This is a genomic window from Streptomyces sp. NPDC058671 (assembly GCF_042716475.1).
Lineage (GTDB): Bacteria > Actinomycetota > Actinomycetes > Streptomycetales > Streptomycetaceae > Streptomyces.
The window spans coordinates 1-55564 of record NZ_JBHXSA010000025.1 but is presented as its reverse complement, the minus strand read 5'-3'; the positions used below and the strand labels follow the sequence as shown (position 1 = coordinate 55564).

The 55564-nt window shown below is 72.6% G+C and carries 51 protein-coding genes (1 of these 51 cut by a window edge); 21 read left to right on the top strand and 30 right to left on the bottom strand.

Annotated features, from left to right (window positions below; all coding sequences use genetic code 11):
- The 3 genes from ACFWV2_RS26915 to ACFWV2_RS26905 all read right to left on the bottom strand — a co-directional run.
- Positions 1-76 carry the beginning of an aminotransferase class V-fold PLP-dependent enzyme gene (locus tag ACFWV2_RS26915; protein ID WP_384408605.1) on the bottom strand. Its footprint begins 983 nt before the window's first position, so 76 of the gene's 1059 nt are visible here — the first part of the coding sequence; the start codon lies at positions 74-76; its stop codon lies off the left edge, out of view.
- 103 nt (positions 77-179) lie between these two features.
- The gene (locus ACFWV2_RS26910; protein WP_384408603.1) at positions 180-887 is read right to left on the bottom strand and encodes a DsbA family oxidoreductase; all 708 of its coding nucleotides are present in this window, start codon (positions 885-887) and stop codon (positions 180-182) included.
- A gap of 301 nt (positions 888-1188) precedes the next feature.
- Entirely contained in the window at positions 1189-2694 is a 1506-nt protein-coding gene (locus ACFWV2_RS26905; protein WP_384408601.1) for an aldehyde dehydrogenase (NADP(+)), read from the bottom strand.
- Between the two features lie 149 nt (positions 2695-2843).
- Between ACFWV2_RS26905 and ACFWV2_RS26900 the strand changes: the two genes are divergently transcribed.
- On the top strand, positions 2844-3614 hold the full coding sequence (locus ACFWV2_RS26900) for an IclR family transcriptional regulator (protein WP_384408599.1): 771 nt from the start codon (positions 2844-2846) through the stop codon (positions 3612-3614).
- 9 nt (positions 3615-3623) lie between these two features.
- On the opposite strand, the gene ACFWV2_RS26895 is transcribed toward ACFWV2_RS26900, so the two are convergent.
- Positions 3624-4121: a cupin domain-containing protein gene (locus ACFWV2_RS26895; protein WP_384408597.1), complete on the bottom strand. Its 498-nt coding sequence runs from the start codon at positions 4119-4121 to the stop codon at positions 3624-3626.
- A 182-nt stretch (positions 4122-4303) separates the two neighbouring features.
- Here ACFWV2_RS26895 and ACFWV2_RS26890 point away from each other — a divergent pair, with 182 nt between their 5' ends.
- The 8 genes from ACFWV2_RS26890 (at position 4304) to ACFWV2_RS26855 (ending at position 15611) form a co-directional block, all read left to right on the top strand.
- Positions 4304-5302 (top strand): hypothetical protein, encoded by a 999-nt coding sequence (locus ACFWV2_RS26890; protein ID WP_384408595.1) that lies wholly within the window; start codon positions 4304-4306, stop codon positions 5300-5302.
- Positions 5299-6540, top strand: coding sequence for a sensor histidine kinase (locus tag ACFWV2_RS26885; protein WP_384408593.1), 1242 nt, complete (start codon positions 5299-5301; stop codon positions 6538-6540). Before ACFWV2_RS26890 ends, ACFWV2_RS26885 begins: the two co-directional genes overlap by 4 nt.
- Positions 6537-7214, top strand: a complete 678-nt coding sequence (locus tag ACFWV2_RS26880) for a response regulator (RefSeq protein WP_384408591.1) — start codon at positions 6537-6539, stop codon at positions 7212-7214. Before ACFWV2_RS26885 ends, ACFWV2_RS26880 begins: the two co-directional genes overlap by 4 nt.
- 122 nt (positions 7215-7336) lie before the next feature.
- A complete protein-coding gene (locus tag ACFWV2_RS26875) occupies positions 7337-8794 on the top strand; it encodes a peptidoglycan D,D-transpeptidase FtsI family protein (protein ID WP_384408589.1) in 1458 nt (485 codons plus the stop codon).
- A 192-nt stretch (positions 8795-8986) separates the two neighbouring features.
- Positions 8987-9373, top strand: coding sequence for a hypothetical protein (locus tag ACFWV2_RS26870; RefSeq protein WP_384408708.1), 387 nt, complete (start codon positions 8987-8989; stop codon positions 9371-9373).
- 90 nt (positions 9374-9463) lie between these two features.
- Positions 9464-10762, top strand: a complete 1299-nt coding sequence (locus ACFWV2_RS26865; protein ID WP_384408587.1) for an MFS transporter — start codon at positions 9464-9466, stop codon at positions 10760-10762.
- Complete coding sequence (locus ACFWV2_RS26860; RefSeq protein ID WP_384408585.1) at positions 10759-12825, top strand: SpoIIE family protein phosphatase; 2067 nt, start codon at positions 10759-10761, stop codon at positions 12823-12825. Before ACFWV2_RS26865 ends, ACFWV2_RS26860 begins: the two co-directional genes overlap by 4 nt.
- Positions 12822-15611, top strand: a complete 2790-nt coding sequence (locus tag ACFWV2_RS26855) for a SpoIIE family protein phosphatase (RefSeq protein WP_384408583.1) — start codon at positions 12822-12824, stop codon at positions 15609-15611. Before ACFWV2_RS26860 ends, ACFWV2_RS26855 begins: the two co-directional genes overlap by 4 nt.
- Positions 15612-15693: 82 nt before the next feature.
- On the opposite strand, the gene ACFWV2_RS26850 is transcribed toward ACFWV2_RS26855, so the two are convergent.
- Positions 15694-16827 carry a hypothetical protein gene (locus ACFWV2_RS26850; protein WP_384408580.1) on the bottom strand — a complete coding sequence of 378 codons (1134 nt, stop codon included), beginning with the start codon at positions 16825-16827 and terminating at the stop codon, positions 15694-15696.
- Entirely contained in the window at positions 16824-17756 is a 933-nt protein-coding gene (locus ACFWV2_RS26845) for a 5-dehydro-4-deoxyglucarate dehydratase (RefSeq protein ID WP_384408578.1), read from the bottom strand. Before ACFWV2_RS26845 ends, ACFWV2_RS26850 begins: the two co-directional genes overlap by 4 nt.
- A gap of 215 nt (positions 17757-17971) precedes the next feature.
- Between ACFWV2_RS26845 and ACFWV2_RS26840 the strand changes: the two genes are divergently transcribed.
- Positions 17972-18781 (top strand): NAD-dependent epimerase/dehydratase family protein, encoded by an 810-nt coding sequence (locus tag ACFWV2_RS26840; protein WP_384408576.1) that lies wholly within the window; start codon positions 17972-17974, stop codon positions 18779-18781.
- Between the two features lie 249 nt (positions 18782-19030).
- Here the strand turns inward: ACFWV2_RS26840 and ACFWV2_RS26835 are convergent, their stop codons facing one another.
- Positions 19031-20047, bottom strand: coding sequence for an AraC family transcriptional regulator (locus tag ACFWV2_RS26835; RefSeq protein ID WP_384408574.1), 1017 nt, complete (start codon positions 20045-20047; stop codon positions 19031-19033).
- Positions 20048-20159: 112 nt separating this feature from the next.
- Between ACFWV2_RS26835 and ACFWV2_RS26830 the strand changes: the two genes are divergently transcribed.
- Entirely contained in the window at positions 20160-21386 is a 1227-nt protein-coding gene (locus ACFWV2_RS26830) for a TerD family protein (RefSeq protein WP_384408572.1), read from the top strand.
- Between the two features lie 21 nt (positions 21387-21407).
- On the opposite strand, the gene ACFWV2_RS26825 is transcribed toward ACFWV2_RS26830, so the two are convergent.
- The 4 genes from ACFWV2_RS26825 to ACFWV2_RS26810 all read right to left on the bottom strand — a co-directional run bounded on the left by ACFWV2_RS26825 (position 21408) and on the right by ACFWV2_RS26810 (position 26325).
- Complete coding sequence (locus ACFWV2_RS26825) at positions 21408-22424, bottom strand: 1-aminocyclopropane-1-carboxylate deaminase (protein ID WP_384408570.1); 1017 nt, start codon at positions 22422-22424, stop codon at positions 21408-21410.
- Between the two features lie 46 nt (positions 22425-22470).
- The gene (locus ACFWV2_RS26820) at positions 22471-23187 is read right to left on the bottom strand and encodes a GntR family transcriptional regulator (protein ID WP_384408568.1); all 717 of its coding nucleotides are present in this window, start codon (positions 23185-23187) and stop codon (positions 22471-22473) included.
- A gap of 42 nt (positions 23188-23229) precedes the next feature.
- Positions 23230-24678 (bottom strand): alkaline phosphatase PhoX, encoded by a 1449-nt coding sequence (locus tag ACFWV2_RS26815; RefSeq protein WP_384408566.1) that lies wholly within the window; start codon positions 24676-24678, stop codon positions 23230-23232.
- A 192-nt stretch (positions 24679-24870) separates the two neighbouring features.
- The gene (locus tag ACFWV2_RS26810) at positions 24871-26325 is read right to left on the bottom strand and encodes a hypothetical protein (protein ID WP_384408564.1); all 1455 of its coding nucleotides are present in this window, start codon (positions 26323-26325) and stop codon (positions 24871-24873) included.
- 200 nt (positions 26326-26525) lie between these two features.
- On the opposite strand from ACFWV2_RS26810, the gene ACFWV2_RS26805 reads away from it, so the two are divergent.
- A complete protein-coding gene (locus ACFWV2_RS26805; RefSeq protein ID WP_384408562.1) occupies positions 26526-28385 on the top strand; it encodes an endonuclease/exonuclease/phosphatase family protein in 1860 nt (619 codons plus the stop codon).
- Between the two features lie 14 nt (positions 28386-28399).
- Here the strand turns inward: ACFWV2_RS26805 and ACFWV2_RS26800 are convergent, their stop codons facing one another.
- A complete protein-coding gene (locus ACFWV2_RS26800; RefSeq protein ID WP_384408560.1) occupies positions 28400-29113 on the bottom strand; it encodes an antibiotic biosynthesis monooxygenase in 714 nt (237 codons plus the stop codon).
- Between the two features lie 205 nt (positions 29114-29318).
- Here ACFWV2_RS26800 and dapA point away from each other — a divergent pair, with 205 nt between their 5' ends.
- Positions 29319-30203, top strand: a complete 885-nt coding sequence (gene dapA / locus ACFWV2_RS26795; protein WP_384408558.1) for a 4-hydroxy-tetrahydrodipicolinate synthase — start codon at positions 29319-29321, stop codon at positions 30201-30203.
- Here dapA and ACFWV2_RS26790 read toward each other — a convergent pair.
- The 12 genes from ACFWV2_RS26790 to ACFWV2_RS26735 form a co-directional block, all read right to left on the bottom strand.
- Positions 30182-30400 carry a hypothetical protein gene (locus ACFWV2_RS26790; RefSeq protein WP_360782714.1) on the bottom strand — a complete coding sequence of 73 codons (219 nt, stop codon included), beginning with the start codon at positions 30398-30400 and terminating at the stop codon, positions 30182-30184. The genes dapA and ACFWV2_RS26790 overlap by 22 nt on opposite strands.
- 74 nt (positions 30401-30474) lie before the next feature.
- On the bottom strand, positions 30475-31458 hold the full coding sequence (gene dapD, locus ACFWV2_RS26785) for a 2,3,4,5-tetrahydropyridine-2,6-dicarboxylate N-succinyltransferase (RefSeq protein ID WP_384408555.1): 984 nt from the start codon (positions 31456-31458) through the stop codon (positions 30475-30477).
- A 55-nt stretch (positions 31459-31513) separates the two neighbouring features.
- On the bottom strand, positions 31514-32104 hold the full coding sequence (locus ACFWV2_RS26780) for a TetR/AcrR family transcriptional regulator (protein WP_384408553.1): 591 nt from the start codon (positions 32102-32104) through the stop codon (positions 31514-31516).
- Positions 32104-32424: a DMT family transporter gene (locus ACFWV2_RS26775; RefSeq protein ID WP_384408551.1), complete on the bottom strand. Its 321-nt coding sequence runs from the start codon at positions 32422-32424 to the stop codon at positions 32104-32106. Before ACFWV2_RS26775 ends, ACFWV2_RS26780 begins: the two co-directional genes overlap by 1 nt.
- Positions 32425-32563: 139 nt before the next feature.
- Positions 32564-32902 (bottom strand): metal-sulfur cluster assembly factor, encoded by a 339-nt coding sequence (locus ACFWV2_RS26770; protein WP_360782720.1) that lies wholly within the window; start codon positions 32900-32902, stop codon positions 32564-32566.
- On the bottom strand, positions 32899-33360 hold the full coding sequence (gene sufU / locus ACFWV2_RS26765; RefSeq protein WP_384408549.1) for a Fe-S cluster assembly sulfur transfer protein SufU: 462 nt from the start codon (positions 33358-33360) through the stop codon (positions 32899-32901). Before sufU ends, ACFWV2_RS26770 begins: the two co-directional genes overlap by 4 nt.
- Positions 33361-33369: 9 nt before the next feature.
- Positions 33370-34638 carry a cysteine desulfurase gene (locus tag ACFWV2_RS26760; protein WP_384408547.1) on the bottom strand — a complete coding sequence of 423 codons (1269 nt, stop codon included), beginning with the start codon at positions 34636-34638 and terminating at the stop codon, positions 33370-33372.
- On the bottom strand, positions 34635-35402 hold the full coding sequence (sufC, locus tag ACFWV2_RS26755; protein ID WP_384143233.1) for a Fe-S cluster assembly ATPase SufC: 768 nt from the start codon (positions 35400-35402) through the stop codon (positions 34635-34637). Before sufC ends, ACFWV2_RS26760 begins: the two co-directional genes overlap by 4 nt.
- A gap of 7 nt (positions 35403-35409) precedes the next feature.
- Positions 35410-35727 (bottom strand): bifunctional 3-phenylpropionate/cinnamic acid dioxygenase ferredoxin subunit, encoded by a 318-nt coding sequence (locus ACFWV2_RS26750; protein WP_360782728.1) that lies wholly within the window; start codon positions 35725-35727, stop codon positions 35410-35412.
- Entirely contained in the window at positions 35727-36908 is a 1182-nt protein-coding gene (gene sufD / locus ACFWV2_RS26745; RefSeq protein WP_384408545.1) for a Fe-S cluster assembly protein SufD, read from the bottom strand. Before sufD ends, ACFWV2_RS26750 begins: the two co-directional genes overlap by 1 nt.
- 64 nt (positions 36909-36972) lie before the next feature.
- On the bottom strand, positions 36973-38388 hold the full coding sequence (gene sufB / locus ACFWV2_RS26740) for a Fe-S cluster assembly protein SufB (protein ID WP_360782734.1): 1416 nt from the start codon (positions 38386-38388) through the stop codon (positions 36973-36975).
- Positions 38385-39110, bottom strand: coding sequence for a helix-turn-helix transcriptional regulator (locus tag ACFWV2_RS26735; protein ID WP_384408543.1), 726 nt, complete (start codon positions 39108-39110; stop codon positions 38385-38387). Before ACFWV2_RS26735 ends, sufB begins: the two co-directional genes overlap by 4 nt.
- Positions 39111-39290: 180 nt before the next feature.
- Here ACFWV2_RS26735 and ACFWV2_RS26730 point away from each other — a divergent pair, with 180 nt between their 5' ends.
- The 3 genes from ACFWV2_RS26730 (at position 39291) to ACFWV2_RS26720 (ending at position 42026) form a co-directional block, all read left to right on the top strand.
- Positions 39291-40232, top strand: a complete 942-nt coding sequence (locus tag ACFWV2_RS26730) for an ABC transporter ATP-binding protein (protein WP_384408541.1) — start codon at positions 39291-39293, stop codon at positions 40230-40232.
- Positions 40229-40993, top strand: a complete 765-nt coding sequence (locus ACFWV2_RS26725; protein WP_384408539.1) for an ABC transporter permease — start codon at positions 40229-40231, stop codon at positions 40991-40993. The genes ACFWV2_RS26730 and ACFWV2_RS26725 overlap by 4 nt, the downstream gene beginning before the upstream one ends.
- A 64-nt stretch (positions 40994-41057) precedes the next feature.
- Positions 41058-42026, top strand: a complete 969-nt coding sequence (locus tag ACFWV2_RS26720) for a heme A synthase (RefSeq protein ID WP_384408537.1) — start codon at positions 41058-41060, stop codon at positions 42024-42026.
- Between the two features lie 63 nt (positions 42027-42089).
- Here the strand turns inward: ACFWV2_RS26720 and ACFWV2_RS26715 are convergent, their stop codons facing one another.
- The 3 genes from ACFWV2_RS26715 to ACFWV2_RS26705 all read right to left on the bottom strand — a co-directional run bounded on the left by ACFWV2_RS26715 (position 42090) and on the right by ACFWV2_RS26705 (position 44658).
- Complete coding sequence (locus tag ACFWV2_RS26715; protein ID WP_384408535.1) at positions 42090-43190, bottom strand: amidohydrolase family protein; 1101 nt, start codon at positions 43188-43190, stop codon at positions 42090-42092.
- Positions 43191-43265: 75 nt separating this feature from the next.
- Positions 43266-43586: a hypothetical protein gene (locus ACFWV2_RS26710; protein ID WP_384408533.1), complete on the bottom strand. Its 321-nt coding sequence runs from the start codon at positions 43584-43586 to the stop codon at positions 43266-43268.
- A 124-nt stretch (positions 43587-43710) separates the two neighbouring features.
- A complete protein-coding gene (locus tag ACFWV2_RS26705) occupies positions 43711-44658 on the bottom strand; it encodes a heme o synthase (RefSeq protein ID WP_384408531.1) in 948 nt (315 codons plus the stop codon).
- Positions 44659-44970: 312 nt separating this feature from the next.
- On the opposite strand from ACFWV2_RS26705, the gene tkt reads away from it, so the two are divergent.
- From tkt to pgl, 5 genes are read left to right on the top strand one after another with little or no spacing between them, the layout of a single operon-like run.
- Entirely contained in the window at positions 44971-47058 is a 2088-nt protein-coding gene (tkt, locus tag ACFWV2_RS26700) for a transketolase (RefSeq protein WP_384408529.1), read from the top strand.
- Positions 47059-47094: 36 nt separating this feature from the next.
- Positions 47095-48213, top strand: a complete 1119-nt coding sequence (gene tal / locus ACFWV2_RS26695; RefSeq protein ID WP_384408527.1) for a transaldolase — start codon at positions 47095-47097, stop codon at positions 48211-48213.
- A gap of 6 nt (positions 48214-48219) precedes the next feature.
- The gene (gene zwf / locus ACFWV2_RS26690; protein WP_384408525.1) at positions 48220-49752 is read left to right on the top strand and encodes a glucose-6-phosphate dehydrogenase; all 1533 of its coding nucleotides are present in this window, start codon (positions 48220-48222) and stop codon (positions 49750-49752) included.
- Positions 49749-50789: a glucose-6-phosphate dehydrogenase assembly protein OpcA gene (gene opcA / locus ACFWV2_RS26685; RefSeq protein ID WP_384408523.1), complete on the top strand. Its 1041-nt coding sequence runs from the start codon at positions 49749-49751 to the stop codon at positions 50787-50789. The genes zwf and opcA overlap by 4 nt, the downstream gene beginning before the upstream one ends.
- Positions 50786-51568, top strand: a complete 783-nt coding sequence (pgl, locus tag ACFWV2_RS26680) for a 6-phosphogluconolactonase (protein ID WP_384408521.1) — start codon at positions 50786-50788, stop codon at positions 51566-51568. The genes opcA and pgl overlap by 4 nt, the downstream gene beginning before the upstream one ends.
- A gap of 38 nt (positions 51569-51606) precedes the next feature.
- Here the strand turns inward: pgl and ACFWV2_RS26675 are convergent, their stop codons facing one another.
- From ACFWV2_RS26675 to pgi, 3 genes are read right to left on the bottom strand one after another with little or no spacing between them, the layout of a single operon-like run.
- Complete coding sequence (locus ACFWV2_RS26675) at positions 51607-53193, bottom strand: PH domain-containing protein (RefSeq protein ID WP_384408519.1); 1587 nt, start codon at positions 53191-53193, stop codon at positions 51607-51609.
- Positions 53190-53690, bottom strand: a complete 501-nt coding sequence (locus ACFWV2_RS26670) for a PH domain-containing protein (RefSeq protein WP_384408517.1) — start codon at positions 53688-53690, stop codon at positions 53190-53192. The genes ACFWV2_RS26675 and ACFWV2_RS26670 overlap by 4 nt, the downstream gene beginning before the upstream one ends.
- Positions 53691-53694: 4 nt before the next feature.
- A complete protein-coding gene (pgi, locus tag ACFWV2_RS26665) occupies positions 53695-55347 on the bottom strand; it encodes a glucose-6-phosphate isomerase (protein WP_384408706.1) in 1653 nt (550 codons plus the stop codon).
- Positions 55348-55564: the final 217 nt, after the last annotated feature.

The window sequence follows — 55564 nt, the reverse complement described above, 5'->3', positions numbered from 1 at the left end:
CGCAGGCCGAGGTGTTCAGATAGGTCTGCTTGGGCGCGAACTCGGCGCCGCCGAGGGGCTGGTCAAGGGAATCCATGCCCTCACCCTGGATTCCCCACGATCGCCCGTCAATGGCGATCCGATCACGGGGAGACCCAAGGCGCGCTTATCTTCGCAGGTCAGAGGGGCAGGTCGGCCGGTCAGGCCCCCGGGACCTCACAGGAGCCGTCCGGGCCGCAGACGTCCGCGTCGGAACCGACCGGCTGGAGGACACGGCCCTGCCAGGCCTGCTCCAGGGCCTGCGTGAAGACCTCGGCGGGCTGGCCGCCGGAGATGCCGTAACGGCGGTCGAGGACGAAGAACGGCACACCGTTGGCACCGAGTTCGGCGGCCTCGCGCTCGTCCTCGCGTACGGCCTCGGCGTACGCGGAGTCGTCGGCGAGCACGGCCCGGACCTCGGCCTCGTCGAGACCGGCCTCGACGCCGAGCGCCACCAGGGTCTCCGGGTCGAAGACGGAGCGCTCCTCGGCGAAGTTGGCGCGGTAGGCCAGGTCGAGGAGCTCGTTCTGGCGGCCCCGGTCCTTGGCGAGGTGGAGCAGCCGGTGGATGTCGAAGGTGCTGCCGTGGTCGCGGCCCTCGGTGCGGTAGCCGAGGCCCTCGGAGTGCGCGTTCGACGCGACGTGCGCCTCCATGGCGCGGGCCTCGTCGAGCGTACGGCCGTACTTCCTGGCCAGCATCTCCAGGACGGGACCGCTGTCCCCCTTGGCGCGGTTCGGGTCGAGCTCGAAGGAGCGGTGCACGACCTCGACGTCGTCGCGGTGGGCGAACTCCGCGAGCCCCTTCTCGAAACGGGCCTTGCCGATGTAGCACCAGGGGCAGGCGATGTCGCTCCAGATCTCGACGCGCATGTGTGGCTTCTCTCCGAGGTGTGCCGGTGGGGTGTTCGGTCGCGACAACGTCTCCACCGGCCGCGTTCATTCCGTTTCGGGACCCGGTGTGAGCCGGAGCACGAGGTGGCGGGCCTGGAGGGGCGCCGCCGCGCGGCCGGCCGTGTCGGCTCGGGGCCGCGGGACGGCTCGCTCGCGCCGGTGGTCGCCGGGGCCTTCGACGGTCCGGAGCGGATCAGCGACGTCCGTCGGCCGAGGGAGTCCCGCACGCGCCTCGGGAGCGCCGTGCCGCGTGCGGGTCCTGACGCCGGGAGGGGAGCCCTCAGCGCCTCGGCAGTCCCAGCGGGTTGCCGTCACGCAGTTCCGGCGGGAGCAGGGGGTCGGGGGTCGACTGGTAGGTGACCGGGCGGAGCCAGCGCTCGATGGCGGTCGCGCCGACCGAGGTGGAGGTGGAGGTGGTGGCCGGGTAGGGGCCGCCGTGGTGCTGGGCCTGGGCGACGGCCACGCCGGTGGGCCACCCGTTGACGAGGACGCGGCCGGCGAGCGGGGTCAGTTCCGCGAGGAGCGAGGCGGCGTCGGCGTCCTCGGCGGCCTCCGTGGCGATGTGGAGGGTGGCGGTGAGGTTGCCGGGCAGCCGGGAGAGGACCTCGGTGATCTCCGTACGGGAGGCGTAGCGGGCGACGACGGTGACCGGGCCGAAGCACTCCTCCAGGAGCAGGTCGTGCCGGTCGTCCTCGGTGAGCAGCGCGGCGTCGACGGCGAGGACTCCGGCGCTGACCGTGTGCGCCTCGGCCGCGCCGGGGGCGACGGGGGTCCGTACTCCGGTGAGCGCGGCGCGCTCGGTGACGCCGGCGACGAAGGCGTCCCGCATCCGCCGGTCGAGCATGACGCCCGGTCCGGCCGCGGAGACCCCGGCGGCGAGGGCGTCGAGGAAGCGGTCGCCCGCCTCACCCGTGGGGGCCAGGACGAAGCCGGGCTTGGTGCAGAACTGGCCCGCGCCCAGGGTCATGGAGCCGGCGAGGCCGGTGCCGATCTCCTCGGCCCGCTCCTCGGTCGCCGCGGTGGTGAGCACGACCGGGTTGAGCGAGCCGAGTTCGCCGTGGAAGGGGATGGGGACGGGACGGGCGGCGGCCGCGTCGAAGAGGGCCCGGCCGCCGCGTACCGAGCCGGTGAAGCCGGCCGCGGCGACGAGCGGGTGGCGGACGAGTGCCACGCCCGCGTCGAAGCCGTGGACGAGGACGACGACGTCCTCGGGGAGACCTGCCTTGGCGGCGGCGCCGCGCAGCAGGGAGGCGCAGAGTTCCGAGGTGGCCGGGTGGTCGGGGTGGGCCTTGACCACCACGGGGCAGCCGGCCGCGAGGGCGCTCGCGGTGTCGCCGCCGGGGACGGAGAAGGCGAGCGGGAAGTTGCTGGCGGCGTAGACGGCGACGACACCGAGCGGGATCTTCCAGCGGCGCATGTCGGGCCGGGGCGGGGTGGCGTCGGGGTCGGGCGCGTCGATCCGGATGTCGAGGAAGGAGCCCTCGTCGACGACGTCGGCGAAGGCGCGCAACTGGGCGGTGGTACGCGCGAGTTCGCCGGTGAGGCGGACCGGCCCGAGGGCGGTCTCGGCGTCGGCCGTCTCGACGATCCGCTCGCGCGCCCCGTCGAGGACGTCGGCCGCGGTACGGAGGAAGGAGGCGCGTACGGTCCGGTCGGCGAGGCTCTCGCGGACGTCGTGGGCGGCCCGTACGGACCGGTCGACGTCCTCCGCCGCGGCCTCCACCGCCACCCGTTCGCGCGGCTTCCCCGTCCGGGGGTCCACACTCCACACTGGTTCTGCCGACACCGCCACGCCCCTGTTCGCTATTCTGAACACAGTTCCCGTAGATGAACGTTCTCCACGGGACTCTAGGGACGGCCGGGCCGTCTCCACAAGGGGCCCCGCTCAGCCAGGTGGCCAGCGGACGACCGGACGACGGAAAAGGGGCGAGGGTCATGGCGACTGCCGACATGGGCGGAGCGCAGGTGAAGTCCGCGGTGCGGACCGTGGAGCTGCTGGAGTACTTCGCCGGACGCCCCGGGATGCATTCGCTGGCCGCCGTCCAGGAGGCCGTCGGCTACCCCAAGTCCAGCCTCTACATGCTGCTGCGCACCCTGGTCGAGCTGGGCTGGGTGGAGACGGACGCCACCGGCACGCGGTACGGCATCGGGGTGCGGGCGCTGCTCGTCGGCACCTCGTACATCGACGGCGACGAGGTGGTGGCCGCCTCCCGGCCCACCCTCGACCGGCTCTCCGACGACACCACCGAGACCATCCACCTGGCGCGGCTCGACGGCACCAACGTCGTCTATCTGGCGACCCGCCAGTCCCAGCACTACCTGCGCCCGTTCACCCGCGTCGGGCGCCGGCTGCCCGCGCACTCGACCTCGCTCGGCAAGGCGCTGCTCGCCACCCACACCGACGAGCAGGTGCGCAAGCTGCTGCCGGAGACCCTCCCGGCGCTGACCGAGCACACGATCACCGACCGCGAGCGGCTCATCGAGGAACTGCACGTCATCCGCGAGCAGGGGTTCTCGGTGGACCGCGAGGAGAACACCCTCGGGCTGCGCTGCTTCGGCATCGCGATCCCCTACCGGACCCCGGCGCGGGACGCGATCAGCTGCTCGGTGCCGGTGGCGCGGCTCACCCCGGCCCACGAGCAGATGATCAAGGACGCGCTCTTCGACGCGCGGGACCGGCTGACGCTGGCGACCCGGCGCCTGTGAGCCACCTCGTCACGCGCGGTCGGCGAGCGCCTGCTGCCAGACCGGGCTGTCCACGTAGTGGTTGTCGTACTGCTCCGAGGAGGCCTTGATCTCCTCGAAGCTCGCCTCGCCCCGCATGACCCGGCCCAGCAGGCGCAGGTAGTCGAAACGGGCCATGCCGGGCGTGAAGACGAACAGCACGTCGGCCTCGGCGCCGGGCGCTGCGGCGAAGGCGTGCGGGGTGTGCGGCGGGACGAGGAGGAAGTCGCCCTGCTCCAGGACGGACAGTTCCTCGCCCACCAGGACCTGGAGCGAGCCGCCGAGGACGAAGAACATCTCCGAGGCCCTGGTGTGGAAGTGCGCCGGGGCGCCGACCGCTCCCTTCGCGAAGGAGGAGCGGTAGCTGGTGAGCTGTCCGCCGGTGCTGTCGGAGTCGGCGAGCAGGGTCATCACGCTGCTGGGGTCGGCGGTGGTCTCGGCGTCGGCGGCACGGGTCAGGAGCGGGGCGAAGGTCGCGTTCTCGTTCATGATCACTACTCTAGGCGCCCATTGACCCGCGCATATGGGTCAATTGATCTTCGAAATCATGGGTCAATCCTGGGGCAGCCGAACGCTCGGGGGTCCCCGGGGCGGCCGTCTCCCCCGTGCGGCGGAGGCGGTTCACCACTCGGCATGAGGTGCCGCGGGGGCGGGCGCGGGAGCGTGGCGCCATGACAGAGAACGCTCCCCTTCCCCGCGCCGACCTGCCGTCCCCGCCCCGCCGCCCGAACGCCGCCCGCCGGGCGCTGCGCGGGATCGCGATCCTCGCCTGCGTCCCGTACGTCTCGCTCAAGGTCGCCTGGGTGGCGGGCAGTGAGATCGGCATCCCACCGGGGAGCGCGCTCCTGGAGCACCGGCTGACGCTGGTGATCGCCAACTCGGTGACGGTGGTCGCCGACGCCCTCGTCGTGGTCCTCGCCCTGCTGCTCACCCAGGCCTGGGGGCGGCGGGTCCCCGGCCGGCTGCTCGCCCTCCCCATGTGGGCGGCGACCGGACTGCTCACCCCGATCATGACCGGCTACCCGGCCCAGCTCGCGGTCGCCGCCCTCACCGACGACGGGCGGACGGCCGCGCCCCGCGAACCCTTCCTGGACTCCTGGGTCTTCGGCGTGGTCTACGGCGGTTTCATCCTCCAGGGCCTCGCGCTCGGCGCCCTCTTCCTCCTGTACGCCCGGGACCGCTGGGGCCACCTCTGGAGCGGCCGTCTCGGCGGGCTGTCCTCCCGTACGTCCGGGCCGGGGGTGCGGGCCGTCGCCGTGGCCGGTTCGGTGATCGGGGTCGGGTCCGCCGCGCTCCACCTGCTGTGGGCGGCCGGCGCGACCACCGGGCTGTCCGCCCGGCGGATCGCCGAACGCGACGCCGACTTCCCCGTCCTGGAGGCCCAGGGATTCGTCTTCCCCGCCGTCGCCGTCGTCTTCACGCTCCTCCTGGTCCTGCGCCGGCCCGCCCGGATCCGGATCCGCACCGCGCTCGCCCCGGCCTGGACGGCGTCGGCCGCCGTGGGCTGCTGGGGCGCCTACATGTCGCTCGTCGCCCTGCTGCCGGAGGCCGATCCCACCAAGCACGTCCCCGGACTCGTACAGCTGTCCTACGCTGGCGACATGATCACCGGGTTCCTCCTCGCCGCGTGCGTGGCCGTCTTCCTGCGGCGCCGGAGCGCCGGGGCGTGAGGCGGTGCGCGGTCGCCCTCCTCGGGCAGCGGGCCAGGCGTCGCTGGCTCCATCTGATCGTGGGCGGCGCGCTGTTCATGCCGTTCTGGATGGTCGGCACCCTCGTCATGGGGCCGTGGCTCGACGAGGGCGCCATGTTCTCCGGGGGGCTCCGGGTGCAGTTCGGCGCGTACGCGGTGGGCCTGCCGCTCGTCGCGGTCGGCGCGCTGTTCCCGCCGGCCCGGCCGATGTCGGTGGCGGCGGCGCGGGCACTGTGCGGGGTGGCGCCGCACCGCTTCGCGGACGGTCCCGCCCAGGGTGCGGAGGCGCGGGCGCGGGCGGCGGGCTGGCTGACCCTGCACCTGGGCGCCGGAGCGCTGATCAGCGGGGCGACCCTGGCCCTGCCGCCGTTCGCCGTGTCGGTGATGGCGCTGCCGTTCTCACCGGGGCTGCGGCGATCGGAGCTCGGCCGTCTCTGGGGCCTCGACCGGCCGTGGTGGGACTGGGCGGCGCTCCCGGCGGGGTTCCTCATGCTGCTCGCGCTCGTCGCGGTGGCCGCCGCGACCGGAACCCTGCTCGCCCGGCAGGCGCCCCGGCTGCTCGGGCCGAGTCCGGCGGATCGGCTCGCGGCGGCCGAGCGGCGTGCGGCGGAGGCGGAGTCCCGCAACCGACTCGCCCGTGAGCTGCACGACTCCGTCGGTCACGCGCTGAGCGCCGTCACCCTCCAGGCGGGTGCGGCCCGTCGGGTCCTCGGCGCCGGTGAGGGGGCGGACCTGGAGTTCGTCCGCGAGGCGCTGACCGCGATCGAGGAGACCACCCGGCGTACGGTCGGCGAGCTGGACCGGGCCCTCGGGCTGCTGCGCCGGGGCGAGGAGGTCCAGGAGGGCGTGGGCCCGGGGCTCGACGCCCTGCAGGCCCTGGTGCGGGGCGCGGGGCCCGAGGTGGCGCTGACGGTGTCCGGCGACCTCGCCCCCGTACCGGAGGCGCTGTCCCGGGAGGTGTACCGGATCGTCCAGGAAGGGCTGACGAACGCGGCCCGGCACGCGGGCGGATCGCCCGTCACCCTACGGCTCGACGCCCGAACCGAGAAGGTGGAGATCACCATGGAGAACCCCCTGCCCGAGCGGCCCCCGGTCGCCCGGCCGAACGGCGGGCGCGGACTGCGCGGCGTCGCCGAACGGGCCCGGCTGCTCGGCGGCACCGCCGAGGCCGGTCCGGTGGACGGCGTCTGGCGCCTCGCGGTCAGGATCCCCCGATGAGCGCGCCCGGGGCCGGGGCGCCGGTGATCCGGGTGGTCGTCGCCGACGACGAGCGGATGGTCAGGACGGCCCTGCGGGTCATCCTGGACGCGGAGGCCGGCATCCGGGTCGTCGGCGAGGCGTCCACCGGGGCCGAGGCGGTGTCGGTGGTGCGGGCCGAGCGGCCGGACGTCGTCCTGATGGACGTGCGGATGCCGGAGATCGACGGGATCCGGGCCACCGAGCAGATCCTCGCGGGGATGGCGGAGCCGCCGCGGATCGTGGTGGTGACCACCTTCGAGAACGACTCGTACGTGTACGACGCGCTGCGCGTCGGCGCGGCCGGCTTCCTGCTGAAGCGGGCGGCGGCGGAGGAGCTCGTCGGCGCGGTCCGGCTGGTCGCGCGGAGCGACTCGCTGCTCTACCCGGCGGCGGTACGGGGGCTGGCCGCCGAGCACGCCCGCCACCGGGCGCCGGTGGCGCCGCCGTGGGTGGGGCGTCTGACCGAACGGGAGGCGGAGGTGCTGCGGCTGGTGGCGACGGGCCTGACGAACGCGGAGATCGCGGCCCGGATCGGGATCGGCGCGGCGACGGTGAAGACCCACGTGGCGGCGGTCCTGGCGAAGTCGGGCGCCCGCGACCGTACGCAGGCGGTGATCCTGGCGTACGAGTCGGGTTTCGTACGGGCGGGGTGAGGACGCGGTGGGTCCCGGCCCCCATGGTCCGCAGGTACGCAGGTACGACGAGATGAAGGTTCGCTGAGAAACGGGCCACATCCGGAACGTCCCCCACCGGCCCGTTCGTCCCCACAAGTGCGATGAACAAGACGATCAGGAACACGTCGGTCTTCGTGCTGCTCCTGGTGCTCGCCCTCCTGGGCCGGGCCACCTGGGTGCAGGCATACGAAGGCAAGGCGCTCGCGGACGACTCGAAGAACCGGCGGAAGACGATCGCGCAGTACGCGCAGCCGCTCGGTGACATCGTCGTGGCCGGCTCGCCGGTCACCGGCTCGAAGAAGACGGAGGGAGACGATCTCGCGTACAAGCGCACCTACACGGACGGCGAGCTGTACGCGGCGGTCACCGGCTACAGCTCGCAGGCGTACGGCGCCACGCAGCTCGAGGGCATCTACGGCGACGTCCTCGACGGCACCGACGATCGGCTGAAGAACCCGCTCGACGCCCTCACCCGCAGACAGCAGGAGCCGGGCACGGTCCTCACCACGATCGACCCGGAGGTCCAGAAGGCCGCCTACCGGGCGCTCGGGAACAAGAAGGGCGCGGCCGTCGCCGTCGACCCCGCGACCGGCCGGATCCTCGGCCTGGTCTCGACCCCTTCGTACGATCCGTCGAAGATCGCCGGAACGACGGACGGCGACGCCTGGGAGGCACTGACCACCGACGAGGACAAGCCGATGGTCAACCGGGCCCTGCGCCAGCCGCTGCCGCCCGGCTCCACCTTCAAGCTGGTCGTCGCGGCGGCGGCCCTGGAGAACGGCCTCTACGGGTCGGTGGACACGGCGACGAGGAGCCCCGACCAGTACACCCTGCCGAGCACCCGGACCGTGCTGCGGAACGAGAACGCCTCGGCGCCCTGCGAGAACGCCACGATCCGCACCGCCCTCCGGTACTCCTGCAACAACGTCTTCGCCAAGATGGCGGCCGACCTGGGGCAGGACAGGGTGCGGGCGATGGCGGAGAGGTTCGGCTTCAACGAGGACGAGCTGGACGTGCCGGTCCGGGCGTACGCGAGCGTGTACCCGTCCGGCATGGACAGGGCGCAGACGGCGCTCACCGGCATCGGGCAGTTCGACGTGACCGCCACCCCGCTCCAGATGGCCATGGTGTCGGCGGCGATCGCCAACGACGGTCTCCTCGCGGCCCCGCACCTGGTCTCGAAGGTCGTCGACTCCGACGGCGACGCGCTGACGTCGGTCAAGGACGGGGACACCGAGCGGATCGTCTCCTCCGCGACGGCCGGGCAGCTGCGGAGCGCCATGCGGACCGTCGTCGACGAGGGAACCGGCACCAACGCGGCGATCGCCGGGGTCGAGGTCGGCGGCAAGACGGGCACGGCGCAGCACGGCGAGAACAACAGCAAGACGCCGTACGCCTGGTTCACGTCCTACGCGAAGGCCCCCTCCGACGGGAAGCCCGGGAAGCAGGTCGCCGTCGCGGTGATGATCGAGGACTCGGGCGCGGCCCGCTCCGAGGTCAGCGGCAACGGTCTGGCGGCCCCGGTGGCGCGGAAGATGATGGCGGCGGCGCTGAGGTGAGCCGAGCAGGGTCGGGGCGGGACGGGGCGGGACGGGGGCGGGGTCCGATTGGCCGTCGGGTCCCGTCACACGGTATGCAGGGTCACGCTCGTCCCCGAGCACACATGCGAAACACCCATGCGAACCCCTGATCCTGCTCTCACCTCGCGGAGGACCGCCGTGCGCCTGCCCCGTTCCCTCTCCGGCTGGACCATGGCGGTCTTCGGCCTGCTGGCCGCCGCGCTGGGGGTGGTGGGCCTGGTCGCGCCGGACGCCCTGCTCACGGTGATGGGTTTCGAGCCCGTGCCCGAGGGCGGCCGCGCGGACGGCGACCACACCCTCGTCTTCGTCACGGCGTCCTCGATGGCCGCGCTCAACATGGGCGTCTACTACGTCCTGGCCGCCCTCGCCGACTGGAAGCCCTTCTTCCGCTGGACGGTCCCCTTCCGGCTCCTCACCTGCGCGGTCTTCACCCTCGCGGTCGTCACCGGCCGCGCCCCGGCGGGCTTCCTGGGCGTGGGCCTGTGGGAGGGCCTGGGCGCGGTGGTGACGGGGGCGGCGCTGCGGTACGAGAAGCGGGGAGCGCGGGACACCCCCTGAGGAACCCCTGAGGAACCCCGGGGGAACCGGACGATTCCCTAGGGAAGGTGACCGATCCGCCGGGACCTCCTCAGAGGCCAGCGTGAGGTCATGCGCTGGTATCTGACAGGTGTCGTCGTGTCCGGATTCGGTACGACGGCGATGTGGCTGGTCTCCGGGATCTGGGTGAAGTCCCTGACGGGGTCCGACAGTCTGGCGGCGTTGACCGCCTTCGCCCTGTGGGCGCCCGTCCTCCTCGGGCCGCTGCTCGGCACGCTCGCGGACCGGGTGCGGCGGCGGCCGCTCCTGGTCGTCCTGGACGGGGCGATGGCGGCCCTGCTGCCGCTGCTGCTGTGGGTGGACTCGGCGGACCGCGTGTGGCTGCTGTTCGCGGTGCTCGTCCTGTACGGGGCGCAGGGCGCCGTCCATGAGGCGGCGGAACAGGCCCTGGTCGCGTCCGCCCTCGACGGGAAGCGGCTCGGCGCGTTCAACGGGCTGCGGATGACCGCGAACGAGTCGACGAAGCTGATCGCCCCGCTCGTGGCCGCGGGGCTGTTCGCCCGGTACGGGGGCGGGCCCGTCGCCGTCCTCGACGCGGTGAGCTTCGCGCTCGCGGCGGCCGTGTTCGCGCTGATGCCGGTACGGGAGGCCCGCCAGGACCGGTCGGTGTCCCGGCACTGGTGGCGGGAGACCGTCGAGGGCGTACGGCTGCTGCGGGGGTCGCCGGTGCTGCGGCCGCTCGTGGCGACGGGGGCGTTCACGATGCTGCTCGCCGGGGTGAACGGGGCCGCGGTCCACGCCGTCGTGGACCGGGGGCTCGGGCTCTCCCCCGCGTACGCCGGTGTGCTCTACGCCGTCCAGGGCGCCGGCTCGGTCCTCGCCGGCCTGGTCACCGGCCCGCTGCTGCGCCGGAGGCCGGAACTCGCGCTCGCCGCCGCCGGTCTGGCGCTGTTCGCGGTGGCGGTGGGCGTACGGGCGCTGCCGTACGAGGCGACGGCCCTGGCGGCCGGCGCGGTGATCGGCCTGGGGCTGCCGTGGGTCCTGGTCGCGGTGATCACGGCCGTGCAGCGGGAGGCCCCGGCGGACGCGGTGGGCCGGGTGGCGGCCACCGCGAACACCCTGGTCTTCGCCCCGAACGCCCTGGCCCTCGCGCTCGGCGCCGGCCTGGTCGCCCTGGTCGACATCCGGGTCCTGCTGCCGCTGCTCGCGGTGGCGGGCGCGGGATGGGCGGCGGGACTGACGGCGCGGGGGCGGCGGGGCGGGCGCGCTCCCCGCGAGCCCGGTCGGAGCCGCTCCGGGGCTCCCGCTGACGGAGGCGGTCCCCACTCTCCCGCGCCGCTCGCGGTGCGGGAGGGTCGGCGGGCGGCGAGCATGGAAGGAGGCGCGCGCGGCGGGAGGAGGGCAGTGTGACGGCCGGTTCCTTCCCGGGGGCTGCGGGGCGGGTGGGTGTGCCCCTGGACGGCAGGGGTCTCCTCGACGTGATCGGGGTCGCCGCCATCGTGGTCGACGCGCGGGGCCGGATCGTGCTGTGGAGCCCGCAGGCGGAGGCCCTCTTCGGGTTCAGCGCCGACGAGGCACTCGGCCGGTACGTGGCCCGGCTGATCGTCGGCGAGGAGCACCGGGAGGAGGCGATGCGCCTCTTCGGCGAGGTGCTGCGCGCGGGCACGTCCTGGGCCGGCACCTTCCCCGTGCGGCACAAGGACGGCAGCGTCCGGCGCGTGGAGTTCCGCAACATGCGGCTCACCGACGACCTGGGCGGCCTGTACGCGCTCGGGATCGCCGCCGACCACGCGGCCGTCGAGCGGGTCGAGACCGAGCTCGCCCTCTCCGACCGGCTCGTCTCCCAGTCCCCGATCGGCCTGGCCGTCCTGGACACCGACCTGCGCTACGTCCTGGTCAACCCGATGCTGGAACGGATCAACGGCATCCCGGCGGCGGAGCACATCGGGCGGCGGATCGGCGAGATGCTGCCCCTGGTCGACGCGCCGGCCCTGGAGTCGGCGCTGCGGACCGTCCTGGCCACGGGGACGCCGCTGCTCGACCGGCCCGTCGTCGGGCGGACCCCCGCGGACCCGGACCGCGACCACGCCTGGTCGGTGTCCTTCTACCGGCTCGAAGGGGCCGAGGACCGGGTCCTCGGGGTCGCGGTCTCCGTGATCGACGTGACCGAGCGGCACCGGGCGGACGCGTTGGCGGACCGGTCCCGGCGGCGGCTCGCGCTCATCGCGGACGCCTCGGCCCGGGTGGGCACCACCCTGGAGGTGGAACGGACCGCCGACGAGCTCGCCTCCGTGGTGGTGCCGGAGCTGGCGGACATCGCCGCCGTCGACGTCCTCGACTCCGTCCTCACGCTGCGCAGGCCCGGCGCGCCCGAGCACGGGCCCGAGCTGTTCCGGGCGCTGGCGGTGAAGGCGGGGGCCCAGACGGAGGCGCTGCCGGCGGCGGACCCGCCGGGGGCGGTCGCGATGTACGGGGCGGACCGGCTGGTCACCCGGTGCGTGCACACCGGTATGCCGGTCCTGGTGGAGCACGTCGGTCCCGGCGACCTGTCCCGGATCGCGCGGAGCCCCGAGGCGGCGGAGCAGCTCGCCCGGGCCGGGGTGCATTCGTATCTGGCGGTGCCGCTGATCGCGCGCGGCGAGGTGCTCGGGGCGCTCGACCTCAAGCGGGACCGCAACGTGCTGCCCTTCGACGGCGACGACGTGCTGCTGGCGACGGAGCTCGCGGCGCGGGCGGCGGTCAGCATCGACAACGCGCGCTGGTACCAGAGCGTGCGGAACTCGGCGGTGACGCTCCAGCGCAGTCTGCTGCCCGGCACGCCGCCGGAGCGGGCGGGGCTCGAGGTCGCGGCCCGCTACCAGCCGGCGCAGGCGTCGAGCGAGGTCGGCGGCGACTGGTACGACGTGATCCCGCTGCCCGACGGCAAGACGGCCCTCGTCGTGGGGGACGTCATGGGCAGCGGCATCGACGCGGCCGCGACGATGGGGCGGCTGCGGACCGCGACCTGCGCCTTCGCGGACCTCGATCTCGCGCCCGCCCAGGTGCTGCGTCATCTGGACCGGATCACGGCGGGCCTGGAGCACTACATCGCGACCTGTCTGTTCGCCGTGCACGACCCGGCCCGCGGCCGGTGCCGGATCTCGAACGCGGGCCATCTGCCGCCGGTACGGGTCCCCGTGGACGGACCGGCCGAGCTGGTGGGCGTGCCGCCGGGGCTGCCGCTCGGGGTGGGCGGTGCCACGTTCCGTACGACCCGGGTGTCCTTCCGGCCCGGAGACGTGCTCGTGCTGTACACGGACGGTCTTGTCGAGACCCGCGACGAGGCCATCGACGACCGGCTCGCGCTGCTCGTGGGCCTCCTCGACGAGGCGCGCGGGCCCCTTGAGGAGACCTGTGACCTGCTGCTGCGGGCGCTGCGGCGGCCGGGTGCCGCGGACGACGTGGCGCTGCTCATCGCACGGAGCACGGGATGACGGCCCGGGACCGGCGCGCCGCCGGCGCCCACCGGGCCGTGGGACGCGACCGGCGGCGGCCGCGGGAGGGCAGGACCGGGCTCCGGAGTGTCGCCGGGCAGGTGTTCGCCCTGGAGGCGCTGATCGCGCTCCTGGTGATCGCGGCGGCCGTGTTCGTGACCCTGCACCAGGCGCGGAACGACACCGAGCACGACGCCCGGATCCGTTCGCTCGCGGTCGCGGAGGCCTTCGCGAAGTCACCCGGCGTCGACGAGGCGCTGGCCTCGCGCGATCCGACGGCGGAGCTCCAGGACCGGGCGGAGGCCACCCGGCGGGCGACGGGGGTGGACTTCATCGCGGTCCTGAGCCCGACCGGGGTGCGGTACACCGACTCGCAGCCGGAGCTGATCGGCCGCAGGGCGACCGGTGACCTCACGCGCGCGACGGTGGACGGCGAGTCCTTCACCGAGATGTTCCGGGGCGCCCCCAACGACGCCGTGCGGGCCGTGGTCCCCGTGGTGGACGAGCGGGGCCGGATCGTCGGCCTGGTCACCAGCGGCGTCGAGCTGGAGAGCGTCGCCGACGCGGTGGAGGGGCGGCTGCCGCTGCTCGCGGGCGCGGCGGGAGGCGCGCTGGTGGTCGCCGTGGGCGGGGCCGCCCTGGTGAGCCGGCGGCTGCGACGCCAGACGCACGGTCTCGGTCCCGCCGAGATGACCCGGATGAAGGAGCACCACGAGGCGGTCCTGCACGCGGTGCGCGAAGGGGTCCTGATCGTGGGCGGCGACCGTCGGCTGCTGCTGGCCAACGACGAGGCGCGCCGGCTGCTCGGTCTGACGGCGGACGCGGAGCGGCTGCACGTGTCGGAGCTCGGGCTCGACCCGAGGACGGTCGAGCTCCTGGAGTCGGGCCGGTCGGCGACGGACGAGGTGCACCGGGCCGGCGACCGGCTGCTCGCGGTGAGCGTGCGGCCCACGATCCCGGACGGGCACGAGTCCGGCTGCGTGATGACGATGCGGGACACCACCGAGCTGGCCGCGCTCACCGGCCGTGCGGCCGTGGCCCGTGGCCGGCTCCAGCTGCTGTACGAGGCGGGGGTGCGGATCGGGACGACGCTGGAGGTCGTACGGACGGCGGAGGAGCTGGCGGAGGTGGCGGTGCCGCGGTTCGCGGACTTCGCGACGGTGGAGCTGCTGGAGCCGGTGCTGCGCGGCGAGGAGCCGCCGGGGTCCGCGGCGGCGACGACGGAGATGCGGCGGACGGCGCTGAGCGGGCTGCGTCCCGACCAGCCGCTCCAGCCGGTCGGGGACGTCGTGCGGTTCGACGTCCCCAGCACCCCGATGGCGAGGGCGCTCGGCGCGGGCCACGCGGTGGTGGAGGCGGAGCTGGCGGCGGCGGAGGGCTGGCGGGCGCAGGACCCGGAGGGGGCGGCGCGGGCCCTCGCCTTCGGGATGCACTCGCTGCTCACGGTGCCGCTCCTGGCGCGCGGGGTGGTCCTGGGGATGGCCAACTTCTGGCGCGCCGACACCCCGGAGCCGTTCGGGGAGGAGGACCTGTCGTTCGCGGAGGAGCTGGCGGCGCGGGCGGCGGTCGCGATCGACAACGCGCGCCGGTTCACCCGGGAGCACACGATGGCGGTGACGCTCCAGCGGAGCCTGCTGCCGCGGGTGCTGCCCGAGCAGAGCGCGGTGGACGTGGCGTACCGCTATCTCCCGGCGAAGGCGGGCGTCGGCGGTGACTGGTTCGACGTGATCCCGCTGCCGGGGGCGCGGGTGGCGCTGGTGGTGGGGGACGTGGTGGGGCACGGGCTGCACGCGGCGGCGACCATGGGCCGGCTGCGGACGGCGGTGCACAACTTCTCGACGCTGGACGTGCCGCCGGACGAGCTGCTCGGGCATCTCGACGAGCTGACGGCCCGGATCGACGACCGGTCGGAGGGTCCGGAGGGCGAGGGGCGGCGGCGTGAGGAGGGCATCACCGGCGCGACCTGCCTGTACGCGATCTACGATCCGGCGTCCGGGCTGTGCACGGTGGCGAGCGCGGGCCATCCGGGGCCGGCCCTCGTGGGTCCCGACGGGCGGGTCGAGTTCCCCGAGCTCGCGCCGGGGCTGCCGCTGGGGCTCGGCCTGGGTGACGTGCCGTTCGAGACGACGGAGCTGCGGCTGACGGAGGGGAGCAAGCTGGTCCTCTACACGGACGGGCTCCTGGAGGACCGGGGCCGGGACCTGGACACGGGGCTCGGGCTCCTGCGGTCCACACTGGCCCGTCCGGACCGGACCCCGGAGCAGATCTGCGCGGATGTGCTGGCGACGCTGCTCTCGCCCTCGCCGCGCGACGACATCGCGCTGCTGGTGGCCCGGACGCGGCTCCTCGACCGGGACCGGATCGCCGAGTGGGAGGTGGCGCGGGACCCGTCGGCGGTGTCGCCGGTACGGAACGCGGCGGCGGCGAAGCTGGCGGAGTGGGGGCTGGGCGAGCTGGCGTTCACGGCGGAGCTGATCCTCAGCGAGCTGATCACGAACGCGGTGCGGTACGGGGCCGATCCGGTACGGGTACGGCTGCTCCACGACCGGACGCTGATCTGCGAGGTGTCGGACGCCAGCAGCACCTCCCCGCATCTGCGGCACGCGGCGACGACGGACGAGGGCGGGCGCGGGCTGTATCTGGTGGCGCAGTACGCGGAGAGCTGGGGCACCCGGTACGCCCGGCGCGGCAAGACGATCTGGGCGGAGCTGCGGCCGGGCGCGGCGGGTGAGCCGGCGCCGGCGGCGCTGCCGGACATGGACGCGCTGGAGGACCTGGCCTGGTGAGGGGGCGCCCCGCCGCCGGGAACGGCACGCGGCGGGGCGCGGCGCCGGGGCCCGCGGGCCCCGGCTGGGCCGGCCGACAGTCCTACGCGAGTTTCCGCAGGGCGGTGCGGACGGCGGTCAGGTCCTCGTCGGAGGCGAGGCCGGCGTGGTAGAGCCGCAGTTCGGTCGCGCCCGCGTCGCGGGCCCGTTCGGCGTCGTCGGTCAGCCGGTCGGGGGCGCCGCCCATGCCGGCGACGACGGACAGGTTCGCGGCGAGGACGGTGTCGGGGCGGGCGTGGGCGGCGAAGTCCGCGACCCGGGGCGGGCGGGCGACCACCCCGTCCGCGAGGCCCAGGACGTGGGCCGGGTCGGTGCCGGCGTCGGCACCGCAGCGGTACGGGTCCGGGTCGGCGTGCAGCAGCACGCGGAAGCCGGGCGGCGCCGCGGCCCGTACGGCGGTGACGGCGGCCTCCTGGAGGGTCCGGGCGGTCCCGGCGCGCCAGGCGAGGGCGGGGGCCTCCTCTGGGCCGAGTCCGCCCGCGGGTCCCGTTCCCGCCCACACCGGCTCCAGGGCGCGGCGCACGGCGGCGGCCAGGTCGTCGGGGTCGGCGCCCCCGTCCCCGTACCCCTCGCGGCAGGAGGCGCAGAAGCAGAGCGACATCAGGTACTGCTCCCGCTCCCCCAGGGCGACGCCGCCGGTCTTGTCGTGGGCGTGCAGGTGGGCGAGGCCGTACCAGCCGCAGGACTCCAGCTCGGTGCCGGCCGCGCCGGGGCGTACGGCGGCCTCGGCGGCCAGGTCGACGAGCAGGGCGCGGACCTCGGGGCGGGCGATGCAGGGTGCCCAGGGGTAGCGGTCGCCATAGGCGTTGACGACGGAGGTCTCCGGGTGTTCGGCGCCGAGGCGGGAGTTGTGGGCGAGGACGACCCAGCTGTGCACCTCGAGACCGGTGGCGGCGAGGGCGTCGGCGGCCCGCCCGAAGGAGTCGCCGGGCGCCCACTCGCCGGCCGGGTGGGGGCGGAGCGGGCGGCCCGCCCAGCGATCGGGGTCGGGCGGGTAGAGCACGGCGGCGTGTTCGGCGGTGACGATCCGGTGGGCGGGGTGGCGGGGGGTCAGGGCCCGGGTGGAGTGGTAGGCGGCGGCGAGCGTGACCTGCGCGAGGCCGAGCCCGGCGAGGAGCGCGGGCGCGGCGGGGTCGCCGTCGACGTCCCAGGGGTAGACGAAGGCTCCCGTCCTCATGCGCCGGCCTCCTTGAGGAGGGCGCGGCCGTGCTCGACGAGCTGGACGAGGGCGTCGACGTGCTCGGGGGCGGGTTCGCTCAGCGGCGGCCGTACCTCGCCGACGTCCAGGCCTCCCCTGCGTACCGCCGCCTTGACGAGCGAGACGGCGTATCCCCGTCCCTGGGCGCGGAGTTCGACGAGGGGCCGGTAGAAGCCGTCGACGAGGAGGTTCACGGTGGTGTCGTCGCCGGTGGTGAGGGCGCGGTGGAAGGCGAGGGCGAGGTCGGGGGCGAAGCAGAAGACGGCGGAGGAGTAGAGGGTGACGCCGATGCCCCGGTAGGCGGCGCCGGTGAGTTCGGCGGTCGGCAGACCGTTGAAGTACAGCAGGTCGAGGCCTTCGGCGCGGACGGCGCTGACGATCCGCTGCATGAGGTCGAGGTCGCCGAGGCCGTCCTTGAGGCCGATGACGCCGTCGGTGCGGGCGAGGGCGACGGCGGTGGCGGGGGTGAGGATCGCGTTGTCGCGCTGGTAGACGATGACGTCGAGCGAGGTGGCGGCGGCGAGTTCGGTGTAGTGGCGGAGCAGTCCCGCCTGGTCGGCGACGACGAGGTACGGCGGCATGGCGAGGAGTCCGTCGGCGCCGGCCTCCTCGGCGAGCCGGGCGTACCGCACGGCGAGGGCGGTGCCGTAGCCGGCGCCGGCGACGACGGGCACGCGGCCGGCGGCCTCGTCGACGGCGGCGGCGACGCAGTCCCGGAACTCCTCGGGGGTGAGGGCGTGGAACTCGCCCGTGCCGCAGCAGGCGAAGACGGCCGCGGCGCCCGCGTCGATCCCCGCGCGCACGTGGGCGCGGAAGGTGTCGAGGTCGACGGAGCCGTCCGGCGCGAAGGCGGTGACGGGGAAGAACAGCAGGCCGTCGAGCCGGCCGGCGAGCGGGGCAGTGGTCACGGGCGCTCCCAGGAAAGTCCGTCGTGCAGGGCCATCGCGTGCACAGTTATGACTGTCATCCATATTCTTGAACACTGACGCTCCGCACGCTAGAACAGGGCGGAAGGGCCGGTCAAGAACAGAACCCGCCGTATCTCTCACCCTTGACGCTCCCTCGGGCCGCTCCCTAGCGTGTCCACGGTTGTGAATGCCACCCAACAGAGGAGATCCGCTCCATGTCCGCACCCCGCACCGTCCTGCTCACCGGCGCCGCCGGGGGCGTCGGCACGCTGATGCGGGAGCTGCTGCCCCCGTACGGCTACGAGCTCCGCCTCCTCGACGTCGCCCCGGTGCCGGGGGCGCCGGACGCGATCGTCGCCGACCTGGCGGACCGGGCGGCGCTGCGCGAGGCGGTCAGGGGCGTCGACGCCATCGTGCACCTGGCGGGCATCTCCCTGGAGTCGAGCTTCGAGAAGATCATGGCCGCGAACATCGCCGGGACGTACCACCTCTACGAGGCCGCCCGCGAGGAGGGCGTCCGGCGCGTGGTGTTCGCCTCCAGCAACCACGCCGTCGGCTTCACCCGCCGCCCCCGCGAGGGCGAACCGCCCGTCCCGGTCGGCACCCCGCACCGCCCCGACACCTTCTACGGCCTCTCCAAGTGCTTCGGCGAGGACCTGGCGCAGCTCTACTGGGACCAGCACGGCATCGAGACCGTCTCCGTCCGCATCGGCTCCTGCTTCCCCGAGCCCACCTCGGTCCGCATGCTGTCGATGTGGCTCAGCCCCGCCGACTGCGCCCGCCTCCTGCACGCCACGCTCACCGCTCCGGACGTCGGCCACACGGTGGTGTACGGCTCCTCAGCCAACACGCGCGCGTGGTGGGACCTGTCCACCGCGCGGGCACTCGGCTTCACACCGCAGGACGACTCGGAGGCGTACGCGGAGAAGCTCATCGCCGAGAAGGGCCTCCCGCCCGAGGGCAGCGCCGACGACCTCTACGTGGGCGGCCACTTCTGCGTGGACCCGCCCCGGTGGCCGCACTGACCGCGTTCCGCGTGGACCCGCCCCGTGGTGGCCGCGCCGACCGCGCCGACGGCACGGAGGCGGAGGTACGCAGGACCCGGCCGGACTGATACGGGGGAGCCGGCCGGGGCCCGGGTCACGGTGCGCGCTGGCGGACCGGACCCGCTCACCGTAGGCCCGGACGAAGATCATCGCGAGCCGCTGAACGCGGCAGCTGTCCGGATTGCGCGGCGGGTCGGCGCAGGGAGCGCGGACCGGCGCGCACCGCCCTCAGCCGGACCCGCGCAGGGTGCGGGACGGCGACTCGCCGAACTTCTCCCGGTAGCGCGCCGCGAACCGGCCCTGATGGCCGAAGCCCCAGCGCCAGGCCACCTCGCTGACGCTCACCTCGTCCGGCGCGGCCGCCCGCAGCTCCGCACGGACCCGGTCGAGACGGACCTCGCGCACGTACGCCATCGGTGACATCCCCACGTACTCCCGGAACGACTCCTGGAGGCGGCGCACGCTCACCCGGGCCAGGGCCGCCAGCTCGGTGGTCGTGAAGGGGTGCTCGGGGCGCTCCCGTACCGCGTCCATCGCCCGCTTGACCGGGGCCGGACGCCGCGGCTCCGCCGGGTGGGCGAGCGTCTCCCGCCACGGGTGCTCGGCGGCGAGCAGCAGCCCGTTGAGCAGCGCCTCCTGCAGGGGGCGCGCCACCAGCTCGTGCCGGGCGAGGCCGCCGCCGGCGAGCGCCTCGGCGGCGACCTGACGGGCGAAGCGCACCCAGCTCAGACCGGGCCCGCGGGTGATGTCCAGGCCGGGCGCGAAGACCAGCGGGCCCCGGGGCGGGCGGCCGATGAGCCGTTCGAGGCGGTCGCGCAGCGCGGCCGCCCCGACCTTCACCGACAGCGTCCGGCAGTCCCCGCTCCAGCGGTCGAGGAAGGTGTCCCCCGCCGGGTCGAGGAGCAGCGCCTCCGCGGCCGTCGCCACGATCGGGGCCCCGCCCTGACGCATCTCCATCCTGCCGCTGAGCGGCGCGTTCAGGTGGTACGCGCCCAGCTCCCCGAAGCTCATCCGCACATCGGCCCCGCAGCTCAGGTCGCCGATGACCAGCGGGCCGAGCTCGACGGTGTCGAACCGCGCGGCGAAGGGCCGCCGCTCCCGGTCGACGACGTCCATACGGCTCGCGTAGTAGCGGACGTCGAGCTCCTCGCGCGCCTCGTCCACGTCCCCCGTCCGGAAACGGCTCCCGTCCACCGTGTGTCCCCCCACCGGTCCCGGGGGCCCCTCCGCCCCCACTGCACCCATGGTCGAAAGAATATTCATATGCCGGATCTGACCGGGACGGGCGGGTAATCAAGGTGGCCGAACCCCGCGTGGGCGAGGGAACGGCAAAGGGGCCCGGATCGTTAGCCCTGGCATGACCGCTATGACCCCCGGCTCGAACATCCCTCTCACCGTCGCACGCGTGGCGGTGGACGTCGCCGCCCCGGTGCGGCTCGACGTCTCGGGCCTCCTGCTCGGCGCCGACGGCAAGGTGCGCTCGGACGACGACTTCATCTTCTACAACCAGCCGTCAGGCCCCGGTGTCACCTACCGCTCCGGCGGCGGCTCCGCCCCCGACGCGATCCTCGTGGACACCGGCGCGCTCCCGCCCGGCATCGAGAGGATCGTCGTCACGGCGAGCCCGGACGCCGCGGGCCAGACCTTCCAGGGCATCGAGCCCACGGCGACCCTGCGCAACGCGGACGACGGCAGTGTCCTCGCCACCTTCACCCCGCCGCAGCTGGCCACCGAGACCGCGCTCGTGGTCGTCGAGATCTATCTGCGCAACGGCGCGTGGAAGGCCCGCGCCGTCGGCCAGGGCTACGCGAACGGGCTCGCGGGCATCGCGACGGACTTCGGCGTCTCCGTGGACGACACGCCCGCCGCCGCCCCGGCGGCCTCCGTCGCCCCGCCCGCCCCCGTCGCACCCCCGGCCCCGCCCGCACCGCCCGCCGCACCGGTGGACCCCCGCGTCGCGGCCGCCACGCCGCCCGCTCCCCCGGCCGCCGCACCCGTCTCCACCGGCAAGATCAACCTCGACAAGGGCCGGGTCAGCCTCCAGAAGAACCAAACCGTGTCCCTGGTCAAGGGCGGCCGCCCGCTGCTCTCCCAGGTCAAGATGGGCCTCGGCTGGGAGCCCGCCTACCGGGGCAAGGACATCGACCTGGACGCCTCCGTCATCGCGTACGGCCCCCAGCGCAACCACCTGGACAGCTGCTACTTCGGCAAGCTGACCATCCTGGGCGGCTCGGTCAAGCACTCCGGCGACAACCTCACGGGCGAGGGCGCGGGCGACGACGAGGTCATCGTCGTCGACCTCGGACGGCTGCCGGCCGAGGCCACCGGTCTGGTCTTCACGGTCAACTCCTTCTCCGGCCAGAAGTTCACCGAGGTCGCCAAGGCCTACTGCCGGCTGATCGACGCGGCGACGAACGAGGAACTGGTCCGCTTCGACCTGACCACCGCGGAGCCGCAGACCGGCGTGATGATGGCCAAGCTGATCAAGCAGTTCTCCGGTGAGTGGGAGATGACGGCGCTGGGCGAGTTCGTGAAGTCCCGGACCGTCCGGGGCATGGTGAAGCCGGCCGCCCAGGCCCTCTGAGCGACCGGCCTCGGCGCGCGTCTAGAAGAGCGAGCTGTAGGCGTCGAGGGCGGGCTGGCCACCGAGGTGGGCGTAGAGCACGGTCGAGTCCCGGCCGATCTCCCCCCGGTCCACCAGGTCGATCAGACCCGCCATCGACTTCCCCTCGTACACGGGGTCGGTGACCATGCCCTCGGTGCGGGCGGCGAGCCGCATCGCGTCGAGGGTGGTCCCGTCCGGGACGCCGTACTCGCCGGCGTGGTAGCGCTCGTCCAGCTCGACGTCGGCCGCCGTCACCGGCCGCTCGACCCCGATGAGGGCGGCGGTGTCCCGGGCGATCCGGGTGATCTGCTCGCGTGTCGGACCGGGCTTCGCGGAGGCGTCGACGCCGATGATCCGGCGGGCCGGACCGCCCTCCTCGGCCAGCGCGGCGAAGCCCGCGACCATGCCGGCCTGGGTGGAGCCGGTCACCGAGCAGACCACCACCGTGTCGAAGAGGACGCCGAGCGCGCGCTCCTGCTCGGCCACCTCGTACGCCCAGTTCGCGAAGCCGAGGCCGCCGAGCCGGTGGTCGGAGGCGCCCGCCGGGATCGCGTACGGCGTCCCGCCGCTCTCCTCGACCTCCCGCAGGGCCTGCTCCCAGCTCTCCTTGAAGCCGATGCCGAAGCCGGCCCGGACAAGACGCACGTCGGCGCCCGCGAGACGACTGATCAGGATGTTGCCGACCTTGTCGTAGACGGGGTCGGGCCAGTCGACCCAGCTCTCCTGGACGAGGACGCAGCGCAGTCCGGCGCGGGCGGCGACGGCGGCGACCTGCCGGGTGTGGTTGGACTGGACGCCGCCGATGGAAACGAGGGTGTCGCAGCCCCGGGCGAGGGCGTCGGCGACCAGGTACTCCAGCTTGCGGGTCTTGTTCCCGCCGTACGCGATACCGGAGTTGCAGTCCTCGCGCTTGGCCCAGAGGGTGGCGCCGCCGAGGTGGTGGGAGAGCCGTTCGAGCGGGTGGACCGGCGAGGGCCCGAAGAGGAGCGGGTAGCGGTCGAAGTCGGTGATCGGCAAAGCGGCTCCCGGTGGGTGACTGCTGCGTGGACGGCGTTCCTCGGGGCTACCGGGACGGGGGCGCCGGCGACGGGGGTGCGGCAGGGCCGGGGATGCCCGTCACCTCGGCCACCTCTACGGCGTCGTCCGCGAGCTGTTCGAGCGCCGCCCAGATCTCCGTGGTGACCCGTACCGCCTCCGCCGCGTCCCCGGCCTCGCAGGCGTCGATGAGCCGGGCGTGCAGCTCGGCCGATCCGCAGCTTCCGGCGTCGCCGAAGAGCCGGCGCTCGACCCGGCGGATCAGCGGGGTGTACCGCGCGATCGTGGCGGCCGCGGCGTGGTTGCCGCTGGCGATGACGAGGACCTCGTGGAGCTCGTCGTCGGCGCTCAGGGCGGTCTCCACGTCGGAGGCCCTGACGGCCGCCGCGAAGCGCTCGTTGGCCGCGCGCATGGCCCGGACGCCCTCGGGACCGAGGAGGGGCACGCCCGTCCTGGCGGCGAGTTCGTGCATCACCCGCACCACCGAGGCGGCGTCCCTGACGATCCGGCTGACCGGCCGGGTGACCCGGGTGTAGCTCTGCGGCTTGGTCTCGACGAGCCCCTCGTCGCAGAGCCGGGCCAGGGCCTCGCGCACGGGTGCGCGCGAGAGCCCGAGCCGTTCGGCGACGTCGGCGTCCTTGAGCGGAGCGCCGGGGGCGAGGTCGCCGCGCACGATGGCCTCGCGCAGCGCCTCGTACGCCCGGTCACGCAGCAGGGTCCGGCCCACCGGCCGTAATGCGTCCATGGACTGACATGTTAGATGTCGGTCCCTGGGACCGGCCAGGGGTCAGCGACGCGGCTGGCGCCGCCAGGGGCCGGTGATCGCGACCATGATGCCCGGGTTCTGGATGCTGGCGAACAGCGTGTCGCCGTCGGGCGAGAAGGTGACCCCGGCGAACTCGCTGTCATTGAGGTCGTTGCGGGCGATCGGGTAGGTGCGGCCCGAGTCGGTGGCGCCGAAGAGGTGCTGGACGCCCTCGCCGTCCTCGGCGATGACGAGCCCGCCGTACGGGGAGACGGTGATGTTGTCGGGGCCGTCGTAGGCGCCGTCCGCGCTTTCGTCGTCGGGAGTGACGTTCACCCCGAGCAGCACCTTGAGGGTGAGGGTGCGGCGCTTGGGGTCGTAGAACCAGACCTGGCCGTCGTGCGCGGCGCCGGGGCTCTCCGCGCGCGCGTAGGAGGAGACGACGTAGGCGCCGCCGTCGGCCCACCACATGCCCTCCAGCTTGCGGCCGCGGGTGACCCGGCCGTCCGTGAACTGCTTGCGGACCGGGGTGGTGCGGCCGTCGCGGTCGGGGACGTCGACCCAGTCCACGCCGTAGACGGTGCCGATCCGGCTCGCCCGGGACAGGTCGTCCACGAAGCGGCCCGCGGAGTCGATGCACTTGGCGGCCTGGAGCACACCGGCGTCGTCGGCGAGGGTACGGAGCCTGCCGCGGCCGTGCTCGAAGCCCTTCGGCGGCACCCAGCGGAAGAGCAGCCCGTTGGGGTTGGAGGCGTCCTCGGTGAGGTAGGCGTGGCCGCGCTTCGGGTCGATGACGACGGCCTCGTGGTCGTACCGGCCGAAGGCCTTGATCGGCTTCGGGTCGCGGTTGGCGCGGCGGTCGCGCGGGTCGACCTCGAAGACGTAGCCGTGGTCCTTGGTCATGCCGTTGACGCCGGCGCGGTCGGAGTTCTCCTCGCCGGTCAGCCAGGTGCCCCAGGCGGTGCTGCCGCCCGCGCAGTTGGTGGAGGTGCCGGCGAGGCCGACCCATTCGGCGACGGTGCCGTCGCGGTGCACCTCGACGACCGTGCAGCCGCCGGCCGCGGCGGGGTCGTAGACGAGGCCCTCGGTGAGCGGGACGGGGTGGGCCCACTTGTCGCGGGTGCCCTTGAGCTCGTGGTTGTTGACCAGGTACGTGGTGCCCCGCGGCCCGGCGAAGGCGGCGGTGCCGTCGTGGTTGGACGGCGTGAACTCGCCGGACTCGAGCCGGGTCACGCCGGTACGGGTGACGACGCGGTAGGAGAACCCGGCGGGCAGGGCGAGGATCCCCTCGGGGTCGGCGACGAGCGGTCCGTAACCGAGCCGGTGGCCGTGGCCGTGCGCGTGGCCGTGGTCGTGGCCGCCGTACGCCTCCAGGTCGTCGGAGGCGAGCGCCTCGGGCGCGGTGGCGAGCGCGCCGACGACACCGGTGAGGGCGAGCCCCGCACCGGCGACGGCGGACTGCTTGCTGAACTCTCTGCGGTTGAGGGGCATGGTGTGGCGTTCTCCCTGTGCTGGCCGGATGTCGCGGGGCACCTTCCCGCGCCGCCACGAACACCGCCTGAACGCCACGGGAACACCGCCGGGCACGAAAGCCGGCCACGGACCTCGGGCACGAATCTCCGGGCACGGAACCGGAGCACGAACCCCCGCCCCGGCGTCCGCCCCGCACCACCTACCCCGCCGTCAGGACCCCGACCTGGAGCGGGCCTTGAACGCCGCCTTGCGGGCCTCCTTGGCCGTGTTCTTGTCCCGGTGCAGGCGTCCCATCGCCTCCAGGACCTCCGCCGTCGCCGGGTGCTCCACCCGCCAGGCCGCCTCGAAGAAGCCGCTGTGGCGGCCGGTCAGGCCCTCGATCAGCTCCTGGAGCTCCTCCAGGTCGCCGTCCGCGTCGAGCTGGGCCGCGATCGTGTCGACCGCGAGCCAGAAGACCATCGACTCCGGCGGCGCGGGCACGTCCGCCGCGCCGCGCTCGGCGAGCCAGACCCGCGCCAGGCCGCCGAGTTCCGCGTCGTCGAGGACCTCCCGTACCGCGGGCTCCGCCTCCGCGCCGACCAGCGAGAGCGTCTGCTGGCAGTGGAGGCGGCGGAGCGGCGAACCGGCGTCCGTGCCGCGCGCGGCGTGGAGCAGCTCCCGGGCCGCGCCGAGCGCTTCGCGTCCGGCCAGCCACGCGGCGGTCTCCTCCCGCGCCGCGGCCTCCGGGTAGGCGGCGATCCCGTCGAGGAGCGCGTCTGCGCCCTTCTCCGCGAGGTCGCCGACGGCGGGCGCGTTCACGCCGGCCTCCAACAGCCTGGCCCGGACGCCGTAGAGGCCGAGGGGAGTGAGCCGGACCATGCCGTAGCGGGTGACGTCCTCGTCGTCGACGGGCGGCGCGGGCTCCTCGCCCTCCTCGGCCATCAAGGCCTCGTCGACGGGCTGGTAGTCGACGAGGCCGATCGGCTCCAGGAGCCGGAACTGCTCGTCGAGCCGCATCATGGCGTCCGAGACCTGCTCCAGGACGTCGTCGGTGGGTTCGCCCATGTCGTCGGGGACGACCATGGAGGCGGCGAGGGCGGGCAGCGGCACCGGTCCTTCGCCGGGGCCGGCCTCGCTGACGGTCAGCAGGTAGAGGTTGCCGAGGACGCCTTCGAGGAACTCGGTCTCCACCTCGGGGTCCCAGTCCAGCGACTCGATGTCGATCTCGCCGTCCTCGTCGAGGATGGCGTCCAGGTCGTCGAGGACGGGCGCGACGGCGTCGGCGAAGACCGTGTCGAAGCCCTCGAGCCAGAGCGCGAGGACGTCCTGGGGCGAACCGCCCGTGACGACCGCCAGGTTCTCGCCGGGCGCGGCCCGGCCCGCGGTGTCGCCCTCCTCCGCCTCCTGGCCGTCCTCCACGGCCACGAGGCCGGTGTCGACGGCGAGCCGCCAGGCGTCGCCGGCCCACATCTCGGCGTCCTCGTCGTCGCCGAGGCCCAGGACCTCGACGGCCTCGGGCAGCTGCTCGTCGACGAGTTCGCCGCCCGCGTCGACCCGGGTGTCGGGTCCGGCCCAGCGGGCGAGCCGTACCGCGTGGGCGAGGAGGGGGGCGGCCAGGGCGTCCCGCGCCAGCTCCGCGTCCGCAAGGAGCCGAACGGGGGGAAGGGTGGGGTGCTCCGCTGACATCTCGGGGGTCTCCTCGGGGCGTGGGTGAAGGGGGCTCGAACAGCGGCTCTCAGCGTAGACGCATCCGGGGGGACGTCCGGCGGTTCACGGATCCGTCAGCCTTCGTACACCCGTCGACCCTTGACAAGTGGGGCGCTCTGCCAAGAGATTGACGCGCGTAGATGATTCTGCCGTTCCTCCAAGCACCCCCGGAGTCCCTGATGCCTTCCTCCATACCGAGATCTGCCGGCCGTACCGTGGCGCGATCCGCCGCGGTCTCCGCCGTCGTCGCCTCGGCCCTCGCCGCGGGTCTGCTCGGCGGTTCGTCGAGCGCCGCGGCCGAGGACGCCGCCGGTGTCCGCATCCACGACATCCAGGGCACGACCCGTGTCTCGCCCCTCGTCGGCAAGCAGGTCACCGGCGTGACGGGCATCGTCACCGGCGTCCGCACCTACGGCTCGCGCGGATTCTGGATCCAGGACCCCCAGGCCGACGCGGACCCGGCGACCAGCGAGGGCCTCTTCGTCTTCACCAGCTCCGTCCCGACGGTGGCCGTCGGTGACGCGGTCAGCCTGAACGGCACGGTCACCGAGTACGTCCCCGGTGGCCTGAACTCGGGCAACCAGTCGCTCACGCAGCTCTCGAAGCCGGTCGTCACCGTGCTCTCGCAGGGCAACGCCGTCCCGGCCCCCGTGACGATCTCGGCCTGGTCCGTGCCCGACGCGTACGCCCCCGAGGGCGACCCGGCGGCCGGCGGGTCCGTCAACGGCCTGACGCTCGACCCCGAGGCGTACGCCCTGGACTACTACGAGTCCCTCGAAGGCACCAACGTCCGGATCGGCTCCTCGCGCGTGGTCGGCGCCACCGACCCGTACGCGGAGCTGTGGGTGACGGTGAAGCCGTGGGAGAACCGCAACCGGCGCGGCGGCACGGTCTACGGCTCGTACGAGTCGCAGAACACCGGGCGGCTCCAGATCCAGTCGCTGACGCCGCTCGCCCAGCAGCCGTTCCCCAAGGCGAACGTCGGCGACCGGCTGACCGGCACGACCGAGGGCCCGCTCGACTTCAACCAGTTCGGCGGCTACACGCTGACGGCCCGCACCCTCGGCACGGTCGTCGACCGGGGCCTGGAGCGCGAGACCACGGACCGGCAGCACAAGAACGAGCTGGCCGTGGCCACGTACAACGTGGAGAACCTCGACCCGAGCGACCCGCAGGAGAAGTTCGACGCGCTCGCGAAGGCGGTCGTCGACAACCTCGCCTCGCCCGACGTCCTGGCTCTGGAAGAGATCCAGGACAACACCGGCGCCAAGAACGACGGCACGGTCGCCGCCGATCTGACCGTGAAGAAGTTCACGGACGCGATCGTGGCGGCCGGCGGCCCGGCGTACGAGTGGCGCTCGGTCGACCCGGAGAACAACAAGGACGGCGGCGAGCCCGGCGGCAATATCCGTCAGGTCTTCCTCTTCAACCCCGAGCGGGTCTCCTTCACGGACCGCGCGGGCGGCGACGCGACCACCGCCACCGCGGTGACGGGCCGCAAGGGCCACGCCGCCCTGACCGTCTCGCCCGGCCGCATCGACCCGGCGAACACCGCCTGGGAGAGCAGCCGCAAGCCGCTCGCGGGCGAGTTCGTCTTCCGCGGCCGTACGGTCTTCGTCATCGCCAACCACTTCGGTTCGAAGGGCGGCGACGAGGGCCTGACCTCGCACCACCAGCCGCCGAACCGTTCCTCCGAGGCCAAGCGCCTGCTCCAGGCGCAGGCCGTGAACGCCTTCGTGAAGGACATCGTCGCGCTGGAGAAGCAGGCCGACGTCCTGGTCGTGGGCGACATCAACGACTTCGAGTTCTCGGACACGACGCGGGCGCTGACCGACGGCGGCGTGCTGTACCCGGCCGTGAGGTCGCTGCCGCGCGGCGAGCGCTACTCGTACGTCTACCAGGGCAACAGCCAGGTTCTCGACCAGATCCTGACCAGCCCCGGCGTGCGTCACTTCACGTACGACAGCGTGCACATCAACGCGGAGTTCGCCGACCAGGACAGCGACCACGACCCGCAGGTGCTGCGCTTCCGCCCGTAGCGCGATCCGGCCGGTCAGGCGCCCGCGCTCAGGCTGAGCGCGGGCGTGTACCGCCGCACCCGGCTCGCGGCGATCCCCGGGTAGTGGTGCACCCGCGCCCAGGCCCCGTCGAGCGGCGCGTCCGCCTGCCACTCCGCGTGGGCCCGCTCGCTCGGCCACTCGGCCATGTTCAGGACGCGGGTGCCGTCGGTGGACAGGTGGAAGTGCGCGGCGATCCCGCCGCGTGCGGGCCGCTTCCCCGCGTCGCCGTCCATGGCGGTGAACACGGTGTCGACCCAGTCCTTCCGGCGACCCTGGTCCGGCCCTTCGAAGTCGACCTCGACGACCGCGAGTGCCCCGGGCAGCGCCCGCGCGCCCGGCCCGTCGAGGACGCGGGAGCGGTACGGCGGGGCGTAGCGGTGGAGCACCACCCGCTCGATGCCGGGCACGGCCGCGTCGATCTCGGCGTTCCGGTAGCTCCGGACGAAGTCCTCGTAGGCTTGTTCGGAGGTCCACTGCGAGTGGTGCAGCAGCGCGTCCCCGTCCGTGCCGATGTAGACGCTGTACGAGAGCAGTCCCAGGTCGGGCCACTCCCGGCTCTCCCAGGTCGTGCGGATCGCCTCGACGGCGGCGCGCTGTCGCTCGGGGCTGCCGACCCGCCAGGTACTGACGAGGACGGCGCCCACTCCGGGGCGGCGGAAGTCGGGGCGGGCGTCGGGGTGTGCGACGGCGTGCAGGACGGTGTTCATGGGGAGGTCTCCCGTTCTCGTGCTCGGATGCCTCCACCGTCCTTCCTCAACCAAGCTTGAGGTCAAGCGGCTTTCGAGGCCGGTCGCGCATCGAGATGCCGGTCCTGGTGGTCGGGGACCTCGCACCACCCTTCAGCCCCGCTTACCCCTCGGACCAAGCAGATCTACGTGGACCTCCACCGTCCGGTCCGGTCAGACTGCCGGGATGAGCACTGAACGCCCCTTCGGCCGCGCCCTGTGCGCCATGGTCACCCCGTTCACGCCCGACGGCGCACTCGACCTCGACGCGGCGGGCGACCTGGCCGCGCGGCTCGTCGCCGACGGCTGCGACGGCCTGGTCCTCAACGGCACCACGGGCGAGTCCCCGACCACCAGCGACGCGGAGAAGGCCGCGCTCGTCCGGGCCGTCCGGGAGGCGGTGGGGCCCGGCCCCTCCGTCCTCACCGGCATCGGCACCGCCGACACCCGGCACACCGCCGAGCTGGCACGCCAGGCCGAGCGGGCGGGGGCGGACGGACTGCTCGTCGTCACCCCCTACTACAGCCGCCCCCCGCAGGCGGCCGTCGAGGCGCACTTCCTGAAGGTGGCCGACGCCACCGGACTGCCGGTGATGGTCTACGACATCCCCGGCCGCACGGGCACCCGCGTCGAACCGGCGACGATGCGGCGCCTCGCGGAGCACCCGGGGATCGTGGCCGTGAAGGACTGTTCGTACGACCTGCTGGCCTCGGCCCGGCTGATCGCGGAGACCCCGCTCGCGTACTACTCGGGCTGTGAGGAGCTGAACCTGCCGCTGTACGCGGTCGGGGGCGCCGGCTACGTCAGCACGGTGGCCAACGTGGCGCCGCGTCAGCTCCGCGCCGTCCTCGACGCCTTCGACGCGGGCGACCCGGCGGAGGCGACCCGCCTCAACGCCCTGACCCTGCCGCTGGCCGAGCTGATGATGGCCTCGGGCCTGCCCGGCACGGTGACCGCGAAGGCGCTGCTCGGCGGACCGGTGCGCGAACCGCTGCAGCCCGCCGACCGGGAGACGGCCGACGGGCTGCGGGCGGTGCACGGGAGGCTCGTTCAGGCGGCGTCGGTGGTGTAGGTCCTGCCGAGGATCGCCGCGTGCTCCAGGACGTCCTCCAGCGGGTCGTCGATCTGCCCGGTATGGAGGAAGACGCTGGGGCCATTGTTCACGGTGGGGCCGTTGCGGGTGTGGGTCTCGTCCGCGCGGGCCGCGCCGGCCTGGAGCAGCACCGCCACCACCGTGAGCACCCCGACGGCCGTGGGCTTGATCCTCATGTCGACTCCTCGCCTTGCCTGCGTGCAGTGACTCTGCGCCTGTCTAACGCCGACGGTGACGCAGAGTCACCGGGTCAGTTGTGGCTGTGGAGGACGTCGTTGAGTCCGCCCCAGACCGCGTTGTTCGGCCGGGCCTCGACGGCGCCGGTGACGGAGTTGCGGCGGAAGAGGATGTTCGAGGCGCCGGAGAGCTCGCGGGCCTTCACGATCTGGCCGTCGGGCATGGTGACCCGGGTGCCCGCGGTCACGTACAGACCGGCCTCGACGACGCACTCGTCGCCGAGGGCGATGCCGACGCCCGCCTCGGCCCCGATCAGGCAGCGCTCGCCGATCGAGATGACGACGTTGCCGCCGCCCGAGAGGGTGCCCATGGTGGAGGCGCCGCCGCCGATGTCGGAGCCGTCGCCGACGACGACACCGGCGGAGATCCGGCCCTCGACCATGGAGGTGCCGAGGGTGCCGGCGTTGAAGTTGACGAAGCCCTCGTGCATGACGGTGGTGCCGGCGGCGAGGTGGGCACCGAGGCGGACCCGGTCCGCGTCGGCGACGCGGACACCGGCGGGCACGACGTAGTCGGTCATGCGCGGGAACTTGTCGATGCTCGTCACGGCGAGGTGCAGGCCCTCGGCGCGCGCGTTGAGCCGGACCTTCTCGATGTCGTCGACGGCGACCGGACCGAGGGAGGTCCAGGCGACGTTGGCGAGGAGGCCGAAGACGCCGTCCAGGCTCTGGCCGTGCGGCTTGACGAGGCGGTGGCTGAGCAGGTGCAGCCGCAGGTAGGCGTCGTGGGCGTCGAGCGGCTTCTCGTCGAGCGAACCGATGACGGTGCGGACGGCGACCACCTCGACGCCACGGCGGGCGTCGACGCCGAGGGCCTTGGCGGCGCCTTCGCCGAGGGCGTCGACGGCCTCGTCCGGGGTGAGCCGCTCGGTGCCGGCGGGGCCGGGCGCGTCGGTCAGCTCGGGGGCGGGGAACCAGGTGTCGAGAACGGTGCCGTCGCCGGCAAGGGTGGCGAGGCCGGCGGCGACGGCGCCGGTGGTGCGAGGAGCAGTGGTCATGACGGAAAACCTAACCGGCGGGGCCCCGCGCGGGCCAACCGGTCTCAGGTCCCGGTCAGCGCGTCGGCGGTTCCGACAGGCCCCGGGCCGGGGGGTTCGGTGGTTCGTTCAGGATCCGCGCCAGCATCACGCGCGTGTGCTCCTCGTCGTAGGCGCCGCCGGTGAGCAGGACCTGGAGGCAGATGCCGTCCATGAGGGCGACCAGGGCGCGGGCGGTGGCGGGGTCGGTGCGGCGGGCCAGGGCGGCGACGACGGACTCGGTCCACTCGGCGGCGACCGGCCGGAGCGCGGGGCGCCGCAGGGCGGCGAGGTACAACTCGTACTCCAGCTCCACGCGGGCGCGTCCGCCGTCCAGCCACTCCCCCATGAGGCGGGCGAGCGCGTCCGCGAGGTCGGTGTCCCCCGCGGCGAGGGCGGGGCTCTCGCGCAGCAGCCGCCCGAAGCCCTCGCCGGCCTTGTGGAGCGCGGCGACGAGGAGTTCGTCGAGGGAGGCGAAGTGGTACGTGGTCGAGCCGAGCGGGACGTCCGCCTCGGCCGCCACGGTGCGGTGGCTGAGCCCGGCGATTCCGGACCGTCCGGCCACCCGGAGGGCGGCGTCGACGATCCGCTCCCGTCGTTCGGGGTCGTGGCGGCGGGGGCGGCCCATCAGTGTGCGCCGCCGAGGTTGAGGACGGCGACCCCGGCGACGATGAGGAGGATCCCGGCGACCTTGGCGAGGCTGAGGGTCTCGCCGAGGAAGAGGATGCCGATGGTGGCGACGGCGGCGGTGCCGACTCCGGACCAGATGGCGTACGCGGTGCCGACCTGGAGCGTCTTGAGGGCCTGCGCCAGGAGGGCGAAGGCGATCAGATAGCCGACGCCGGTGACGATCGACGGCCAGAGCCTGGTGAAGCCCTCGCTGTACTTCATGGAGGTGGTGGCGAGAATCTCGGCCGCGATGGCGCCCGCGAGCAGTCCGTAACCCATGTGTACGAGCGTACACATGCGTACGTGCGGGCGTACGGCACCTGCCTACGGGCGGACACGTCGGTCCCGGTACGTGTCTTCCCGGGAGACGCGGAACGGCCGTGCCCGAAGGGCACGGCCGTTCCCACGTGACCGTGGATCAGACGTTGAAGCCGAGCGCGCGGAGCTGCTCGCGGCCGTCGTCCGTGATCTTGTCCGGGCCCCACGGGGGCATCCAGACCCAGTTGATCTTCAGTTCGTTGACGATGCCGTCCGTCGCGGACTTCGCCTGGTCCTCGATCACATCGGTCAGCGGGCAGGCCGCCGACGTCAGGGTCATGTCCAGCGTCGCGATGTTCGCGTCGTCGATGTGGATGCCGTAGATCAGGCCCAGGTTGACGACGTCGATGCCCAGTTCGGGGTCGACGACGTCGTACAGCGCCTCGCGGACTTCTTCCTCGGAGGCCGGCTTCATCGTGGCCTCGGCGTTCTCGGTCATGCCGACTTCCTCTCCGCGTCGCCCAGCGCCTGGGCGGTCGCGTCCTTCCACGCCATCCAGCTGAGCAGCGCGCACTTCACACGGGCCGGGTACTTGGAGACTCCGGCGAACGCGACCGCGTCCTCCAGGATCTCCTCCATCGCGTCGTCCGGCTCGATCCGGCCCTTGGACTGCATCAGCTCCAGGAAGGTGCCCTGGATCCTCTGCGCCTCGGCCAGCTCCTTGCCGACGAGCAGCTCGTTGAGGACGGAGGCCGAGGCCTGGCTGATGGAACAGCCCTGACCCTCGTACGACACGTCCTCGATCCGCGAGCCGTCGTACTTCACGCGGAGCGTGATCTCGTCGCCGCACGTCGGGTTGACGTGGTGCACCTCGGCGTCGCCGTCCCGAAGACCGCGCCCGTGGGGGTGCTTGTAGTGGTCCAGGATGACGTCCTGGTACATCGAATCCAGCTTCACGAGAATCCCCTACCCGAAGAAGTTCCGTACGTGCTCCAGGCCCGCGACCAAGGCGTCGACCTCGCCCGGGGTGGAGTACAGATAGAACGACGCTCGCGTGGTCGCGGGAATTCCGTACCGCAGGCAGACCGGCCGCGCGCAGTGGTGGCCGACCCGGACCGCGATGCCCTCCTCGTCGAGGACCTGACCCACGTCGTGCGGGTGGATGTCGCCGAGCGTGAAGGAGATCGCCGCGCCGCGGTCCTCGGCCGTGGTGGGGCCGATGATCCGCAGGTCCGGGACCTCCTGGAGGCGCCGGACGGCGTACTCGGTGATCGCGTGCTCGTGGCGCGCGATGTTCTCCATGCCGATCGCCGACAGGTAGTCCACGGCCGCGCCGAGGCCGACGGCCTGGGCGATCGGGGGCGTACCCGCCTCGAACTTGTGCGGGGCCGGCGCGTACGTCGAGGAGTGCATCGAGACGGTCTCGATCATCTCGCCGCCGCCGAGGAACGGCGGCAGGTCCTCCAGGAGCTCCTGCCGTCCCCACAGCACGCCGATGCCGGTCGGGCCGCACATCTTGTGGCCGGTGAAGGCCACGAAGTCGGCCTGGAGCGCCTGCACGTCCAGGACCATGTGCGGGGCCGCCTGCGAGGCGTCGATGCAGACGAGCGCACCGACCTCCTGGGCGCGGCGGATGATCGTCTCGACCGGGTTGATCGTGCCCAGCAGGTTCGACACCAGCGTGAACGAGACGATCTTGGTCTTCTCGGTGATGACCTCTTCGATGTTCGAGAGGTCGAGACGGCCGTCGTCGGTGAGGCCGAACCACTTCAGCTTCGCGCCCGTGCGCTGCGAGAGCAGCTGCCACGGCACGATGTTGGAGTGGTGCTCCATCTCCGTGATGGCGATCTCGGTCTCGTGGTCCACGCGGTAGGGCTCGTCGGCCCAGCCCAGCATGTTGGCCACGAGGTTGAGCGACTCCGAGGCGTTCTTGGTGAAGATCACCTCGTCGCGGCTCGGCGCGTTGATGAAGGCCGCGACCTTGTCACGGGCGCCTTCGTACAGCGCCGTCGCCTCCTCGGCGACCGTGTAGACGCCGCGGTGGACGTTGGCGTTGTGACGCTCGTAGTACGTGTTGAGCGCGTCGAGGACCTGCCGCGGCTTCTGCGAGGTCGCCGCGGAGTCGAGGTACACGATCTTCTTGTTCTCGTGGACCACGCGATCCAGGAGCGGGAAGTCCTTGCGGATCGCCTCGGTGTCGAGGAGGCCGGAGAGCCCCTGATGGGCAGATGTCACGCGGATGCGCCACCCTTCGTGCTGTAGGCCTCGTAGCCCTCGTTCTCCAGCTTGTCGGCGAGCTCGGCGCCGCCGGACTCGACGATGCGGCCGCCGGAGAAGACGTGCACGAAGTCGGGCTTGATGTAGCGGAGGATCCGGGTGTAGTGCGTGATCAGCAGCGTGCCGACCTCACCGGTCTCACGGACGCGGTTGACACCGTCGGAGACCTGACGCAGCGCGTCGACGTCCAGACCGGAGTCGGTCTCGTCGAGGATCGCGATCTTCGGCTTGAGGAGCTCCATCTGGAGGATCTCGTGGCGCTTCTTCTCACCGCCGGAGAAGCCCTCGTTGACGTTGCGCTCGGCGAAGGCCGGGTCCATCTGGAGCTGCTCCATCGCGGACTTGACCTCCTTCACCCAGGTGCGCAGCTTGGGGGCCTCGCCGCGGATCGCCGTCGCCGACGTGCGCAGGAAGTTGGAGACCGAGACACCGGGGACCTCGACCGGGTACTGCATGGCCAGGAACATGCCGGCGCGGGCGCGCTCGTCGACCGACATCTCCAGGACGTCCTCGCCGTCGAGCGTGACGGTGCCGCTGGTGATCGTGTACTTGGGGTGCCCGGCGATCGAGTACGCGAGGGTCGACTTGCCTGAGCCGTTGGGGCCCATGATGGCGTGGGTCTCGCCCTGCTTCACGGTCAGGTCGACGCCCTTGAGGATCTCCTTCGTGCCGTTCTCGGCTTCGACGGAGACGTGCAGGTCGCGGATTTCAAGCGTTGCCATGGGTGACTCAGGACTCCTGGGTGACGGAGACGAGCACATCGTCCCCTTCGATCTTTACGGGGTAAACGGGGACGGGGCGCGTCGCGGGAAGGCCGGAGGGCTTGCCGGTGCGCAGGTCGAAGCTCGACCCGTGCAGCCAGCACTCGATGGAGCAGTCCTCGACCTCGCCCTCCGAGAGGGAGACGTTCGCGTGCGAGCAGATGTCGTTGATCGCGTACACCTCGCCCTCGGTGTGCACGACCGACACCGGCGTGCCGTCGACCTCGACCCGCTTCGGGGTGTCGGCCTCCAGCTCGCTCAGCGCGCAGACTCGGACGAAGGCCATCAGACGGAGGCCTCCAGCTCGGCCTCGATCTTGGCGAGGAGGCGCTCCTGGACGTCCGGCAGACCGATCTGCTGGACCAGCTCCGCGAAGAAGCCGCGGACGACGAGGCGGCGGGCCTCGATCTCCGGGATGCCGCGGGACATCAGGTAGAAGAGCTGCTCGTCGTCGAAGCGGCCGGTGGCCGAGGCGTGACCGGCACCGGCGATCTCGCCGGTCTCGATCTCCAGGTTCGGCACGGAGTCGACCCGGGCACCGTCCGTGAGGACCAGGTTCCGGTTGAGCTCGTACGTGTCGGTGCCCTCGGCGGCGGCCTGGATGAGCACGTCACCGATCCACACGGCGTGCGCGCCCTGGCCCTGCAGCGCGCCCTTGTACGCCACGTTGGACTTGCAGTGCGGGGTGTTGTGGTCGACCAGGAGGCGGTGCTCCTGGTGCTGCCCGGCGTCGGTGAAGTACAGGCCGAAGAGCTCGGCCTCGCCGCCGGGGGCCGCGTAGGCCACGCGCGGGTGGAGGCGGACGACGTCGCCGCCGAAGGTCACGATGACCGACTTGAAGGAGGCGTCGCGGCCGACCAGGGCGTTGTGCTGGGCGACGTGGACGGCCTTCTCGTCCCAGTCCTGGACGGAGACGACGGTCAGCTTGGCACCGTCGCCGAGGACGTAGTCGACGTTGGCGGCGAGCACCGCGTCACCGGTGTGGTCGATGACCACGACGGCCTCGGCGAAGGCGCCGAGCTCGATCACCTGGTGGCCGAAGGCGACCCCGCCCTGGCCGTGCACCGCGATGCGGATCGGCTCGGTGAGGACGACCTCCTTGGCGACGGTGACGACCGAGGCCTTCTCGAAGGAGGAGTACGCCTGGGCGGCGACGCGGTCGACGGGCGTGCCGGCCCTGCCGAGGCGCGCGTCGTCACGGCCGACGGTCTCCACGGTGACGCCCTCGGGGGCCTCGACCTCGACCTTGACGCCCTCGCCCGAGACGACGGCGGTGCCGTCGTGGAGGCCGCGCAGGCGCTCGAGGGGAGTGAACCGCCACTCCTCCTCACGCCCGTGCGGGACGGGGAAGTCCGCGACGTCGAAGGACGGGGGCGCGCTCATGCGCGTGGCGACGGTGGAGTCGGCGGCCACCGCGATCGAGCCGGCGGTCGTGGAGCCCACCGGGATGTTCTGAGCCTCAGCCATGGCTGTCGTGTTGCTCTCTTCCTGCGTCAAAGAAATCAGTCACTGCGTTCGGTGGGGGCGGGCCTCAGCCGACCGCGCCTTCCATCTGCAGCTCGATCAGCCGGTTGAGCTCCAGGGCGTACTCCATCGGGAGTTCCTTGGCGATGGGCTCGACGAAGCCGCGGACGATCATCGCCATGGCCTCGAACTCGGTGAGGCCGCGGCTCATCAGGTAGAAGAGCTGGTCCTCGGAGACCTTGGAGACGGTGGCCTCGTGGCCCATGGAGACGTCGTCCTCGCGCACGTCCACGTAGGGGTACGTGTCGGAGCGGGAGATCGTGTCGACGAGCAGCGCGTCGCAGAGCACGTTGGACTTGGAGCCCGGGGCGCCCTCACCGATCTCGATGAGACCGCGGTAGGAGGTGCGGCCGCCGCCTCGCGCCACCGACTTGGAGACGATGTTGGAGGAGGTGTTCGGCGCCATGTGGACCATCTTGGCACCGGCGTCCTGGTGCTGGCCCTCGCCCGCGAAGGCGATGGACAGGGTCTCGCCCCTGGCGTGCTCGCCCATCAGGTAGACGGCCGGGTACTTCATGGTGACCTTGGAGCCGATGTTGCCGTCGACCCACTCCATGGTGGCGCCCTCGTAGGCGACGGCGCGCTTGGTCACCAGGTTGTAGACGTTGTTCGACCAGTTCTGGATGGTCGTGTAGCGGCAGCGGCCGCCCTTCTTGACGATGATCTCGACGACGGCGCTGTGCAGCGAGTCCGAGGAGTAGATCGGGGCGGTGCAGCCCTCGACGTAGTGGACGTAGGCGTCCTCGTCGACGATGATCAGCGTCCGCTCGAACTGGCCCATGTTCTCCGTGTTGATACGGAAGTAGGCCTGGAGCGGGATCTCGACGTGCACGCCCTTCGGCACGTAGATGAAGGAGCCGCCGGACCACACGGCCGTGTTCAGCGAGGCGAACTTGTTGTCGCCGACCGGGATGACCGTGCCGAAGTACTCCCGGAAGAGCTCCTCGTGCTGCTTCAGCGCGGTGTCGGTGTCGACGAAGATGACGCCCTGCTCCTCCAGGTCCTCACGGATCTGGTGGTAGACGACCTCGGACTCGTACTGGGCGGCGACACCGGCGACGAGGCGCTGCTTCTCCGCCTCGGGGATGCCGAGCTTGTCGTACGTGTTCTTGATGTCCTCGGGCAGCTCCTCCCAGGAAGCGGCCTGCTTCTCGGTGGAGCGCACGAAGTACTTGATGTTGTCGAAGTCGATGCCGGAGAGGTCGGAGCCCCAGGTCGGCATGGGCTTCTTGCCGAAGAGACGCAGACCCTTGAGACGCAGCTTCAGCATCCACTCGGGCTCGTTCTTCTTCGAGGAGATGTCGCGGACGACGTCCTCGTTGAGGCCACGCTTGGCGGTGGCACCGGCCGCGTCGGAGTCGGCCCAGCCGTACTCGTACCGACCCAGGCCCTCAAGCTCGGGGTGGCTGATCTCGGTGGTCATGCGGGGTTCCTCCCGGCCGTACTGACGGATGGTGATGGGGTGGTCTGTGGAGCGCTGTGCGGGATGAACGTGGTACAGACGCCGTCACCGTGCGCGATGGTGGCGAGACGCTGGACGTGCGTTCCCAAGAGGCGGGAGAAGAACTCCGTCTCCGCCTCGCACAGCTGGGGGTACTGCTCGGCGACGTGGGCGACCGGGCAGTGGTGCTGGCAGAGCTGCTCGCCGACCGGCGCGTTCCGCGCAGTGGCAGCGTACCCGTCCGCCGACAGGGCCTTGGCGAGCGCCTCGGTCCGCTGTGCGGGCTCGGCCGCCTCGACGGCCTCGCGGTAGGCGTCCCCCTGGGCCTCGATCCGGTCGCGGGCGAAGGCGGCCACGGCCGCCTCCCCACCGGCGTTGCGCTCGATCCAGCGGAGCGCCTCGACGGCGAGGGAGTCGTACGACTGGTCGAAGGCGTCCCGGCCGCAGTCGGTGAGCGCGAAGATCTTCGCGGGGCGACCGCGGGCCCGGGTCCCGTAGACCCGCTTCTCCCGGGCTTCGACGACCTTGTCGGCGACCAGGGAGTCGAGGTGTCGGCGGACGGCGGCCGGGGTGAGCCGGAGCCGCTCGGCCAGATCGGCGACGGTCGACGGCCCGTGGTCCAGGATCGACCGCGCGACCCGGTTGCGCGTCGAACGCTCACGGGTCGCGAGTTCCTCCGTGGGAGCCGCGCCAACGTTTTTCACAACGCCATTGTTGCGTAATTAATCGGCGAGTGACAAGCGACGTCCACGGCGCGGGCGGTGCCGTGCATCACTCAGGTAAGGCTTACCTGACCTGCGGCGATGATCATTCGTAGGACGAATGAGGCCGCCGCGGGGGCCCCGCGCCCGGAGGTCCCCCGCACCCTCTCTAGACTTCCGGACATGCGCGGCAAGTCCCCCACGAGTGAGTCCGTCGTCCAGGTCCGCGGCCTGGTCAAGCGGTACGGAAGCAAGACAGCGGTCGACGGCCTCGACCTCGACGTGCGCGCGGGCACCGTCACCGCCGTCCTCGGACCCAACGGGGCCGGCAAGACCACCACCATCGAGAGCTGCGAGGGCTACCGCAGGCCCGACGGCGGCAGCGTCCGCGTCCTCGGCCTCGACCCCGTCGCCGACGCGGCGGCCCTGCGCCCCCGGATCGGCGTGATGCTCCAGTCCGGCGGCGTCTACTCCGGCGCCAGGGCCGACGAGATGCTCCGCCACATGGCGAAACTGCACGCCCACCCCCTGGACGTGGACGCGCTGATCGAGCGCCTCGGCCTCGGCTCCTGCGGCCGCACGACCTACCGGCGCCTCTCCGGCGGCCAGCAGCAGCGCCTCGCGCTCGCCCTCGCCGTCGTCGGCCGCCCCGAACTCGTCTTCCTCGACGAACCGACCGCCGGTCTCGACCCGCAGGCCCGCCGCGCCACCTGGGACCTGGTGCGCGAGCTGCGCGCCGACGGCGTGACCGTGGTCCTCACCACCCACTTCATGCAGGAGGCCGAGGAACTCGCGGACGACGTCGCCATCGTCGACGCCGGCCGGGTCGCCGCCCACGGAAGCCCCGAGGAACTGTGCCGGGGCGGCGCCGAGAACACCCTGCGCTTCACCAGCCGCCCGGGACTCGACCTGGGCTCCCTGCTCAAGGCCCTGCCGGACGGCACCGCCGCCGCGGAGCCGCTCCCGGGCACGTACCGGATCACCGGCGTCGTCGACCCGCGGCTGCTCGCCACCGTCACCGGCTGGTGCGCCCAGCACGGCGTCATGCCCGACGGCATCTCCGTCGAGCGCCACACCCTCGAAGACGTCTTCCTGGAACTGACGGGCAAGGAGCTCCGGTCGTGAGTGCAGGCACCTACTCCCCCAAGCCCGGCGCAGCCCCCGTCGGCCGCATGATCGCGGCACAGACGGCCCTGGAGACCCGGATGCTGCTGCGCAACGGCGAGCAGCTGCTCCTCACCGTGGTCATCCCCTCACTGCTCCTGGCGCTGTTCTCGACCGTCGACGTCGTCGACACCGGTGCGGGCCGGGCCGTCGACTTCCTCGCCCCCGGTGTCCTCGCGCTCGCCGTGATGTCCACCGCCTTCACCGGCCAGGCCATCGCCACCGGTTTCGAGCGGCGGTACGGGGTGCTCAAGCGCCTCGGCGCCTCACCGCTCCCCCGCTGGGCGCTGATGACCGCGAAGACGCTGTCCGTGCTCGTCACCGAGGTGCTCCAGATCGCGCTTCTGACGGTGATCGCACTGGCTCTCGGCTGGTCACCGCAGGGCGACCCCCTGTCGGTCCTGCTGCTGCTCGTGCTCGGCACCGCCGCCTTCTCCGGGCTCGGCCTGCTCATGGCCGGCACGCTGAAGGCCGAGGCCACGCTCGCCGCGGCGAACCTGGTCTTCCTGCTGCTCCTGGTGGGCGGCGGGGTCATCGTCCCGCTGGAGAAGTTCGGCGCCGCGGGCGACGTGCTCGCGCTGCTCCCGATCTCCGCCCTCTCCGACGGCCTGCGGGACGTCCTCCAGGGCGGCGCTGCGATGCCCTGGGGCGACGCGCTGATCCTGGCCGTCTGGGCGGTCCTGGGGCTCGGTGCGGCGGCGCGGTTCTTCCGCTGGGAGTAACCGTAAGGTTCCGTTCCGCCATATACGCCCCCCTCGTGAAAGCGCGCACAAGCACCGCCCTACGATGGTGCGCGTGCTGACCCCCCTCGCCTTCATCGCCAGGCGCTGGACCCCGTCCCCCAGGACGCTCCGGCGCGCCGCGCTCTCCGCCGTCGTGATGAGCGTCCTCATCATCGTCACGGGTGGCGCGGTCCGGCTGACCGGTTCCGGTCTCGGCTGCGACACCTGGCCCAAGTGCACCGACGACAGCCTCTTCGCCACACCCGAGCAGGGCCTCCACGGCGCCATCGAGTTCGGCAACCGGCTGCTCACGTACGTCCTGTCGGCGGCCGTCGGCTGGGCCATCATCGCGGCGCGCTCGGCCAAGCCGCGGCGGCGCGCTCTCACCCGGCTCGGCTGGGCCCAGTTCTGGATCGTGATGAGCAACGCCGTCCTCGGCGGCATCACGGTGTGGATGGGCCTCAACCCGTGGACGGTGGCCGGCCACTTCCTCGCCGCGAACGCCCTGCTCACCGTCGCCGTCGTCACCTGGCACCGGACCGGCGAGGGCGACACCGACCCCCGCCCGCGCGTGCCGCGGCCGGTGCGGAAGCTGTCCTGGGCGATCACGATCGTCTCCGCCCTGCTGATCGCGCTCGGCACGGCCGTGACGGGCTCCGGCAAGCACGCCGGCGACAGCAGCGACGTCCCGCGCATGCCGTGGGACTGGACGAACGCCGCGCACGTCCACGCGATCGCCGCCTGGGTCGTCTGCGCCCTCGCGCTCGCGATGTGGCTGGTCCTGCGCGTGGTCGACGCCCCGGCCGACACCCGGGCCCGCGCCCGTGACCTGCTGGTCGTGCTGCTCGCGCAGGGCGGCATCGGCTACGTCCAGTACTTCACCGGGGTCCCCGAGCTCCTGGTAGCCGCCCATATGCTCGGCTCCTCCCTGATGTGGATCGCGGTGCTGCGGCTCGCCCTGAGCCTGCGCGAGCGCCCCCTGCCCACCGCCGACGCCCCGGCCCGGCCCGAACCGGTGCCGGCGACGGCCTGAGACGGCGCCCCTCCGGCTCCGGCACTGCCGTACACGCGCACCCACCCCACGCGCCTCCCGGGCCTACCGGCTCCCCGTCAGCCGGTAGACCCGGCGCGCGTTGCCCCCCGCGATCATCGCGGCGACCCGCTGCGCGTCCGTACGGGACCAGGCGCCGTCCACGACCCACTCGCCGAGCACCCGTGTGACGGCGCCGCGGAAGACGCTCGCGGCGACCACGTGCAGCTCCGGCAGCCCGTGGGCGCCGCTGGAGAACAGCAGCTTGCCGAAGGGCGCGCGCTCCAGGACCTCCGCGAGGACGGCCGCCGCCCGCGCCCCCGTGTGTGCGAGGACGGGGCCCAGGTCGGCGTACACATGCGCGTGCGCGCCGGTCAGCCGTGCGGCGGCGCGGTGGTACGGGTAGGAGTGGAGCAGTACCAGGTCGGTGCCGAGGCCCGCGGTGGCGGAGGCGAAGGCGGCGACGGGAGCCGGGTCCCGGCCCCCGGTGTGCAGCTGGAGGGGGCGTCCGGCGGTGACCGCGATCCAGAGCAGGTGGCGCAGCAGTACGGGGTCGGTGAGCCGGCCTCCGACCGCGCGTCCGGCGAGCCAGCGTCCCGCCGCCCCGCGTACCTCCCCGGGTCCCGGCGGTTCGGGCGCGTACACGAGTCCCCTGCGCACCCCCGCCACGGAGGCGAAGGCCACGGCGTGGACGGCGGCCCCGTGGACGGCCTCGGCGAGGTTGGCGAGGAAGGCCTCGACGGTGCCCGAGGTGTCGGCGACCTGTTCGGCGAGGGATTCGAGCCGGATGATCTCGTGGGCCTCGGCCGCACCCGTGGCGGCGATCTCGTCGGGTCCCGTCAGATCGTCGGGGCGTCCGGTGTCGACCAGGTACGTGGAGATCCCGGAGGAGCGGAGGAGGCGCCGGCCCGCCTCGGCGACGCCGAGCTCGCGGCGGCGGGCGAGATAGCGGGCGGGCGGGCAGTGCGGTTCGAGACCGAGGAGCGGCGGGCACCAGCGGCGCACGGCGAAGCCGGTCTGGGTGTCGAAGAAGGTGGTGCCCGCGGCGGGCAGGGTGGTGCTCCCGCCGAGCTGGGCGCCGAGGCGGGCCTCGAAGGTGCCGAGGCCGAGCTCCGTCCGGAGCACCCCGTGGCAGTACTGGTCCACCAGGCTCGGCGTGTCGATCATCTCGGGGGGCTCCCTGTGTGGACGTGTCGCGTCTCCACACGTCCTAACGGGTGAGCCCCGCGCGAGGTTGTTGCCTCAGCCGTTGGAGGGGCCGCCGATCTGGATACCGGCCATCCGGGTCCACTCGTACGGTCCGGTGACGACCTTGGCGGCGATGTCGCCGTCGAACTCCTCGTGGAGGGTGAGGCCCGCCTTCTCGGCGGCCTGCTGCGCGATGGCGTACGTCGGCGCGACGAGGTCGCCCCAGCCGCCGTCCGTGCCCACGAGGACGATCCGGGTGCCCGCCTGGCCGATGTGCGCGAGGTGCCCCTCGGAGCCGCCGTGCTCCTTGGCGAAGGCCCGGATCTCCTTGGCGAGCTTCGCCGCCTTGCGCTCTTCGTGCTTCGTTTCTGCCATGACATCGATGCTACCGACGCGTAGATCGACTGACGACGGCCGGGCCACGTGGCCTATCCCACGTGACCCGGCCGTCGGGCCGAGCAGATCATCTGAGCGCGGACGCCCCCGCGTCCGAGAGGCCCTAGCGGAGGAACGGGTCCACCGCGACCGCCACGAAGAGCAGCGAGACATAGGTGATGGACCAGTGGAACAGGCGCATCTCCTTGAGCTTCGCCCCCGTCGCGCCGGCCTTCGCGCGGGCCAGGAGCGCGTGCGCCTCCCACAGCCACCAGCCGCCGGTGAGCACCGCCACGGCCAGGTAGAACCAGCCTGTGTAGCCCAGCGGCGTGAGCAGCAGCGAGACGGCGACCATCACCCAGCTGTAGAGGACGATCTGCTTGGCGACGACCCTGTTGGAGGCGAGGACGGGGAGCATGGGCACGCCCGCGCGCGCGTAGTCGTCCTTGACCTTCATCGACAGCGGCCAGTAGTGCGGCGGCGTCCAGAAGAAGATGACGAGGAAGAGGATGACCGCGGCCCAGGACATCGAGTTCGTCACGGCGGACCAGCCGATGAGCACCGGCAGACAGCCGGCGATGCCGCCCCAGACGATGTTCTGCGCGGTCCTGCGCTTCAGGATCATCGTGTAGACCACGACGTAGAAGAGGAGCGCGCCGAGCGAGAGCGCCGCGGAGAGCCAGTTGACGAGCAGGCCGAACCAGAGCGTGGAGACCACGGCGAGGGTGAGGCCGAAGACCAGGCCCTCGCGCGGGGTCAGGACGCCGGTGACCAGCGGACGCTGGGAGGTGCGGTCCATCAGCGCGTCGATGTCGCGGTCGATGTACATGTTCAGGGCGTTTGCGCCGCCCGCTGAGAGGTATCCGCCGAAGCAGGTGGCGAGGACCAGCCACAGGTCGGGCACGCCCTGCTCGGCGAGGAACATCACCGGGACGGTCGTGATGAGCAGCAGTTCGATGATCCGCGGCTTGGTCAGCGCCACGTATGCCTTGACGCGAGCCCCGAACGGCCGATGGCCCCCCGGGCTGGGAGTCAAGACGACCCCTGCGGGTCGGGACTCGACGGCCGTCACGCACACCCCTGACAGAGAAATCCCAGCAAGCTCACCGGATGAAGGCGGGGTGAGGCTTGCGCGTACCACGCCACTGTAGACGTTGCCCAGACACCGATCTTCGCGGGGGTGGGGTCGTGTTGAGGGGGTGTGTCCCAAGGCGTGGACACGCCCCGGGAGGCGAAGTGCCACGGGCGGCGGCAGTCTTGCTGTGTCCGCTCATCTGAGGGGCATGAACACGAAAAGAGGGACGTCCGGCGGGGGTAGGCTCGACACCGCCGGTACACCCTCAGTCACCGGCTTCAGACATGTGGAGAGGAGCCCTGACCCAGGGTGAGCACTAAGCCGACCACCACAGACCTCGAGTGGACCGAGTTGGACCAGCGGGCCGTCGACACCGCCCGCATCCTGGCCGCGGACGCCGTACAGAAGGTCGGCAACGGCCATCCTGGTACGGCGATGAGCCTGGCGCCCGCCGCGTACACCCTTTTCCAGAAGGTGATGCGGCACGACCCGGCCGACCCCGAATGGGTCGGACGGGACCGGTTCGTCCTCTCCGCGGGCCACTCGTCCCTGACCCTCTACACCCAGCTGTACCTGGGTGGCTTCGGGCTCGAGCTGGACGACCTGAAGGCCTTCCGCACCTGGGGCTCGAAGACCCCCGGGCACCCGGAGTACGGCCACACCGCCGCCGTCGAGACGACCACGGGCCCGCTGGGCCAGGGTGTCGCCAACGCGGTGGGCATGGCGATGGCCGCGCGCTACGAGCGCGGTCTGTTCGACCCGGAGGCCGCCACGGGCACCTCCCCGTTCGACCACCACGTCTACGCGATCGCCGGTGACGGCTGCCTCCAGGAGGGCATCTCCGCGGAGGCCTCCTCGCTCGCGGGTCACCAGAAGCTCGGCAACCTGATCCTGCTGTGGGACGACAACCACATCTCCATCGAGGGTGACACCGAGACGGCCGTGTCCGAGGACACGATGAAGCGGTACGAGGCGTACGGCTGGCACGTCCAGCGCGTCGAGCCGCAGGCCAACGGCGACCTGGACCCGGCCGCGCTGTACGCGGCGATCAGGGCCGCCGAGGCCGAGACCGAGCGTCCGTCGTTCATCGCGATGCGCTCGATCATCGCCTGGCCCGCGCCGAACGCGCAGAACACCGAGGCCGCGCACGGCTCGGCGCTCGGCGACGAGGAGATCGCGGCCACCAAGCGCGTCCTGGGCTTCGACCCGGAGCGGACCTTCGAGGTCTCCGACGAGGTCATCGCCCACACCCGCTCGCTCGGCGACCGCGGCCGTGAGGCCCGCGCCGCGTGGGAGAAGTCGCTCGCCGAGTGGCGTACGGCCAACCCGGAGCGCGCCGCCGAGTTCGACCGGATCCAGGCGAACGAGCTGCCGGCCGGCTGGGCCGAGAAGCTCCCGGTCTTCGAGCCGGGCAAGGGCGTCGCCACCCGTGCCGCCTCGGGCCAGGTCCTCAAGGCGCTCGGCGCGGTCATCCCGGAGCTGTGGGGCGGCTCGGCCGACCTCGCCGGCTCCAACAACACGACGATCGACAAGACCTCGTCGTTCCTGCCCGAGGGCAACCCGCTGCCGGAGGCCGACAAGTACGGCCGCACGATCCACTTCGGCATCCGCGAGCACTCCATGGCCGCGGAGATGAACGGCATCGCGCTGCACGGCAACACGCGCGTCTACGGCGGCACCTTCCTGGTGTTCTCCGACTACATGCGCAACGCCGTGCGTCTGTCCGCGCTGATGCACCTGCCCGTGACGTACGTCTGGACCCACGACTCGATCGGTCTGGGCGAGGACGGCCCGACGCACCAGCCGGTGGAGCACCTCGCCTCGCTGCGCGCGATCCCCGGTCTGAACGTGGTCCGTCCCGCCGACGCCAACGAGACGGCGATCGCGTGGCGCGAGATCATGGAGCGCCACACCAAGGTCTTCGGCAAGGGCGCCCCGCACGGTCTGGCGCTCACCCGCCAGGGCGTGCCGACGTACGCGCCGAACGAGGACACGGTCAAGGGCGGCTACGTGCTCTTCGACGCGGAGGGCGGCGAGCCGGAGGTCGTGCTGATCGCCACCGGCTCCGAGGTGCACCTCGCCGTCGAGGCGCGGGAGCAGCTCCAGGCCGCCGGTGTCCCGACCCGTGTGGTCTCGATGCCGTCGGTGGAGTGGTTCGAGGAGCAGGACCAGGCGTACAAGGACTCCGTCCTGCCGCCGTCGGTCAAGGCCCGCGTCGCGGTCGAGGCCGGCATCGGTCTGACCTGGCACCGGTACGTCGGGGACGCCGGCCGGATCGTCTCGCTGGAGCACTTCGGTGCCTCGGCGGACGCGAAGGTCCTGTTCCGCGAGTTCGGGTTCACGCCGGAGGCCATCGCCGCCGCCGCCCGGGAATCGATCGCCGCCGCCGCGCGCTGACGCCCATACGTACGACTTAATGGAGATGCAATTCTCATGACAGACGCTCTCAAGCGCCTCTCCGACGAAGGCGTCGCGATCTGGCTGGACGACCTCTCGCGTCAGCGGATCACCTCCGGCAACCTGGCCGAGCTCCTCGACCAGAGCCACGTGGTCGGTGTGACCACCAACCCGTCGATCTTCCAGAAGGCGATCTCCGAGGGGCACGGCTACGACCAGCAGCTGGCCGACCTCGCCGCCCGCAGGGTGACCGTCGAAGAGGCCATCCGCATGATCACGACGGCGGACGTCCGTGACGCCGCCGACATCCTGCGGCCGGTCTTCGACGCGACCGACGGCCAGGACGGCCGGGTCTCCATCGAGGTCGACCCGCGTCTCGCCCACGAGACGACCGCCACCGTGGCCGAGGCCAAGCAGCTGGCCTGGCTGGTGGACCGTCCCAACACGCTCATCAAGATCCCGGCCACCCAGGCGGGTCTGCCGGCGATCACCGAGGTCATCGGCCTCGGCATCAGCGTCAACGTGACGTTGATCTTCTCGCTCGAGCGCTACCGCGCGGTCATGGACGCCTACCTGGCGGGTCTGGAGAAGGCCCGCGAGCGCGGCCTCGACCTCTCCAAGATCCACTCGGTGGCGTCCTTCTTCGTGTCCCGCGTGGACTCGGAGATCGACAAGCGCCTCGACGGCATCGGCACGGACGAGGCGAAGGCCCTCAAGGGCAAGGCGGCCCTGGCCAACGCGCGTCTGGCGTACGAGGCGTACGAGGAGGTCTTCTCGTCCGAGCGCTGGGCCGCCCTCGACAAGGCGCAGGCCAACAAGCAGCGTCCGCTGTGGGCCTCGACCGGCGTCAAGGACCCGGCGTACAAGGACACCCTGTACGTGGTGGACCTGGTCGCCCCCGGCACGGTCAACACCATGCCGGAGGCCACCCTGGAGGCCACCGCCGACCACGGCGAGGTCACCGGTGACACCGTGCGCGGCACGTACGAGCAGTCGCGCGCCGAGCTCGCGGCCGTCGAGAAGCTGGGCATCGGTTACGACGAGGTCGTCCAGCTCCTGGAGGACGAGGGCGTCGAGAAGTTCGAGGCGGCCTGGAACGACCTGCTCAAGTCCACCGAGGCGGAGCTCAAGCGCCTCGCACCTTCGGAGGCGTAAGCAACTGTGAGCGCAGTCCACGGAGCCAACCCGCTCCGTGACGCCGCAGACCGACGGCTCCCGCGCATCGCGGGGCCGTCGGGCCTGGTGATCTTCGGCGTCACGGGCGATTTGTCCCGTAAGAAGCTGATGCCTGCCGTCTACGACCTGGCCAACCGCGGCCTGCTGCCGCCGGGCTTCTCGCTCATCGGCTTCGCCCGCCGGGAGTGGCAGGACGAGGACTTCGCGCAGGAGGTCCACGACGCCGTCGAACAGCACGCGCGCACCCCGTTCCGCGAGGAGGTGTGGCAGCAGCTGATCCAGGGGATGCGTTTCGTCCAGGGCGACTTCGACGACGACGAGGCCTTCGAGCAGCTCAAGTCCACCATCGAGGAGCTGGACAAGGCGCAGGGCACCGGCGGCAACTTCGCCTTCTACCTGTCGGTCCCGCCGAAGTTCTTCCCCAAGGTCGTCCAGCAGCTCAAGAAGCACGGGCTCGCCGACCAGAAGAACGGCTCCTGGCGCCGCGCGGTCATCGAGAAGCCCTTCGGGCACGACCTGGTCTCCGCCAAGGAGCTCAACGAGGTCGTCCACGAGGTCTTCCCGCCGCACGAGGTCTTCCGGATCGACCACTACCTCGGCAAGGAGACCGTCCAGAACATCCTGGCGCTCCGCTTCGCCAACACCCTCTTCGAGCCGATCTGGAACCGGTCGTACGTCGACCACGTGCAGATCACCATGGCCGAGGACATCGGCATCGGCGGCCGTGCCGGCTACTACGACGGCATCGGCGCCGCCCGTGACGTCATCCAGAACCACCTGCTCCAGCTGCTCGCGCTGACCGCGATGGAGGAGCCCGCCTCCTTCGACGCCGACGCGCTGGCCGCCGAGAAGACCAAGGTCCTCGGCGCGGTCAAGCTGCCCACGGACCTCGGGAAGACCACGGTCCGCGCCCAGTACGCGGCCGGGTGGCAGGGCGGCGCCAAGGCCGTGGGCTACCTCCAGGAAGACGGCATCGACCCCCAGTCGAAGACCGACACCTACGCGGCCGTGAAGCTGGAGATCGACAACCGCCGCTGGGCGGGCGTCCCCTTCTACCTGCGGACCGGCAAGCGCCTCGGCCGCCGCGTCACCGAGATCGCGGTCGTCTTCCAGCGCGCCCCGCACTCCCCCTTCGACCACACCGCGACCGAGGAACTCGGCCGCAACGCCATCGTCATCCGGGTCCAGCCGGACGAGGGCGTGACGGTGCGGTTCGGCTCCAAGGTGCCCGGCACCCAGATGGAGATCCGGGACGTGTCGATGGACTTCGCGTACGGCGAGTCCTTCACGGAGTCCAGCCCCGAGGCGTACGAGCGGCTCATCCTCGACGTCCTGCTCGGCGACTCGAACCTCTTCCCGCGCGTCGAGGAGGTCGAGCTGTCCTGGAAGATCCTCGACCCGATCGAGCAGTTCTGGGACAAGCACGGCAAGCCCGCGCAGTACCAGTCCGGGACCTGGGGTCCGGTCGAGGCGGACGAGATGCTCGCACGAGACGGACGGAGCTGGCGCCGGCCATGAAGACCGACCTGACGGACACCACGTCCTCCAAGATCAACAAGGCGCTGGTGCTCGGGCGGCGGGCGATCGGTACGCCGGCCGTCGGCATGGTGCTCACCCTCGTCATCGTCACCGACGAGGAGAACGCCTACGACGCGCTGAAGGCGGCGAACGAGGCATCCCGCGAGCACCCCTCGCGGACCCTCGTCGTCATCAAGCGGGTCTCGCGCTCGGCGCGGGACCGCTCCACGGCACGGCTCGACGCCGAGGTACGCCTCGGCGCCGACGCCAGCACCGGCGAGACGGTGGTGCTCAGGCTGTACGGCGAGGTCGGCGACCACGCCCAGTCGGTGGTGCTTCCGCTGCTCCTCCCGGACGCCCCCGTCGTCGTCTGGTGGCCGGTGAACGCGCCGACCGACCCGGCGAACGACCCGCTGGGCGCCCTCGCCCAGCGCCGGGTGACCGACACGTACGCCGCCGAGCAGCCCATCCACGAGCTGGCCGCGCGCGCCGACGCCTACACCCCGGGCGACACGGACCTCTCGTGGACCCGGATCACCCCGTGGCGCTCGATGCTCGCCGCCGCGCTCGACCAGGTCGTGTGCGAGGTGACCTCCGCCGAGGTGGAGGGCGAGGAGTTCAACCCGAGCGTCGAACTGCTCGCGATGTGGCTGGCGGAGCGGCTGAAGGTGCCGGTACGGCGCAGCAGGTCGGCGGGCCCCGGTCTCACCTCCGTCCGGATGGAGACCAGCTCCGGTCCGATCGTGCTCGACCGGCCGGACGGGTCGCTCGCGACGCTCTCCATCCAGGGGCAGCCGGACCGCGCCGTGGCGCTCAAGCGCCGTGAGACGGCCGAGCTGATCGCCGAGGAACTGCGCCGGCTCGACCCGGACGACACCTACGCGACGGCGCTCAAGTTCGGTCTTGAGCGGCTCGACGAGGGTGCGTCCGGCGCCGCTGCGGAGCCGGAGGCCGTCGCGGCCGCCCCGGCCGGGCCCGAGCCCGTGGCGAAGCCCGCCCCGAAGAAGGCACCGGCCAAGAAGGCGGCGGCCAAGTGAGCACCCCTCAGCTGGTCGTCCACCGCGACAAGGAGCTGATGGCCCAGGCGGCCGCGGCCCGGCTGATCACCCGGATCGTGGACGCCCAGGCCGCCCGGGGCTCGGCCTCGGTGGTGCTGACCGGCGGCCGCAACGGCAACGGGCTGCTCGCCGCGCTGGGTTCGGCGCCCGCGCGGGACGCGATCGACTGGTCGCGGCTCGACCTGTGGTGGGGCGACGAGCGTTTCCTGCCCGAGGGAGACCCCGAGCGGAACGTCACCCAGGCCCGGGAGGCACTCCTCGACGGGGTCCCCCTCGACCCGGCGCGGGTGCACGCCATGCCGGCCTCGGACGGCCCGTACGGCAGCGATGTCGACGCCGCCGCGGCCGCGTACGCGCAGGAGCTGGCCGCCGCCGCGGGTCCGGGCGATCACGGCGGGGTGCCGAGCTTCGACGTGCTGATGCTGGGCGTCGGCCCCGACACCCATGTGGCCTCGCTCTTCCCGGAGCTGCCGGCGGTCCGCGAGACCGAGCGGACGGTGGTCGGGGTGCACGGCGCGCCCAAGCCGCCGCCGCTGCGGATCTCGCTGACCCTTCCGGCCATCCGGGCGGCGCAGGAGGTCTGGCTGCTCGCGGCCGGTGAGGACAAGGCGAAGGCGGCGGCGATCGCGCTGTCGGGCGCCGGCGAGGTCCAGGCCCCGGCCGCGGGTGCCCACGGCCGCTCGCGGACGCTGTGGCTGCTCGACACGGCGGCGGCCTCGGAGCTGCCCTCGGATCTGTACCGGCCCGCTTCGGCCTGATCGCCGCTCGGTCCGACCCCCGCTCACGGAGGCCCGGTTCACCTTCTGGTGACCCGGGCCTCCGGCATGTGCGCGGGCTCCAGGAACGGCCCCAGGAGCTCCGGTACGGCCGCGGCGGCGAAGACCAGACCCTGGCTCTCACCCGCGTCGAGGATGTCGTACGCGCCCGCCCCCGCCGCCGTCGTGGCGGTCAGCGTCAGGACGCCGGCGCGCCGCTGGAAGTACGACTGCTTGACGGTCCAGCCGATGACCCCGGACCGCTGGAGGGCGACCGTGGCCCGCCGGACCGTCCCCGAACGGGTCACCAGATAGGCGCCGCTGACGCCGTGCCCGAGGGCCCGGTAGGCGTCCAGGGCGGACAGCACGGCGGCCGGGACGAGGACGACCGCGCAGCCGGCCGCCACGTACAGCAGCACCGGGGTGAGGAGGAGCCCGAGGAGGGCGAGGACCGCGACGGGCAGGAGGGCGCCCCACAGTGCCCAGCGCAGGCGCCGGGTGCGGGCAGCCTTCGGGTGGGCGGCGAGGGACGCCCCGGTGGGAGACTCCGGCTCGCGCAGGACCTGCGCGGCGACCCGGTCGGCGACGGCCCGCTCCACCGCGGGCAGGAGGTTCTTGAGGTCGCCGTGCCGGTCGCCGTCGTCCTGGGCCAGACCGGTGGCGACGGCGTCGAGGCGGGCGGCCCCGCACATCCGGACGCCGAGCGGCTGGACGAGTTCGATGCCGCGCAGCCTGCGCTCCTCCAGGGAGACCGAGCGGGCGGTGAGGAGACCGCGGGAGACCCGCAGGGCGCCGCCCGGCGCCCGCTCCAGGCGGTAGTTCCACCACATCTCGACCCAGAGGCCGAGGGCGCCGACGGCGCCGACGAGGGTGGCGAGGAGGACGAGTGCGGTGATCGTCCAGGGGACGGAGACATCCTGGAAGCGGTCCCCTATCCAGTCGATGACCTCGCCCTGGGCGCCGAACCACTCGCTGACCTGCATGACGGCGCCGGCCGCCGCGCCGCCGAGCGCGGGGGCGAGGAAGGAGACGGGGGCGTAGCGGATCCAGCGCGGGTCGAGGACGGCCAGGGCGTCGTCCTCGTGGTCCTGGCCCTCGGGGGCGGTGGCGGCACGGCTGAGGAGTTCGTGGCGGAGCCGCTCGCCCTCGGCCCGGGTGACCAGGTCGAGTTCGAGGGTGGTCTCGCCGCCGGAGGTGTGTTCGCCGGTGCCGATGCGGACCTTGACGAGGCCGAAGACCCGCTGGAGGGGGTTGGCGGTGAGGTCGACGCTGCGGATCCGCTCGCGGGCGAGCGAGCGGCGCTGCGCGACGAGGAGTCCGGTGTGGAGTTCGACCCTCCCCCAGCCTTCGCCCGGGGGCGGCCCCGTCTCGCCCTGCTCGGGGCCGACGCGGTAGCGGGTGCGGCGGTAGCGGACCGTCTCGGCGACGACGTCGGCGGCGAGGGCGAGGGTCACCCCGGCGGCGACCCAGGCGAAGGCCTGCCACAGCGGACGTGATCCGGCGAGGGCGAACGCGGTGGGCAGCGCGGCTCCGGCGAGCACGCCGGCGAAGAGGACGACCCGGACGAGGACGGTACGGGGATGGAGCAGCAGCCAGTCCGGTCCCGGGCCTTCCGGCGCCTCGCTCATGTGGCGTCCCCGGGGGTGGCCCGGGTGATGGCGGTGAGCCGCTCGGCGAGCCCGGCGGCCAGCTCGTGGTCGAGGCCCTCGATCCGGATCGCGCCCTTGGACGAGGCGGTGGTCACCGTGACGGTGGCGAGCCGGAAGTAGCGTTCCAGCGGGCCGCGTGAGGTGTCGACGGTCTGGATCCGGGACATCGGCGCGATCCGCCACTCCTGCCAGAAGGCCCCCGTGCGGACGTAGACGGCGTCCTCGGTGACCTCCCAGCGGTGCACCCGGTACCACCAGACGGGGAGGAACGCGGTGCAGGCGAGGCCCAGGGCCGCCACGGCCCCGGCCGCGACGAGCAGCCAGGTCCTGGCGGGCCCGACGAGGGCGCCGAGGACGGCGAGGACCACCACCGGTACGGCGGTGGTCAGCGCGAGCCCGCTCCGCCACCAGGGGACGGCCCGCTCGGCCACGGCGTTCCTGGGCGGCCGCAGCCGCACCGCGTTCTCCCCCGTCATGGCTCTAGCGTCCGCGCAGCGAGCGGTAGGCGGTCACGAGGGCGGCGGTGGAGCTGTCGAGCTGCTCGGCGCCCTTCCCGTCCGTGAGGACCGGTTCGATCCGCTTGGCGAGGACCTTGCCGAGTTCGACGCCCCACTGGTCGAAGGAGTCGATGTTCCAGACGGCGCCCTGGACGAAGACCTTGTGCTCGTAGAGCGCGATCAGCTGGCCGAGGACGGACGGGGTGAGCTTCTCGGCGAGGATCGTGGTGGTGGGGTGGTTGCCCTGGAAGGTCTTGTGCGGGACGAGCTCCTCGGGGACGCCCTCGGCCCGCACCTCCTCGGGCGTCTTACCGAAGGCGAGGGCCTGGGTCTGGGCGAAGAAGTTGGCCATGAGCAGGTCGTGCTGGGCGACGAGGCCGGGCAGGAGGTCGGCCACGGGCCGGGCGAAGCCGATGAAGTCGGCCGGGATGACCTTGGTGCCCTGGTGGATCAACTGGTAGTACGCGTGCTGTCCGTTGGTGCCCGGGGTGCCCCAGACCACGGGTCCGGTCTGCCAGTCGACCGGGTTGCCCTCGCGGTCCACCGACTTGCCGTTGGACTCCATGTCGAGCTGCTGGAGGTAGGCGGTGAACTTGGACAGGTAGTGGGAGTACGGCAGGACGGCGTGCGACTGGGCGTCGAAGAACGCGCCGTACCAGACGCCGAGGAGGCCGAGGAGCAGCGGCGCGTTCTCCTCGGGCGGGGCGGTGCGGAAGTGCTCGTCGACGAGGTGGAAGCCGTCGAGCATCTCGCGGAAGCGCTCCGGCCCGACGGCGATCATCAGGGAGAGGCCGATGGCGGAGTCGTAGGAGTAGCGGCCGCCGACCCAGTCCCAGAACTCGAACATGTTCGTGGTGTCGATGCCGAACTCCTCGACCTTCTCGGCGTTGGTCGAGAGGGCCACGAAGTGCTTGGCGACGGCCTCCTGGCCGGCCCGGAGGCCGGTGAGGAGCCAGTCGCGGGCCGAGGTGGCGTTGGTGATCGTCTCGATGGTGGTGAAGGTCTTCGAGGCGACGATGAACAGGGTCTCGGCCGGGTCGAGGTCGCGGACGGCCTCGTGGAGGTCGGCGCCGTCCACGTTGGAGACGAAACGGAACGTCAGGTCCCGCTGGGTGTAGGAGCGCAGGACCTCGTAGGCCATGGCGGGGCCGAGGTCGGAGCCGCCGATGCCGATGTTGACGATGTTCTTGATCGGCTTGCCGGTGTGGCCGGTCCATCCGCCCGCGCGGACGGTGTCGGCGAAGACGGCCATCCGGTCGAGGACGGCGTGGACGGCGGGGACGACGTTCTCCCCGTCGACCTCGACGACGGCGTCGCGGGGGGCCCGCAGCGCGGTGTGGAGGACCGCCCGGTCCTCGGTGGTGTTGATCTTCTCGCCGCGGAACATGGCGTCGCGCAGCTCGGCCACGCCCGTGGCGGCGGCCAGTTCACGCAGCAGCGTCAGCGTCTCGTCGGTGACGAGGTGCTTGGAATAGTCCAGGTGGAGGTCGCCGACCCGCAGGGTGTAGCCGGCGCCCCGCTCGGGGTCGGCGGCGAACAGGTCGCGCAGATGGGTCCCGCCCAGCTGCTCACGGTGCTTGCCGAGGGCCGCCCACTCGGGCAGCCGGTTGAGCCTGGTGCGGCCTTCGTTGTTCATCTCGGACATCGCCCACTTCTTCTCGTACTGCTTGTCTGCCCCGCTGCGTCTCCAACCTAATTGATCAGAGGGGCCGGTGAGGCGACGGCGAGCGGCGGTGACGAGAACGCGAACGGGCCTCGGCCCCGCATAAAAATAGCCGGCCATCCCCCGTCGGGCACAACTACCCACACCGTCAGATAAAGACCCCCCCCATGGAGAGCGCCACGGGGGGGAT

What these genes read in the sequence shown, in the direction of transcription:
- ACFWV2_RS26910 (WP_384408603.1), bottom strand. Translation starts at nt 887, where the DNA reads ATGCGCGTCGAGATCTGGAGCGACATCGCCTGCCCCTGGTGCTACATC.
- ACFWV2_RS26900 (WP_384408599.1), top strand. Translation starts at nt 2,844, where the DNA reads ATGGCGACTGCCGACATGGGCGGAGCGCAGGTGAAGTCCGCGGTGCGG.
- ACFWV2_RS26895 (WP_384408597.1), bottom strand. Translation starts at nt 4,121, where the DNA reads ATGAACGAGAACGCGACCTTCGCCCCGCTCCTGACCCGTGCCGCCGAC.
- ACFWV2_RS26890 (WP_384408595.1), top strand. Translation starts at nt 4,304, where the DNA reads ATGACAGAGAACGCTCCCCTTCCCCGCGCCGACCTGCCGTCCCCGCCC.
- ACFWV2_RS26880 (WP_384408591.1), top strand. Translation starts at nt 6,537, where the DNA reads ATGAGCGCGCCCGGGGCCGGGGCGCCGGTGATCCGGGTGGTCGTCGCC.
- ACFWV2_RS26875 (WP_384408589.1), top strand. Translation starts at nt 7,337, where the DNA reads ATGAACAAGACGATCAGGAACACGTCGGTCTTCGTGCTGCTCCTGGTG.
- ACFWV2_RS26870 (WP_384408708.1), top strand. Translation starts at nt 8,987, where the DNA reads ATGGCGGTCTTCGGCCTGCTGGCCGCCGCGCTGGGGGTGGTGGGCCTG.
- ACFWV2_RS26865 (WP_384408587.1), top strand. Translation starts at nt 9,464, where the DNA reads ATGCGCTGGTATCTGACAGGTGTCGTCGTGTCCGGATTCGGTACGACG.
- ACFWV2_RS26855 (WP_384408583.1), top strand. Translation starts at nt 12,822, where the DNA reads ATGACGGCCCGGGACCGGCGCGCCGCCGGCGCCCACCGGGCCGTGGGA.
- ACFWV2_RS26850 (WP_384408580.1), bottom strand. Translation starts at nt 16,827, where the DNA reads ATGAGGACGGGAGCCTTCGTCTACCCCTGGGACGTCGACGGCGACCCC.
- ACFWV2_RS26840 (WP_384408576.1), top strand. Translation starts at nt 17,972, where the DNA reads ATGTCCGCACCCCGCACCGTCCTGCTCACCGGCGCCGCCGGGGGCGTC.
- ACFWV2_RS26835 (WP_384408574.1), bottom strand. Translation starts at nt 20,047, where the DNA reads ATGGGTGCAGTGGGGGCGGAGGGGCCCCCGGGACCGGTGGGGGGACAC.
- ACFWV2_RS26830 (WP_384408572.1), top strand. Translation starts at nt 20,160, where the DNA reads ATGACCGCTATGACCCCCGGCTCGAACATCCCTCTCACCGTCGCACGC.
- ACFWV2_RS26820 (WP_384408568.1), bottom strand. Translation starts at nt 23,187, where the DNA reads ATGGACGCATTACGGCCGGTGGGCCGGACCCTGCTGCGTGACCGGGCG.
- ACFWV2_RS26815 (WP_384408566.1), bottom strand. Translation starts at nt 24,678, where the DNA reads ATGCCCCTCAACCGCAGAGAGTTCAGCAAGCAGTCCGCCGTCGCCGGT.
- ACFWV2_RS26810 (WP_384408564.1), bottom strand. Translation starts at nt 26,325, where the DNA reads ATGTCAGCGGAGCACCCCACCCTTCCCCCCGTTCGGCTCCTTGCGGAC.
- ACFWV2_RS26805 (WP_384408562.1), top strand. Translation starts at nt 26,526, where the DNA reads ATGCCTTCCTCCATACCGAGATCTGCCGGCCGTACCGTGGCGCGATCC.
- ACFWV2_RS26800 (WP_384408560.1), bottom strand. Translation starts at nt 29,113, where the DNA reads ATGAACACCGTCCTGCACGCCGTCGCACACCCCGACGCCCGCCCCGAC.
- dapA (WP_384408558.1), top strand. Translation starts at nt 29,319, where the DNA reads ATGAGCACTGAACGCCCCTTCGGCCGCGCCCTGTGCGCCATGGTCACC.
- ACFWV2_RS26790 (WP_360782714.1), bottom strand. Translation starts at nt 30,400, where the DNA reads ATGAGGATCAAGCCCACGGCCGTCGGGGTGCTCACGGTGGTGGCGGTG.
- dapD (WP_384408555.1), bottom strand. Translation starts at nt 31,458, where the DNA reads ATGACCACTGCTCCTCGCACCACCGGCGCCGTCGCCGCCGGCCTCGCC.
- ACFWV2_RS26780 (WP_384408553.1), bottom strand. Translation starts at nt 32,104, where the DNA reads ATGGGCCGCCCCCGCCGCCACGACCCCGAACGACGGGAGCGGATCGTC.
- ACFWV2_RS26775 (WP_384408551.1), bottom strand. Translation starts at nt 32,424, where the DNA reads ATGGGTTACGGACTGCTCGCGGGCGCCATCGCGGCCGAGATTCTCGCC.
- ACFWV2_RS26770 (WP_360782720.1), bottom strand. Translation starts at nt 32,902, where the DNA reads ATGACCGAGAACGCCGAGGCCACGATGAAGCCGGCCTCCGAGGAAGAA.
- sufC (WP_384143233.1), bottom strand. Translation starts at nt 35,402, where the DNA reads ATGGCAACGCTTGAAATCCGCGACCTGCACGTCTCCGTCGAAGCCGAG.
- ACFWV2_RS26750 (WP_360782728.1), bottom strand. Translation starts at nt 35,727, where the DNA reads ATGGCCTTCGTCCGAGTCTGCGCGCTGAGCGAGCTGGAGGCCGACACC.
- sufD (WP_384408545.1), bottom strand. Translation starts at nt 36,908, where the DNA reads ATGGCTGAGGCTCAGAACATCCCGGTGGGCTCCACGACCGCCGGCTCG.
- sufB (WP_360782734.1), bottom strand. Translation starts at nt 38,388, where the DNA reads ATGACCACCGAGATCAGCCACCCCGAGCTTGAGGGCCTGGGTCGGTAC.
- ACFWV2_RS26730 (WP_384408541.1), top strand. Translation starts at nt 39,291, where the DNA reads ATGCGCGGCAAGTCCCCCACGAGTGAGTCCGTCGTCCAGGTCCGCGGC.
- ACFWV2_RS26720 (WP_384408537.1), top strand. Translation starts at nt 41,058, where the DNA reads ATGGTGCGCGTGCTGACCCCCCTCGCCTTCATCGCCAGGCGCTGGACC.
- ACFWV2_RS26715 (WP_384408535.1), bottom strand. Translation starts at nt 43,190, where the DNA reads ATGATCGACACGCCGAGCCTGGTGGACCAGTACTGCCACGGGGTGCTC.
- ACFWV2_RS26710 (WP_384408533.1), bottom strand. Translation starts at nt 43,586, where the DNA reads ATGGCAGAAACGAAGCACGAAGAGCGCAAGGCGGCGAAGCTCGCCAAG.
- tal (WP_384408527.1), top strand. Translation starts at nt 47,095, where the DNA reads ATGACAGACGCTCTCAAGCGCCTCTCCGACGAAGGCGTCGCGATCTGG.
- opcA (WP_384408523.1), top strand. Translation starts at nt 49,749, where the DNA reads ATGAAGACCGACCTGACGGACACCACGTCCTCCAAGATCAACAAGGCG.
- ACFWV2_RS26675 (WP_384408519.1), bottom strand. Translation starts at nt 53,193, where the DNA reads ATGAGCGAGGCGCCGGAAGGCCCGGGACCGGACTGGCTGCTGCTCCAT.
- ACFWV2_RS26670 (WP_384408517.1), bottom strand. Translation starts at nt 53,690, where the DNA reads ATGACGGGGGAGAACGCGGTGCGGCTGCGGCCGCCCAGGAACGCCGTG.
- pgi (WP_384408706.1), bottom strand. Translation starts at nt 55,347, where the DNA reads ATGAACAACGAAGGCCGCACCAGGCTCAACCGGCTGCCCGAGTGGGCG.